General features: G+C 70.7%; 54 protein-coding genes, 1 other RNA gene and 2 pseudogenes (2 of these 57 cut by a window edge). 32 read left to right on the forward strand and 25 right to left on the reverse strand.

The genetic code is table 11. The annotated features are described in order from the left end of the window. The 10 genes and pseudogenes from Rai3103_RS11195 to Rai3103_RS11230 form a co-directional block, all read left to right on the forward strand. Window positions 1–836, forward strand: partial view of a peptide ABC transporter substrate-binding protein gene (locus Rai3103_RS11195; protein WP_228488866.1) — the 3' portion only. The gene continues 349 nt to the left of window position 1, outside the view; 836 of the gene's 1185 nt are visible here — the last part of the coding sequence; the start codon falls outside the window, past its left edge; it ends in the stop codon at window positions 834–836. Continuing rightward, window positions 833–1030 carry a hypothetical protein gene (locus Rai3103_RS17830; RefSeq protein ID WP_228488867.1) on the forward strand — a complete coding sequence of 66 codons (198 nt, stop codon included), beginning with the start codon at window positions 833–835 and terminating at the stop codon, window positions 1028–1030. Before Rai3103_RS11195 ends, Rai3103_RS17830 begins: the two co-directional genes overlap by 4 nt. 182 nt (window positions 1031–1212) lie before the next feature. Further along, window positions 1213–2136 (forward strand): ABC transporter permease, encoded by a 924-nt coding sequence (locus Rai3103_RS11200; protein WP_153572677.1) that lies wholly within the window; start codon window positions 1213–1215, stop codon window positions 2134–2136. Then, a complete protein-coding gene (locus Rai3103_RS11205) occupies window positions 2129–3142 on the forward strand; it encodes an ABC transporter permease (RefSeq protein ID WP_228488868.1) in 1014 nt (337 codons plus the stop codon). The genes Rai3103_RS11200 and Rai3103_RS11205 overlap by 8 nt, the downstream gene beginning before the upstream one ends. Window positions 3143–3153: 11 nt before the next feature. Further along, window positions 3154–4335 (forward strand): ABC transporter ATP-binding protein, encoded by a 1182-nt coding sequence (locus Rai3103_RS11210; RefSeq protein WP_153572678.1) that lies wholly within the window; start codon window positions 3154–3156, stop codon window positions 4333–4335. Continuing rightward, window positions 4332–5353: pseudogene (locus Rai3103_RS11215) on the forward strand (ABC transporter ATP-binding protein). The gene Rai3103_RS11210 and the pseudogene Rai3103_RS11215 overlap by 4 nt, the downstream one beginning before the upstream one ends. 43 nt (window positions 5354–5396) lie before the next feature. Next, window positions 5397–5510, forward strand: coding sequence for a PIG-L family deacetylase (locus Rai3103_RS18770; RefSeq protein ID WP_338420020.1), 114 nt, complete (start codon window positions 5397–5399; stop codon window positions 5508–5510). After that, window positions 5507–6307 (forward strand): N-acetyl-1-D-myo-inositol-2-amino-2-deoxy-alpha-D-glucopyranoside deacetylase, encoded by an 801-nt coding sequence (gene mshB / locus Rai3103_RS11220; RefSeq protein ID WP_228488869.1) that lies wholly within the window; start codon window positions 5507–5509, stop codon window positions 6305–6307. The genes Rai3103_RS18770 and mshB overlap by 4 nt, the downstream gene beginning before the upstream one ends. Window positions 6308–6482: 175 nt before the next feature. After that, the gene (locus Rai3103_RS11225; protein WP_153572679.1) at window positions 6483–8027 is read left to right on the forward strand and encodes a VanW family protein; all 1545 of its coding nucleotides are present in this window, start codon (window positions 6483–6485) and stop codon (window positions 8025–8027) included. Further along, window positions 7982–8206, forward strand: coding sequence for a hypothetical protein (locus Rai3103_RS11230; RefSeq protein WP_153572680.1), 225 nt, complete (start codon window positions 7982–7984; stop codon window positions 8204–8206). Before Rai3103_RS11225 ends, Rai3103_RS11230 begins: the two co-directional genes overlap by 46 nt. Window positions 8207–8225: 19 nt before the next feature. On the opposite strand, the gene Rai3103_RS11235 is transcribed toward Rai3103_RS11230, so the two are convergent. Next, window positions 8226–8807 carry a hypothetical protein gene (locus Rai3103_RS11235; protein WP_153572681.1) on the reverse strand — a complete coding sequence of 194 codons (582 nt, stop codon included), beginning with the start codon at window positions 8805–8807 and terminating at the stop codon, window positions 8226–8228. A gap of 122 nt (window positions 8808–8929) precedes the next feature. Between Rai3103_RS11235 and fdxA the strand changes: the two genes are divergently transcribed. Both fdxA and dapC read left to right on the forward strand, forming a co-directional pair. Continuing rightward, the gene (gene fdxA / locus Rai3103_RS11240) at window positions 8930–9253 is read left to right on the forward strand and encodes a ferredoxin (protein ID WP_153572682.1); all 324 of its coding nucleotides are present in this window, start codon (window positions 8930–8932) and stop codon (window positions 9251–9253) included. A gap of 174 nt (window positions 9254–9427) precedes the next feature. Next, on the forward strand, window positions 9428–10600 hold the full coding sequence (dapC, locus tag Rai3103_RS11245) for a succinyldiaminopimelate transaminase (protein ID WP_153572683.1): 1173 nt from the start codon (window positions 9428–9430) through the stop codon (window positions 10598–10600). 34 nt (window positions 10601–10634) lie between these two features. Here the strand turns inward: dapC and Rai3103_RS11250 are convergent, their stop codons facing one another. From Rai3103_RS11250 to Rai3103_RS11260, 3 genes are read right to left on the reverse strand one after another with little or no spacing between them, the layout of a single operon-like run. Then, window positions 10635–11645 (reverse strand): hypothetical protein, encoded by a 1011-nt coding sequence (locus Rai3103_RS11250; protein WP_153572684.1) that lies wholly within the window; start codon window positions 11643–11645, stop codon window positions 10635–10637. Further along, a complete protein-coding gene (gene dapD, locus Rai3103_RS11255) occupies window positions 11645–12577 on the reverse strand; it encodes a 2,3,4,5-tetrahydropyridine-2,6-dicarboxylate N-succinyltransferase (protein ID WP_153572685.1) in 933 nt (310 codons plus the stop codon). Before dapD ends, Rai3103_RS11250 begins: the two co-directional genes overlap by 1 nt. Window positions 12578–12587: 10 nt before the next feature. Continuing rightward, window positions 12588–14171: an MFS transporter gene (locus Rai3103_RS11260; protein WP_228488870.1), complete on the reverse strand. Its 1584-nt coding sequence runs from the start codon at window positions 14169–14171 to the stop codon at window positions 12588–12590. A gap of 104 nt (window positions 14172–14275) precedes the next feature. On the opposite strand from Rai3103_RS11260, the gene dapE reads away from it, so the two are divergent. From dapE to Rai3103_RS11280, 4 genes are read left to right on the forward strand one after another with little or no spacing between them, the layout of a single operon-like run. Continuing rightward, window positions 14276–15379, forward strand: coding sequence for a succinyl-diaminopimelate desuccinylase (dapE, locus tag Rai3103_RS11265; RefSeq protein WP_153572686.1), 1104 nt, complete (start codon window positions 14276–14278; stop codon window positions 15377–15379). Then, a complete protein-coding gene (locus Rai3103_RS11270) occupies window positions 15372–16145 on the forward strand; it encodes an LOG family protein (protein ID WP_153572687.1) in 774 nt (257 codons plus the stop codon). The genes dapE and Rai3103_RS11270 overlap by 8 nt, the downstream gene beginning before the upstream one ends. A gap of 13 nt (window positions 16146–16158) precedes the next feature. Further along, a complete protein-coding gene (locus Rai3103_RS11275) occupies window positions 16159–16344 on the forward strand; it encodes a hypothetical protein (RefSeq protein ID WP_153572688.1) in 186 nt (61 codons plus the stop codon). 40 nt (window positions 16345–16384) lie between these two features. Further along, window positions 16385–16552 carry a DUF3117 domain-containing protein gene (locus tag Rai3103_RS11280; protein WP_153572689.1) on the forward strand — a complete coding sequence of 56 codons (168 nt, stop codon included), beginning with the start codon at window positions 16385–16387 and terminating at the stop codon, window positions 16550–16552. Window positions 16553–16684: 132 nt separating this feature from the next. Here Rai3103_RS11280 and glgA read toward each other — a convergent pair whose 3' ends face one another. Continuing rightward, on the reverse strand, window positions 16685–17905 hold the full coding sequence (gene glgA / locus Rai3103_RS11285; RefSeq protein WP_422396002.1) for a glycogen synthase: 1221 nt from the start codon (window positions 17903–17905) through the stop codon (window positions 16685–16687). 108 nt (window positions 17906–18013) lie between these two features. Between glgA and glgC the strand changes: the two genes are divergently transcribed. Then, window positions 18014–19240, forward strand: a complete 1227-nt coding sequence (gene glgC, locus Rai3103_RS11290) for a glucose-1-phosphate adenylyltransferase (RefSeq protein WP_153572690.1) — start codon at window positions 18014–18016, stop codon at window positions 19238–19240. A gap of 411 nt (window positions 19241–19651) precedes the next feature. On the opposite strand, the gene Rai3103_RS11295 is transcribed toward glgC, so the two are convergent. Further along, a complete protein-coding gene (locus Rai3103_RS11295; protein ID WP_228488871.1) occupies window positions 19652–20494 on the reverse strand; it encodes an O-methyltransferase in 843 nt (280 codons plus the stop codon). 156 nt (window positions 20495–20650) lie between these two features. Here Rai3103_RS11295 and dapA point away from each other — a divergent pair, with 156 nt between their 5' ends. Genes dapA through Rai3103_RS11310 form a run of 3 tightly spaced genes read left to right on the forward strand, consistent with a single transcriptional unit; the run spans window position 20651 to window position 23239 of the window. After that, entirely contained in the window at window positions 20651–21556 is a 906-nt protein-coding gene (dapA, locus tag Rai3103_RS11300) for a 4-hydroxy-tetrahydrodipicolinate synthase (RefSeq protein ID WP_153572691.1), read from the forward strand. A 10-nt stretch (window positions 21557–21566) separates the two neighbouring features. Next, window positions 21567–22874: a S1C family serine protease gene (locus tag Rai3103_RS11305; protein ID WP_153572692.1), complete on the forward strand. Its 1308-nt coding sequence runs from the start codon at window positions 21567–21569 to the stop codon at window positions 22872–22874. Beyond that, window positions 22823–23239 (forward strand): Sec-independent protein translocase subunit TatB, encoded by a 417-nt coding sequence (locus tag Rai3103_RS11310; protein ID WP_153572693.1) that lies wholly within the window; start codon window positions 22823–22825, stop codon window positions 23237–23239. Before Rai3103_RS11305 ends, Rai3103_RS11310 begins: the two co-directional genes overlap by 52 nt. A gap of 72 nt (window positions 23240–23311) precedes the next feature. On the opposite strand, the pseudogene Rai3103_RS11315 reads toward Rai3103_RS11310, so the two are convergent. The 3 genes and pseudogenes from Rai3103_RS11315 to Rai3103_RS11325 all read right to left on the reverse strand — a co-directional run bounded on the left by Rai3103_RS11315 (window position 23312) and on the right by Rai3103_RS11325 (window position 26371). Continuing rightward, window positions 23312–24489, reverse strand: a pseudogene (locus tag Rai3103_RS11315) (Mrp/NBP35 family ATP-binding protein). Window positions 24490–24522: 33 nt separating this feature from the next. Continuing rightward, window positions 24523–25041 (reverse strand): DUF1003 domain-containing protein, encoded by a 519-nt coding sequence (locus tag Rai3103_RS11320; protein ID WP_153572694.1) that lies wholly within the window; start codon window positions 25039–25041, stop codon window positions 24523–24525. Next, entirely contained in the window at window positions 25031–26371 is a 1341-nt protein-coding gene (locus Rai3103_RS11325) for a magnesium transporter MgtE N-terminal domain-containing protein (RefSeq protein WP_228488872.1), read from the reverse strand. Before Rai3103_RS11325 ends, Rai3103_RS11320 begins: the two co-directional genes overlap by 11 nt. Window positions 26372–26417: 46 nt before the next feature. Here Rai3103_RS11325 and Rai3103_RS18555 point away from each other — a divergent pair, with 46 nt between their 5' ends. From Rai3103_RS18555 to Rai3103_RS11335, 3 genes are read left to right on the forward strand one after another with little or no spacing between them, the layout of a single operon-like run. Continuing rightward, window positions 26418–26996, forward strand: a complete 579-nt coding sequence (locus Rai3103_RS18555; protein ID WP_277872968.1) for an HpcH/HpaI aldolase/citrate lyase family protein — start codon at window positions 26418–26420, stop codon at window positions 26994–26996. Next, complete coding sequence (locus tag Rai3103_RS18560; RefSeq protein WP_277872969.1) at window positions 26996–27373, forward strand: aldolase/citrate lyase family protein; 378 nt, start codon at window positions 26996–26998, stop codon at window positions 27371–27373. The genes Rai3103_RS18555 and Rai3103_RS18560 overlap by 1 nt, the downstream gene beginning before the upstream one ends. 7 nt (window positions 27374–27380) lie before the next feature. Further along, a complete protein-coding gene (locus tag Rai3103_RS11335) occupies window positions 27381–27899 on the forward strand; it encodes a YflT domain-containing protein (RefSeq protein WP_153572695.1) in 519 nt (172 codons plus the stop codon). Between the two features lie 18 nt (window positions 27900–27917). On the opposite strand, the gene Rai3103_RS11340 is transcribed toward Rai3103_RS11335, so the two are convergent. Further along, window positions 27918–29417 (reverse strand): aminopeptidase P family protein, encoded by a 1500-nt coding sequence (locus Rai3103_RS11340; protein WP_228488873.1) that lies wholly within the window; start codon window positions 29415–29417, stop codon window positions 27918–27920. 59 nt (window positions 29418–29476) lie between these two features. Further along, window positions 29477–30703 (reverse strand): multidrug effflux MFS transporter, encoded by a 1227-nt coding sequence (locus Rai3103_RS11345; protein WP_153572697.1) that lies wholly within the window; start codon window positions 30701–30703, stop codon window positions 29477–29479. Between the two features lie 220 nt (window positions 30704–30923). On the opposite strand from Rai3103_RS11345, the gene Rai3103_RS11350 reads away from it, so the two are divergent. From Rai3103_RS11350 to rnpB, 3 genes are all read left to right on the forward strand, one after another. Continuing rightward, window positions 30924–31661 (forward strand): zinc ribbon domain-containing protein, encoded by a 738-nt coding sequence (locus Rai3103_RS11350; RefSeq protein WP_153572698.1) that lies wholly within the window; start codon window positions 30924–30926, stop codon window positions 31659–31661. A gap of 100 nt (window positions 31662–31761) precedes the next feature. After that, window positions 31762–33195 carry an RNB domain-containing ribonuclease gene (locus Rai3103_RS11355; protein WP_153572699.1) on the forward strand — a complete coding sequence of 478 codons (1434 nt, stop codon included), beginning with the start codon at window positions 31762–31764 and terminating at the stop codon, window positions 33193–33195. A 185-nt stretch (window positions 33196–33380) separates the two neighbouring features. Next, window positions 33381–33736, forward strand: an RNA gene (rnpB, locus tag Rai3103_RS11360) — RNase P RNA component class A. A gap of 89 nt (window positions 33737–33825) precedes the next feature. On the opposite strand, the gene Rai3103_RS11365 is transcribed toward rnpB, so the two are convergent. From Rai3103_RS11365 to map, 3 genes are all read right to left on the reverse strand, one after another. Then, window positions 33826–34344 (reverse strand): hypothetical protein, encoded by a 519-nt coding sequence (locus tag Rai3103_RS11365; protein WP_153572700.1) that lies wholly within the window; start codon window positions 34342–34344, stop codon window positions 33826–33828. A 155-nt stretch (window positions 34345–34499) separates the two neighbouring features. Next, window positions 34500–36470, reverse strand: a complete 1971-nt coding sequence (locus Rai3103_RS11370; protein WP_153572701.1) for an ATP-binding cassette domain-containing protein — start codon at window positions 36468–36470, stop codon at window positions 34500–34502. A gap of 95 nt (window positions 36471–36565) precedes the next feature. Continuing rightward, complete coding sequence (gene map, locus Rai3103_RS11375) at window positions 36566–37348, reverse strand: type I methionyl aminopeptidase (RefSeq protein ID WP_277873026.1); 783 nt, start codon at window positions 37346–37348, stop codon at window positions 36566–36568. A gap of 230 nt (window positions 37349–37578) precedes the next feature. On the opposite strand from map, the gene Rai3103_RS11380 reads away from it, so the two are divergent. Next, window positions 37579–37776 (forward strand): hypothetical protein, encoded by a 198-nt coding sequence (locus tag Rai3103_RS11380; protein ID WP_153572703.1) that lies wholly within the window; start codon window positions 37579–37581, stop codon window positions 37774–37776. A gap of 28 nt (window positions 37777–37804) precedes the next feature. Here the strand turns inward: Rai3103_RS11380 and Rai3103_RS11385 are convergent, their stop codons facing one another. Beyond that, window positions 37805–38242, reverse strand: coding sequence for a hypothetical protein (locus tag Rai3103_RS11385; RefSeq protein WP_153572704.1), 438 nt, complete (start codon window positions 38240–38242; stop codon window positions 37805–37807). 117 nt (window positions 38243–38359) lie between these two features. On the opposite strand from Rai3103_RS11385, the gene glnA reads away from it, so the two are divergent. Further along, window positions 38360–39697, forward strand: a complete 1338-nt coding sequence (gene glnA / locus Rai3103_RS11390; protein WP_153572705.1) for a type I glutamate--ammonia ligase — start codon at window positions 38360–38362, stop codon at window positions 39695–39697. Window positions 39698–39787: 90 nt separating this feature from the next. On the opposite strand, the gene Rai3103_RS11395 is transcribed toward glnA, so the two are convergent. Then, window positions 39788–40627 carry a sterol carrier family protein gene (locus Rai3103_RS11395; RefSeq protein ID WP_228488874.1) on the reverse strand — a complete coding sequence of 280 codons (840 nt, stop codon included), beginning with the start codon at window positions 40625–40627 and terminating at the stop codon, window positions 39788–39790. A 132-nt stretch (window positions 40628–40759) separates the two neighbouring features. Between Rai3103_RS11395 and Rai3103_RS11400 the strand changes: the two genes are divergently transcribed. Both Rai3103_RS11400 and Rai3103_RS19195 read left to right on the forward strand, forming a co-directional pair. Beyond that, window positions 40760–43261 carry a bifunctional [glutamine synthetase] adenylyltransferase/[glutamine synthetase]-adenylyl-L-tyrosine phosphorylase gene (locus tag Rai3103_RS11400; RefSeq protein ID WP_228488875.1) on the forward strand — a complete coding sequence of 834 codons (2502 nt, stop codon included), beginning with the start codon at window positions 40760–40762 and terminating at the stop codon, window positions 43259–43261. Next, window positions 43228–43722 (forward strand): [protein-PII] uridylyltransferase family protein, encoded by a 495-nt coding sequence (locus Rai3103_RS19195; protein ID WP_228488876.1) that lies wholly within the window; start codon window positions 43228–43230, stop codon window positions 43720–43722. The genes Rai3103_RS11400 and Rai3103_RS19195 overlap by 34 nt, the downstream gene beginning before the upstream one ends. Window positions 43723–44001: 279 nt before the next feature. Here the strand turns inward: Rai3103_RS19195 and nadC are convergent, their stop codons facing one another. From nadC to nadA, 3 genes are read right to left on the reverse strand one after another with little or no spacing between them, the layout of a single operon-like run. After that, the gene (gene nadC / locus Rai3103_RS11405; RefSeq protein ID WP_153572706.1) at window positions 44002–44916 is read right to left on the reverse strand and encodes a carboxylating nicotinate-nucleotide diphosphorylase; all 915 of its coding nucleotides are present in this window, start codon (window positions 44914–44916) and stop codon (window positions 44002–44004) included. Further along, window positions 44913–46655: an L-aspartate oxidase gene (nadB, locus tag Rai3103_RS11410; RefSeq protein WP_153572707.1), complete on the reverse strand. Its 1743-nt coding sequence runs from the start codon at window positions 46653–46655 to the stop codon at window positions 44913–44915. The genes nadC and nadB overlap by 4 nt, the downstream gene beginning before the upstream one ends. A gap of 1 nt (window position 46656) precedes the next feature. Then, window positions 46657–47667, reverse strand: coding sequence for a quinolinate synthase NadA (nadA, locus tag Rai3103_RS11415; RefSeq protein WP_228488877.1), 1011 nt, complete (start codon window positions 47665–47667; stop codon window positions 46657–46659). A gap of 66 nt (window positions 47668–47733) precedes the next feature. Here nadA and Rai3103_RS11420 point away from each other — a divergent pair, with 66 nt between their 5' ends. Together Rai3103_RS11420 and ppk2 are read left to right on the forward strand one after the other, a co-directional pair. After that, window positions 47734–48486: an NUDIX hydrolase gene (locus Rai3103_RS11420; RefSeq protein WP_277872970.1), complete on the forward strand. Its 753-nt coding sequence runs from the start codon at window positions 47734–47736 to the stop codon at window positions 48484–48486. A 48-nt stretch (window positions 48487–48534) separates the two neighbouring features. After that, window positions 48535–49605, forward strand: coding sequence for a polyphosphate kinase 2 (gene ppk2 / locus Rai3103_RS11425; protein ID WP_228488878.1), 1071 nt, complete (start codon window positions 48535–48537; stop codon window positions 49603–49605). Here ppk2 and Rai3103_RS11430 read toward each other — a convergent pair. The 6 genes from Rai3103_RS11430 to Rai3103_RS11455 form a co-directional block, all read right to left on the reverse strand. Beyond that, the gene (locus Rai3103_RS11430) at window positions 49602–50567 is read right to left on the reverse strand and encodes an NAD-dependent epimerase/dehydratase family protein (RefSeq protein WP_153572709.1); all 966 of its coding nucleotides are present in this window, start codon (window positions 50565–50567) and stop codon (window positions 49602–49604) included. The two genes, ppk2 and Rai3103_RS11430, sit on opposite strands and share 4 nt — an antisense overlap. Before the next feature lie 20 nt (window positions 50568–50587). After that, window positions 50588–51172 (reverse strand): hypothetical protein, encoded by a 585-nt coding sequence (locus tag Rai3103_RS11435; protein WP_153572710.1) that lies wholly within the window; start codon window positions 51170–51172, stop codon window positions 50588–50590. Next, on the reverse strand, window positions 51169–54249 hold the full coding sequence (locus tag Rai3103_RS11440; protein ID WP_153572711.1) for an aminotransferase class I/II-fold pyridoxal phosphate-dependent enzyme: 3081 nt from the start codon (window positions 54247–54249) through the stop codon (window positions 51169–51171). The genes Rai3103_RS11435 and Rai3103_RS11440 overlap by 4 nt, the downstream gene beginning before the upstream one ends. After that, window positions 54246–54794, reverse strand: a complete 549-nt coding sequence (locus Rai3103_RS11445) for a beta-ketoacyl-[acyl-carrier-protein] synthase family protein (RefSeq protein ID WP_194793107.1) — start codon at window positions 54792–54794, stop codon at window positions 54246–54248. The genes Rai3103_RS11440 and Rai3103_RS11445 overlap by 4 nt, the downstream gene beginning before the upstream one ends. Next, window positions 54788–55600, reverse strand: coding sequence for a beta-ketoacyl [acyl carrier protein] synthase domain-containing protein (locus Rai3103_RS11450; RefSeq protein ID WP_153572713.1), 813 nt, complete (start codon window positions 55598–55600; stop codon window positions 54788–54790). The genes Rai3103_RS11445 and Rai3103_RS11450 overlap by 7 nt, the downstream gene beginning before the upstream one ends. A 328-nt stretch (window positions 55601–55928) precedes the next feature. Next, window positions 55929–56058, reverse strand: partial view of a DoxX family protein gene (locus Rai3103_RS11455; protein WP_153572714.1) — the final stretch only. The gene runs 344 nt beyond the window's last position; 130 of the gene's 474 nt are visible here — the last part of the coding sequence; its start codon lies off the right edge, out of view; its stop codon occupies window positions 55929–55931.

Genomic DNA, 56058 nt, shown 5'->3' on the forward strand with positions numbered 1-56058 from the left:
CGCTGCCGGACTCGTTCTTCAAGGACCCGAAGGCCTACGAGGCCAAGCCGATCGCGGCGGGTCCGTACAAGTTCGTCTCCCAGGACACCCAGAGCATCGTGGTGGAGAAGGATCCGGCGTACAAGGGTAAGTGGGCCGGACACAGCGACAAGATCACCTACCGGATCTACCAGGCGGACGATGCGGCCTACGCCGACGTGATCGCCAACAACCTCGACTTCTCCGACCTGGTGCCCACCGGCATGCTGGTCAACGACCAGTGGAAGACCGACGCCAAGGACCGCAACCTCACCGCGAAGGAGGGCGTGATCCAGCTGGCGGCCTTCTCCCCGGTCGACGACCAGCTGAAGAACCCGACGCTGCGCAAGGCCATCTCGATGGCGATCAACCGCCCGGAGATCACCAAGCAGGTGTTCCAGGGCACTCGCGCTCCCTCGGACTCCTGGGTCGCCCCCACCGTCGACGGCTACAAGGCCGGCGCCTGTGGCGACACCTGCACCTACAACGCCGACCAGGCGAAGGCCCTCTACCAGCAGTCCGGCGGGTACAAGGGCACCCTGACCCTGGCGGTCAACGGTGACGGCGGCCACAAGCCGTGGGCCGACGCGACCTGCAACTCGATCAAGAACACCCTCGGTCTCGACTGCCAGGTCATCGTGACCCCGGACTTCAAGACGCTGCTCGACCAGATGAAGAACCGCGAGATCAAGGGCATGTTCCGGTACGGCTGGGTGATGGACTACCCGTCCATCGAGGACTTCCTGACCCCGTCTACCAGACCGGCGCTTCGTCGAACTACTTCAACTACTCCAACCCCGAGTTCGACCAGTTGGTGAAGCAGGGTAACGAGGCCAAGTCCGCGGCCGAGGCCAACGCCAAGTGGCAGCAGGCGGAGCAGGTGCTCGCGAAGGACCTGCCGACCATCCCGCTGTGGTCCACCACGCGGCCGGTGGTCTGGTCGACGAACCTGACCAATGTCAAGGTCGACCCGTTCGGTCAGCCCGACTACGCGGACATGCAGAAGAAGTGACACCGGCACCACGGTGATCGCCTGACCGTTGCGCCGGCCCGCCGGGATCGTCCCCGGCGGGCCGGCGTCTGCCACCTGGGAGGCGGGTCGAGCCGCCCCCGTCCCCGCGGCGTCAGTCCGGTGGCGTACGCTGCGCATCTCGGCGGAGCCCAAGGGATCCCGCCGATTCGAGAGGAGCAAAAATGGGCACGTACATCATCCGCAGGCTCCTGCAGATGATCCCGGTCCTGGTCGGATCGACGTTCCTGATCTTCGTGATGGTCTTCGCCCTGCCCGGCGACCCCGTCTCCGGCCGGTGCGGCGAGCGTGCCTGTCCGCCGGCTTACGTGGCGAAGTTCCAGGCCGAGTACCACCTGGACAAGCCGGTGCTGGTCCAGTACGGCTACTACGCCGGCAAGCTGGTCCGCGGTGACCTGGGCACCAACTTCTATGGCAACCCGGTCCGCAAGGAACTCGCCGCCCGCTACCCCACGACCGTCCGGCTCGCGGTCATCGCGATCGCCTTCGAGATCGTCGTCGGTGTCATCGCCGGCGTCTGGGCGGGGATGAGGCGAGGCAGATGGCCGGACCACCTGGTCACCCTCGTCAGCCTGCTGATCATCTCGATCCCGATCTTCGTGATCGGATCCCTGTCCCAGCTCGTCTTCGGGATCAGACTGGGGATCTTCCCCGTGACATCGACGTCCGGCACGTGGTGGCAGCTGTTGCTGCCCGGCCTGGTGCTCGGCTCGGTCTCGGTGGCCTACGTCGCCCGACTGACCCGGACGAACCTGGTGGAGAACCTGCGCGCGGACTATGTCCGGACGGCGAAGGCCAAGGGCCTCGGCCGGGGCCGGGCGATCGCCGTACACACCCTGCGTAATTCGTTGATCCCGGTCGTGACCTACATCGGCTACGACTTCGGCGCGCTGATGGGCGGCGCCATCGTGACGGAACGTATCTTCAACATCAACGGGATCGGAAGCTTCATCTTCCGCTCCATCTCCCAGCGCGACGGGGTGTCGGTGGTCGGTGCCGTCGTCATGCTGGTCTTCGTCTACCTGCTGATGAACCTTCTGGTCGACCTGCTGTACGGCGTGCTCGACCCGAGGATCAGCCATGAGTGACCGGGAGGACGTGGCCATGGCCGAGCTTGAGGAGGACCGGCGGTCCGCCTTCGCCCCGCAGGATCCTGTCGCAGTGCTGGAGAACCCCCTGATCCCCACCGCCGGGGACGCCGATCTGGGACCCGCCCGCTCCTTGTGGTCCGACGCCTGGCGTGAGATGCGCGGCCGGGTGCTGTTCTGGATCTCGGCGGGACTGATCGTCCTCGTGGTGGTGATGGCGATCGTGCCGCAGGTGTTCACCTTCTTCAGCCCGCAGCCCAACCCCTACTTCGCCGACCTGTCGACATCACGGCTGGCACCGTCGCCGCGGGCCTGGTTCGGGCACGATGCGCAGGGCTACGACATCTACTCGCGGACGATCTACGGCGCCCGGTCCTCAGTGCTGGTCGGCCTCGGGGCGACCATCGTGACGACACTGCTCGGCAGCGTCATCGGCGTCTTCGCCGGATACTTCGGCGGCTGGTGGGACATCATCCTCTCCCGCCTCGGCGACGTCTTCTTCGCCATCCCGCTGCTGCTCGGCGGCATCCTGGCGCTCTACACCTTCCCCAACACGCTGGGCACGCCCTACCTCGTGATGGTCGGCAAGGTCGTCCTCGCCCTGGGCATCCTCGGCTGGCCCAGCATCGCCCGGCTGATGCGCTCCTCGGTGCTGCAGGTCAAGCCGCATGACTTCGTCCAGGCCGCCCGCGCCCTCGGCGCGAAGCCCGGGCGGATCGTCTTCTCCCACATCCTGCCGAACGCCGTCGCTCCGGTGATCGCCGTCGCCACGATCAACCTCGGCATGTACATCGCCCTGGAGGCGACGCTGTCCTTCCTCGGCATCGGCCTCGCCCCGCCCGCGGTCTCCTGGGGCGTCGCGATCTCCGAGGCATCGGGCATCGGGCTGGTCCGATCCACCCCCCACATGCTGCTCTTCCCGTCCCTGTTCCTGTCCATCACCGTGCTGGCGTTCATCCTGCTCGGCGAGGTCGTCCGTGACGCCCTGGATCCGAAGCTGCGCTGAGAGGAGACATCATGACCACCACCAACCCCCCAGCCGCGCCCACCGCCGAGCGCAAGGCCAGGACCCGTCGGCAGCGTTTCGCCCGGACCTGGAACCCCGTGGATCGTACGTTGCTCGAGGTCGAGGACCTGCGCGTCGAGTTCCACACCCGGGACGGCGTCGCCAAGGCCATCAACGGCGTCAGCTTCGACCTGCACCAGGGCGAGACGTTGGCGATCCTCGGTGAGTCGGGGTCCGGCAAGTCCGTCACCGCCCAGGCCGTGATGGGCATCCTGGACACCCCACCGGCCTTCGTCACCGGCGGGACCGTCAACTACTGCGGCACCGATCTGCTCACCCTCGACGAGCGCGTGATGCAGACGGTGCGGGGTGCCGAGATCTCGATGATCTTCCAGGACGCCCTGAGCTCGCTCAACCCGGTCTTCTCCGTCGGCTGGCAGATCGCCGAGATGTTCCGGATCCATCGCGGGCTGAACCGGCGCGACGCCGAGGAGCGGGCCATCCGGCTGATGGAGCGGGTCCGGATCCCGGCGGCCCGGGAGCGGGTGCACAACTATCCGCACCAGTTCTCCGGCGGCATGCGGCAGCGGATCATGATCGCGATGGCGATCGCCCTCGACCCGCACGTGCTGATCGCGGACGAGCCGACCACGGCGCTCGACGTCACCGTCCAGGCCCAGATCATGGACCTGCTCAAGGAGTTGCAGGACGAGTCCCGGATGGGACTGATCCTCATCACCCATGACCTCGGTGTGGTGGCGGACGTCGCCGACCGGATCGCGGTGATGTACGCGGGCCGGCTCGTCGAGAAGGCCGAGGTCTTCGACCTCTACCGCGACCCCGCCCACCCGTACACGCTCGGGCTGCTGGAGTCGATCCCGCGGCTCGACCAGCAGGGGGAGCGGCTGAACGCGATCGGCGGGCTGCCGCCGAACCTCACCCGCATCCCGCCCGGCTGCCCGTTCCACCCCCGCTGCCGGTTCGCCACCGACATCTGCCGACACGACGACCCGGCTCTGCTGGAGGTCGCGCCGCAGCGCCGGGTCGCCTGCCATCACTACGACCAGGTCCTCGGCCAGAACCTGCTGGTCGTCGACCAGCAGCGGCTGGCCGCGGGCGACCGGGAGCTCGCCGAAGGCGACCAGCAGAGCCGCGTCGAGGCTGACCAGCAGCGTGAGGAGGGCACCCGATGAGCGTCGAACCGATCCTGCGGGCCGAGGAACTGAAGAAGTACTATCCGATCCGCAAGGGCGTGACCCGGCGGAAGGTGGGCGACGTCAAGGCTGTGGACGGGGTCTCCTTCGAGCTCTACCCGGGTGAGACGCTCGGCGTGGTGGGGGAGTCCGGCTGCGGGAAGTCGACCCTCGGGCGACTGCTCGTCCAGCTCGAGCCGCCGACGGAGGGCACGGTGTGGTTCGGTGGCCGTGACATGTTCGGGCTGTCCGCGACCGCGCTGCGGCGGGCTCGGCGCGACATCCAGATCATCTTCCAGGACCCGTACACCTCGCTGAATCCCCGGATGACGGTGGGAGACATCGTCGGGGAGCCGCTGGACATCCATCCTGAGGTCGTCCCGAGGGTCGGCCGCCGCAAGCGGGTCCAGGAGTTGCTCGACCTGGTCGGCCTCAATCCCGAGCACATCAACCGGTATCCGCACCAGTTCTCGGGCGGGCAGCGCCAGCGCATCGGTATCGCCCGGGGGCTCGCGGTCAACCCGAAGGTGATCGTCTGCGACGAGCCGGTGTCGGCCCTGGACGTCTCGGTCCAGGCCCAGGTGGTCAACCTGCTGCAGGACCTGCAGCGCGAGCTCGGCCTGGCGTACGTGTTCATCGCCCATGATCTGTCCGTGGTACGCCACATCTCCGACCGGGTCGCCGTGATGTACCTCGGCAAGATCGTCGAGCTGGGCGACGAGCACGAGATCTACGAGCGCCCGACTCATCCGTACACCCAGGCGCTGCTCTCCGCGGTGCCCGTGCCGGACCCGGCGGCCCGGGAGACGAAGCGGCCCATCCTGCTCACCGGGGACGTCCCGTCGCCGGCGAACCCGCCGGCGGGGTGCCGCTTCCACACCCGCTGCCCGCTGGCGCAGGCGAATCCGGATTTCATGCCGCGGTGCAGCTCCGAGGAGCCGCTCCTCGTGCCGCACGACGACGGGGCGGTGAGCACCTGAGCGCCTGTCACTTCGCCCGAAGGCTCGTGGAGATCTGACCGGTCACGGATCGCAGGGGGAGTGACGACCTACCCTGGTCCGGTGACTGATGCGACAACCGGGCGCCGACTGATGCTGGTGCACGCCCATCCTGACGACGAGACGCTGGGCAACGGCGCCACCATGGCGAAGTACGTGGCGGAGGGGCGGCGGTGACTCTGGTCACCTGCACCCTCGGGGAGGTGGGCGAGATCGTCGTCGACGATCTCGCCCACCTGGCCGATGACGGGCCGAACGCCCTGGGGCAGCACCGGCTCGGCGAGCTGGCCGCGGCGATGGCCGCTCTGGGCGTGACCGACTTCGTCCGGCTCGGCGGTGACCATCGGTTCCGCGACTCCGGCATGGAGTGGGCCCCGGACGGTACGGCCACCGTGGCGGACACCACGGACGAGGCCTCGTTCCATGCCGCCGACCTGCTGGTCGCGGCCGACGACCTGGTCCCGCTGATCCGCGATCGGCGTCCGCACGTCCTGGTCACATACGACCAGTTCGGCGGGTACGGCCACCCGGACCACGTCAAGGCCCACCGGGTCGCCACCTATGCCGCCTCGCTGGCCGCCGTCCCGAGCTATCGTCCCGAGCTGGGGGAGCCCTGGCAGGTGCCCCGGGTGCTCTGGATGACGATGAGCCACTCGCAGGTCGCTCGAGGCATGGCCGCCCTGCAGGACCGCGGGCTCGCCGAGGTGCTCGACGGCATCCCGACCGACCCGTCCTCGCCGATGCTCAGTGGGGACGACGAGATCGCCGTCGCCGTCGATGCCCGTGCCTACGCGCCCGCCAAAGTCGACGCCCTGCGAGCCCATCGGAGCCAGATCAAGACCGACGAGGGGTTCATGACCCTGCCTGAGGACATCGCCCTCGAGTTCTGGGGGTGGGAGTACTACCGCTTCGCCGGGGGCCAACCGTTGCCGGGCGGGGGCTGGGCGGACGACATCTTCGCCGGTCTCGCCTGAGTGGTCCCGGCGTGGCAAGAGCCGGCATCTTGCCACGGAAGTCGCTGAACGGCAGCAGTTTCGTTGCGACTGGGTCACAGACTGGGCTGTGAGCCGCCCATGACTGGCAGGTGGGGTCATAGCCCGACTTAGGATGTGCGGAGTCCAGACTCCCCTCCGAGAGGATTCCCCGCGCATGGCAACCGACTCCACCGCGACCGCACGCCGGGTGCGCATCGCCGCCCTGGCCGCCGGAGGTGTCGTCGTCCTCGCCGGCGTGACGTACGTGGGTGCGTACGCAGCCGCCGGTGATGCGGTGCCACGGGCCGCGACCGTCAGTGGTGTGGCGATCGGTGGGCAGAGCCATGACCAAGCGGTCCACACCCTCGAGCAGGCGCTCGCGTCGCGCGTCACCGCGCCGGTGACACTCACCGCCGGCGACGACCTCAAGGTGGGCGTCACCCCGGCCGACGCCGGGCTGTCGGTCGACTACGCGGCGTCGGTCGACGCCACCGGCGCCGGGCGCAGTTGGGCCCCCGGGCACATCTGGCGCGTGCTCACCGGCGGCGGCCCGACGGCGCCGGTGCTCGCCGTCGATCGGGCAGCGATGGACCGGACGAGCGCCCAGGTCGCGGACCAGGGCAAGGTCGATCCTCGCAACGCCACGCTCGCGTACGACGACAAGGCCCAGGCGCAGATCGAGCCGGCCGTCCCGGGCCGGACGATCGCCCCGTCGGCCGTCGAGCAAGCCCTGGTCCACGCCTTCCCGGCTGCTGACAGCGCGACGCTGGAAACCCAGCAGGTCGAGGCCGAGATCACCACCGCCAAGGCGGAGCAGGTGCGCAAGGACTGGGCCGACCTGGCGGTGTCGGGCCCGGTCATCGTGAACGCCGGGGACTCCGGCAGCTTCAAGGTGACCCCGGCGATGATCGCCTCCGCGACGTCCTTCGTCGTCAAGGACGGCACGCTCGCGCCGAAGATCGACGCCAAACGTCTCGAGACGGCGACGAAGCCGGCGATGAAGCAGGTGAAGGGCGTCCAGGAGGGCCAGGACGCCACCTGGCAGCTCGGATCCGGCAAGCCGAGCATCGTGCCCTCCAAGGACGGGCGCGGTGTCGCCCGTGACGATCTGGTGAAGGCGATCGAACCGGCACTCACCAAGCAGGGCGACGCCCGCAGGGCCTCGGTGGCCATCACCGCCGTCCCTGCCGCGTTCACCACCGACGACGCCAAGAAGGCTGACGTGGCCGGGGTGATCGGCCAGTTCACCACCTACTTCCCGCACGCCGACTACCGCAACACGAACCTCGGGCTGGTCGCGAGCAAGATCAACGGGTACGTCGTGCTGCCCGGGGAGACCTTCTCCCTCAACGACGTGGTGGGCAAGCGCGACGCGGCGTCCGGTTTCGCCGACGGCTGGGTCATCCTGGGCACGCGCGAGGTCAAGGAGGTCGGCGGGGGCGTCTCCCAGAGCGCAACCACGATCTTCAATGCCGCCTTCGCCGCGGGTCTGGAGGATGTGGAGCACCATCCGCACAGCCTCTGGTTCGACCGTTACCCGCCGGGCCGCGAGGCGACCGTCTACTACGGTTCGCTCGACATGCGGTTCCGTAACGACACCGACCACGCCGTGGTGATCGAGGCCAACCGGGTCGCCTCCACACCGGGTTCGCAGGGCTCACTGACGGTGAAGCTGTGGGGGCCTCCCCGTACGACAAGATCGTCACGCCCGATCCGGTGAAGTCCAACTTCGTCACGCCGGGCAGCAAGACGCAGAGCGGCCCGGACTGCACGCCGCAGCCCGCTTTCCAGGGGTTCACCGCCACGTTCTACCGGGCGTTCATCAAGAACGGCACCGAGGTCAAGCGCCAGAACTACACCTGGAAGTACGACGCCGGCGACGAGATCAAGTGCTCCTGAGCGCGCTGGTGAGGGAACCTCAGGGCTGGGCGAGCACGGTGAAGCCCGCCAGCGGCCGGTCGATGCCGCGTACCTGGATGGTCCGCGCGTCGCGATAGGCGGCCCACCGCGCCAGGGCGGCGACGACCTCGTCGGCCCGGTCACCGTCGCTCAGCCGGACGGTGGCCCATTCGCCCACGACGATCGCCCGCCCCTCGGCCGTGCCCAAGTCCGCGGCGGCGGTGCCGTTGCCGGTGTCATACGCCGCCGGGGGCTGGTCGGGGATCCCCGGGCCCAACAGGTCACACAACCGAGCCACCTGGCAGACGTCCGACCCCCCGCCCTCGGGACGGGCGCTGTCCGGGGTCAGGCGCGGATCGCTCGCCATCCGGTCCAGCAGGGCCCGGTCGGCGCGGAGCGGGTCGCGGCCGCGGGGGACCTGGGGCACCGCCCGCCAGGACTCGAGGGCGGACCAGGGCAACAACCGGACGGCGAGCGTGCGGTCGAGGATCGCGAGTCCCTGGGGCTCGGCACCCTGGACATAGCCGATCAATTCCCGCGGTCCGTCCTCGTCGTGCCAGCGCAGGGCGATGCGGCGGCCAGGGGCGGGGAGATCGGCCATGACACACTCCTCTCGTATTTCTCCGGCGCGCGATACTAATCTCTGCATGACGGTCTGGACTCATGCCCAGACCGACCAGATCTGGTCGTGCCCCTCGGGCACACCGAACAGAGGAGCTCATTGTGACGTACATCATCGCGCAGCCCTGTGTCGACGTGAAGGACCGTGCCTGCGTCGACGAGTGCCCGGTCGACTGCATCTACGAGGGCGATCGCATGCTGTACATCCACCCGGAGGAGTGCGTGGACTGTGGTGCCTGCGAGCCGGTCTGCCCGGTGGAGGCGATCTTCTACGAGGACGACGTGCCGGAGGAGTGGAAGGACTACTACGACGTGAACGTCCACTTCTTCGACGGGCTCGGCATGCCCGGTGGTGCGGCCAAGCTCGGCCCGCTGCCCAAGGACCACCCGATGGTCGCTGCCCTGCCCCCGCAGAACCAGGACTGACGCCGCCCACGGGCTGGCGGGGACCGTACGCGGCGGTGTCCGCGGGCCGGTGTCCGCCGGTCCGCACGCCGCGCCACCGTCGTATGATCGGGCGTATCCGACCCCTGGCGTACGCCCGATCACCAGCCGTGCGCTCGGGTCCCTCGCGCTCCCGATGACAAGGATCGAACTGACATGACCTCCCGACCGAGCCCTGCGAGCACGTTCACGCCGGAGGGCCGGGCGGGCGGACGTCGCCGTGTCGCCGACATCCTGCCGGACTTCCCGTGGGACACCATCGCCGGGGCGAAGGCGACGGCTGCGTCCCATCCGGGCGGGCTCTGTGACCTCTCGGTGGGGACACCGGTCGATCCGACGCCGGAGTTGGCCCGGCGGGTGCTGGCCGACGCCGCGGACGCGCACGGCTATCCGACGACGATGGGCACACACGCCCTGCGTGACGCCATAGTGGCCTACCTGTCCGACCGGTGGGGCGCGGTCGGGCTCGGCCATCGCGGCGTCCTGCCGGTGATCGGCACCAAGGAACTCGTCGCGTGGCTGCCGCTGCAGCTCGGCCTCGGCCCGGCGGACACCATCGTCGTGCCGGCGGTGGCCTACCCGACGTACGCCGTGGGAGCCCTGCTGGCGGGGGCCCGGGTCGTGCCCGCGACCGATCTGGAGTCCCTCCGGGCGACCCTGGGAGACGTACGCCCCTCACTGGTCTGGATCAACTCGCCGGCCAATCCCACCGGCGAGATCCTCGAGGACTCCGCTCTGCGGGCCTGGGTCGACTACGCCCGGGCAGCGGGGGCCGTACTGGCCTCCGACGAGTGCTACGGGGAGTTCGCCTGGGACGCCGAACCCCGCTCGGTCCTGCACCCCAGCATCTGCGGTGAGGACCACACCGGGCTGCTCGCCGTCCACTCGCTGTCGAAGCGATCGAACCTCGCCGGCTACCGGGCCGGCTTCATCGCCGGCGACCAGGGCATCGTGCAGGACCTCCTCGAGCTGCGCAAGCACGCCGGGATGATGATGCCCGGCCCGGTCCAGGCCGTGATGGCCGCGCTGCTGGGCGACGACGAGCATGTCCGGGTGCAGCGCGAGCGGTACCGCGCCCGACGCGAGGTGCTGCGTCCGGCGCTGGAGGCGGCCGGGTTCCGGATCGACCACTCCGCGGGATCCCTCTACCTGTGGGCGACCCGGGACGAGGACTGCCGGACGACACTCGACCGGCTGGCCGCGCTGGGCATCCTGGCCGCCCCCGGGGATTTCTACGGTGAGGCCGGCGCACGTCACGTCCGGGTCGCCCTCACCGCCACCGATGAGCGGATCGCCGAGGCGGCGAGACGGCTGACCGAGCAGGCCTGACGCTGCGCGAGTGGCCCCAGCGGCCCTGGAGCGGTCAGGACTTCGGGGCCGCGGACGCCGATGGGGTGAGGAACGTCACGGTGACGGTCCGGGTGCCGGTGGAGGGCACCGAGGTCCAGGCGGGCAGCTGACCCGCCGCCCACGTCCACTCCTGGTCGGCGACGCTGACGGTGCGGACACCGGAGGTCGACGCGTTCACGACCGCGTACGAGGCGATCGCCCACGCCTGGTCATCGGAGCTGCCCGTCGCCGTCAGGGTGGCGCCGTCGGCGCTCACCTTGGCGCTGACCCCGAGCGCCTTGTGCAGCGAGGAGGCCAGGCCGGCGGCATCCGCGGTCGCCGGAGTCGTGTAGCCACAGGTGACCCCGGCCGGCGTCTGGCCGGTGAGCACGCTGGCGACCACCCGGGCGTTCTGCTCGTGCTTGCGGTAGGCCTCGGGGTGGCCCGACTTCTGCACCGCCTGCGCCACCGTCGTGATGTCCCCGGTCTCCCAGCCATCGATCTTCACGAGGTGGGCGTAGAAGGCGTCCGAGGCGAAGAAGGGATCGAGGATCTGCTCCGTCGTCCCCCACCCCTGGGAGGGACGCTGCTGGAACAGACCGACCGAGTCACGGTCACCGTAGTCGAGATTGCGGATGCCCGATTCCTGGTAGGCGGTGGCGACGGCGATCGTCCCGGCGCGGGCGGGCAGCCCCTTGGCGACGGACCTGCCGACGATGATGCTGGCGTAGTGGGCCTGCTCCAGGTCGAGCACGGTCGTGTTCCCCCCGGCCTCGAGGCGGCACCGCGGCTCGAACGGCGTGGGCTGGATGTACTCGTTCATCCTCAACCAGACGATGCCACCGACCAGGGCGACGGCGAGCAGCAGCACGACGGCGCCGGCCGCGATGCCACAGCCGCACCCTCGGCGCTGCCGAGCCCGGTCGCGGGAGCCGCCCTCCCCCCGGCGTACGGTCCGGGGTTCCGTCGGCACCGTGGCCTCGGCGAGGGGAGGGCCCAGCGGAATCGTACGATCGGGGTCGTAGGGCTGACCGGGGGTGGACATCAGTTCGCGTGCAGGGCCGCGTTCAGCTCGACCGTCCGGCCCTCACGGGAGCGCACCTGGACGGCCCCGGTGAGGGAGTTGCGCAGGAAGAGCAGGCCGTTCTGGCCGGACAACTCGGCGGCCTTCGCGGTGCCGCCGTCGGGGAGCTGGACCTTGGTCCCGGCGGTCACGTAGAGGCCGGCTTCGACCACGCAGTTGTCACCCAGTGAGATGCCGATGCCGGAGTTGGCGCCCAGCAGGCAGCCCTCGCCGATGGAGACCCGTTCCTTGCCGCCGCCGGACAGGGTGCCCATGATGGAGGCGCCGCCGCCGATGTCGGAGCCGTCCCCGACCACCACACCCTGGGAGATCCGGCCCTCCACCATCGAGTGACCGAGGGTGCCGGCGTTGAAGTTCACGAAGCCCTCATGCATCACCGTGGTGCCCTCGGCCAGGTGGGCGCCGAGCCGGGCCCGGTCGGCGTCGGCGAGTCGTACGCCGCGGGGCACGACGTAGTCGATCATCCGGGGGAACTTGTCGACCGAGAAGACCGTGACGTGGCCGAGCCTGGCGCGCAGCCGGGCCCGGGTGGCCTCGAAGCCCTCGACGGCGCAAGGACCGGCCGAGGTCCACACGACGTTCGGCAGCACGGCGAAGATGCCGTCGAGGTTCAGCGTGTTCGGCCGGACCAGGGTGTGGCTGAGCAGGTGCAGCCGCAGGTACGCATCGGACGTGTCGGCCGGAGCCGCGTCCAGATCGATGACCGTGAGCACCGCCTGGGTACGCACACCGCGGGCCTCGTCGCTGGTCACGCCGGCGGTCACCGCTTCCGGAGCCTCGGCGCCGTCGGGCTCGCCCAGAGCGGGAGCGGGATACCAGGTGTCGAGGACCTGACCGGAGGTGTGGATGGTGGCCAGACCCCAACCGTGGGCCGTACGTGCGGTGTCAGTCATGGCGACGACTCTACCGAGTCCGGCCCAACCCCCCGTACTCCTGAACCGTGGGTACGGGCCCGTCGGACCGTTCCGACGAGGGGGACCGTGCCGCGTCGGATGACACGGTCCGGCGGCGGGCGACCCGCAGGTCCCCCACGGCGATGACCGCCGCCACCAGCAGCACGGCGGCGATGGTCAGGTACGCCGTCCGGAAGGCGACGAGGAATCCCGAGCCGGCGGCGGCGCCGAAGAAGATCGACGTGATCATCGCGTTGCCGATGGCGGTCCCGATGCGCTGTGCCGTCGACATCACACCTCCGGCGGTGCCGCCGACCTCGCTCGGGACGTCCTCGAGGGTCATCGTCTGGTTGGCCGCTCCCAGGGCGCCCTGGCCGATGCCGGCGAGCGCCCACGGCAGCGCGAGCCACCAGAAGCTCGCGCCGAGGTCGACGACGGCCCGGGCGACGCCCACGGCCGCCACGCAGGACCCGGCGATCAGCACGATGGCACCGACGACGATGCTGCGTCCGTGATCGACGGTGTGACGTCCCGACCAATGCGCCGACCCCGCGCTGAGGATGGCGTTCGGCAGGGTGACCAGTCCGGTGGCGAGAGCGCTCGCCCCGAGCCCCTGCTGGAGGAACAGTGCCGCGATCACGAAGATCGAGGTCGAGCCGACGAAGAAGATCCCACTCACCGCGGTGCCGAAGCTGAATGACGGGAACGCGAAGAGTGCCGGGTCGACCATCGGCGCATGCCCGCGCGCACGGTAGGCCCGCTCCCAGCCGAGCCAGCCGCCGAGGAGGACGAGACCGAGCGGCACCAGCGACCACAGCCAGGTCGATCCGTGGGCCGTGAAGGGGAACATCACGCAGAGCACCGCCACCGCCAGCAGCAGGGCGCCGACGGGATCGAGGTCGAGACGCTCACGCCGCCGGTCGAGTGCTCCGCCGCGGGCCCGGACGGCCCGTGCCTCGCGGGCGAGCCGCCGGCGCTGCCGCTCCCGGCCGAACGGCAGCCAGCGCAGGGCCAGGACCACCCCCACCAGGCCGAGGGGAGTGTTGAGCAGGAACGATGCCCGCCACCCGTCATGCGGCCCCAGCCAGGCGATCATCGTGCCGGCGACCAGCGGCCCGACCGCGACCGACACCGCGATCACCATGCCCAACAGGGCGAACGCCCGGGCCCGCCCACGGCCGGAGAACAGTTGCTGGATCATCCCCATCACCTGGGGGTTGTAGAGGGCGGCACCGATGCCCTGGGCGAGCCGGGCCAGGTTGAGCGCCGCGGGGGTGGAGGCGAGCCCGCAGGCGAGGGAGGCCAGGGTGAAGACCGCCAGCCCCACCGTGAAGAGCATCGAGCGGCCCACCGTGTCCCCGATCCGTCCGGCGGGGATCAGCACGATCCCGAAGGCGAGGGCATAGCCGGACAGGGCCCACTGCAGGTCGGCCGGGCTCGCCCCCAGCCCCTGCTCGATCGTCGGCAGGGCCACGTTGATCGAGGAGATCGCCATCAGGGCCAGGGCGATCGGGACCATCAGGACCAGCAGGATCCGGTAGCGGTGGAAGGTGCGGTCCGTTCCCTCGACCCGGATCACATTGCGGTCATTCACAGCCCCGAGTCAACGCCTCCCCGCGGCGATTGGCCAATCGCGGCCGGGTGTTGCCGCCCTGTCGCCAGCGCCCGGCGGCACCACCCGACCGGTAGGGTGCAGATATGGCCCTGGATCTGCGTGCGGACGTCGTCGACCTGCTCGGATCGATCGTCGACATCGAATCGGTGAGCGGGAACGAGCGGCACCTCGCCGACGAGGTCGAGAGCGCCCTGCGGGAGTACCCGCACCTCGAGGTCGTCCGCCTCGGCAACAACGTTCTCGCCCGCACCGGTCTGGGCCGGGCGGAACGGGTCGTGGTCGCCGGGCACCTGGACACGGTGCCCTTGGCGGACAACCTCCCCTCCGAGATCCGTACGGTCGACGGCGAGGAACGGCTGTACGGGCGAGGCACCTGTGACATGAAGGCCGGCGTGGCGGTCGCCCTCTCTCTCGCCGCGGAACTCTCCGCGCCCAGCCGGGACGTGACCTGGATCTTCTACGACAACGAGGAGGTCGAGGCGGCGCGTAACGGCCTCAACACCGTCGAGCGTGAGCGCCCCGACCTGATGGAGGCCGATTTCGCCGTGCTCGGCGAGCCGTCCGGAGCCCGGGTCGAAGGCGGTTGCCAGGGCACCATGCGGTTCACCCTCACCACGACCGGCGTGGCCGCCCACTCCGCGCGCGCCTGGCGTGGCGTCAACGCCATCCATGCCGCCGCCGACGTGCTGGAACGGCTGGCGGCGTACGAGCCCCGCAAGGTCGTCGTCGACGGCCTGGAGTACATCGAGGGCCTCAACGCCGTCCGTATCCACGGGGGCGTCGCGGGCAACGTGATCCCGGATCGCTGCACGATCGAGATCAACTTCCGCTTCGCCCCGGATCGTACGCCGGAGGAGGCGGAACGCTACGTCCGCGATGTCTTCGAGGGCTACCCGATCGAGGTGACCGACCTCGCGCCGGGCGCCCGCCCGGGCCTCGACCTGCCGATCGCGCAGGAGTTCCTCCGCGCCGTCGGCTCCGAACCGGCGGCGAAATACGGATGGACCGACGTCGCCCGGTTCTCGGCGCGCGGTGTCCCGGCCGTGAACTACGGACCCGGCGACCCGCTCAAGGCCCACCAGGACGACGAGTACTGCGCCGTCGCCTCCGTCCGCACGGTGCGGGCCGCGCTGGCGCAGTGGCTGGGCGGCGGCCCCGCCGGTGCCAGGACCAGCGGCGATGAGTGAGGTCCGGCCACGGCGTCGCCGGCAGGGTCCCGTCGTCCGAGGGCAGCAGACGTGGCAGCCGACGACGACCGACCAGCGGCTGCTGGACGCGAAGGGCTCCGTCGAGTGGGTGCACGAGGACCCCTGGCGGGTGATGCGGATCCAGTCGGAGTTCGTCGAGGGGTTCGGGACACTGGCGGAGCTCGGGCCGGCGGTGACGGTCTTCGGGTCCGCCCGGACCGTCGCCGACAGCGAGCACTACGCCGCAGGGATCGAACTGGGGCGCAAGCTGGCGATGGCGGGCTTCGCCGTCGTCACCGGCGGCGGGCCGGGGGCGATGGAGGCCGCCAACCGCGGCGCGGCGGAGGCCGGCGGCGTGTCGGTGGGACTGGGCATCGAACTCCCGTACGAGAACACCTTCAACGACTGGGTCAACCTCGGCATTTACTTCCGCTACTTCTTCGTCCGCAAGGTGATGTTCCTCAAGTACGCCTGCGGCGTCGTGGCGCTGCCCGGGGGAGTGGGGACGATGGATGAGCTGTTCGAGACCGTCACCCTGGTGCAGACCGGCAAGCTCACCTCGTTCCCGATCATCATGTACGGCTGCGACTACTGGCAGGGCGTGCGGCAGTGGATGGAGCGCTCGATGGTGCCGGCGGGCTACGTCTCGCCGGACGACCTGGCGCTGGTCAGGGCGACAGACGACCTGGACGAGATCGTCGAGCTGATGCTGACAGCCGAGACCCGCATCTCCGGGCGGGTCGCCGCGTCGCGTCGGGACCTGTGAGGGGGACGGTCCGATGATTCCTTGGCTGCTGGTCGGCCTGGCCGTCGTGGTGCTGGGGCTGAGCGTCCCGGTCGCCCGCGGGGCCTTCGGGGAGATGCCGCAGCCGCCCGGGGACCGCCGCCGGACGCCTCCTGCGGCTGTCGTCGACGACACCCCGGCTGACGACCTGACTGACCCTGACTTGCCCGATGCGGGATAATAGTGGCGGTTTGTACGTTCCAACGAGGTGAGGATGCACGATGGCAGCTATGAAGCCCCGGACCGGCGACGGCCCCATGGAGGTCACCAAGGAGGGTCGGGGGATCGTCATGCGAGTCCCGCTGGAGGGTGGTGGCCGGCTGGTCGTCGAGATGAATCCCGCGGAGGCCTCGGAGCTTGCCGGAGCGCTCACGGCGGTCGTCGGCTGACAGTCGTCCGGTGATCGGCACCGGCTCGGGACATCACGGTTCCGGGCGGCACGCTCCGGAACATCGCGGCAGGGCCCCGGGTCATCGACCCGGGGCCCTGCTGATGTCAGCGGCACTCCGCCAGGGAGCCGGTCAGCCCTGGACGGCCCTGAGTTCCGGGTGGGCCGCGAAGTAGTCGATCGCCTTCTGGTAGACGTCGACCGTCTCGCGGGCGATCTTCTCCCAGGAGAACACGTCGACCGCGCGCTGTCGTCCGGCCTTGCCCATCGCCTCGGCGCGGGCGGGGTCGCGGACCAGTTCATTGAGTTTCGCGGCGAACTGCGCCTCGAAGTTGCGCACGTACTCCGGGTCGCCGGCCTGGGCGGGGTCGTACGCCACCAGCAGGCCCGTCTCGCCGTCGTTGACGACCTCCGGGATGCCGCCGACGGCACTGGCCACGACGGCGGTCTCCGAGGCCATCGCCTCGAGGTTCACGATGCCGAGGGGCTCGTAGATCGACGGGCAGGCGAACACTGTCGCGTGCGCCAGCACCTGCCGGACACTCGGGCGCGGCAGCATCTCCCGCACCCAGGTCACACCGCCACCGCGGGCCTCCTTGAGATGGCCGAAGGCGGCGTTGAACTCGGCGGCGATCTCCGGGGTGTCGGGAGCGCCGGCGAGCAGCAGCAGTTGGGTGTCCGGGTCGAGTTGCTCCGCCGCCCGGACCAGGTGCACCAGGCCCTTCTGCCGGGTGATCCGGCCGACGAAGGCGACGTACGGACGGGAGAGGTCGATGCCGAGATTCTCGACGACGTCGGTGTTCGGGTCCGGGGTGAACTCCTCGGGGTCGATGCCGTTGAGCACCACATGGACCTTCTCGGGGTCAAGCTCGGGGTAGGCCTCGAGGATCGAGCGGCGCATGCCGTTCGAGACGGCGATCACCGCGGAGGCGCCGTTGTAAGCGGTGCGTTCCGCCCAGGATGACAGGTTGTAACCGCCGCCGAGCTGCTCCTTCTTCCATGGGCGGTCCGGCTCGAGGGAGTGGGCCGACACGACGTGGGGGATCTCCCGGAAGATGCCGCCGAGATGGCCGGCGAGGTTCGCGTACCAGGTGTGGGAGTGCACCAGGTCGATCCCCTCGGGAAGGGCGGAGACCATGGAGAGGTCGGCGCCGAACACGCGCAGCGCGGCGTTCGCGCCCGCGGGGTAGACCTCGGCGTGCGCGGTGGCCCCCTCGCGGGGCTCGCCCATGCACTGGACGTCGACATCGATGAACTTGCGCAGCTGCGGGACGAGCTGCTGGACGTGGACTCCGGCGCCCCCGTAGATCGTCGGCGGGTACTCCCGGGTCAGGACCGAAACACTCAGGCTCATGGGAGGATGCTCGCACACCCTGCCTACCAGGTTCTGCAGGGCACGGAGAATCATGGAACTCTCGGCAATTCGCTTGTCGGTGGCCCGGCCGGGCCATAGGTTCAGGTCATGACGTCCCGCCCCAAGGTCCTGTCCATCGTCCTCGCCGGTGGTGAGGGCAAGCGACTGATGCCCCTCACCCTTGACCGCGCCAAGCCGGCGGTGCCCTTCGGGGGCACCTTGCGGCTGATCGATTTCGTCCTGTCGAACATGGTGAACTCCAGCCTGCTCCAGGTCGCCGTGCTGACCCAGTACAAGTCCCACTCGCTCGACCGCCACATCACCCTCACGTGGCGCATGTCGAACATGCTGGGCAACTTCATCACGCCCGTGCCGGCCCAGCAGCGCCTCGGACCGCACTGGTACCAGGGCAGCGCCGACGCGATCTACCAGTCGATGAACCTGATCCGGGACGCGAACCCGGACTACGTGGTGGTCTTCGGGGCTGACAACATCTACCGGATGGACATCGGCCAGATGCTCGAGGCGCACATCGACTCCGGTCTCGGGGCGACCGTGGCGGGCATCCGGGTGCCGCGGGCCGAGGCCAGCGCGTTCGGCATCATCGACGCCGCCCCGGACAAGAAGATCCGTCAGTTCCTCGAGAAGCCGGCCGATCCGCCGGGGCTGCCGGACAGCCCGGACGAGTCGTTCGCCTCGATGGGCAACTACATCTTCAACAAGGATGCCCTGGTCGCCGCTCTCGAGGCCGACGCGGCCGACGAGAACGCCCGCCACGACATGGGTGGGGACATCATCCCGGCCTTCGTCGACAAGGGCGAGGCTCAGGTCTACGACTTCAAGGACAACGAGGTCGCCGGTGCCACCGAGGAGGACCGCAACTACTGGCGGGACGTGGGCACCATCGACGCGTTCTTCGACGCCCACATGGACCTGGTGGCGGTGAAGCCGAACTTCAACCTGTACAACGACGAATGGCCGATCTTCAGCTACCAGCGCCAGCTGCCCGGCGCGAAGTTCACGTTGCGAGGCACCGCCGAGGACTCCATCGTCTCGGCGGGCTCCATCATCTCGGGCGGCGATGTCGACTCTTCGGTGCTGTCACCGAAGGTGCGGGTCGACAAGTGGGCCAAGGTCGAGCAGTCGATCCTGATGGACAACGCGCAGGTCGGCCGCAATGCCGTCGTCCGCCGGGCCATCCTGGACAAGAACGTCGTCGTCGAGCGCGGTGCCGAGGTGGGCGTCGACCATGAAGCCGATCGCGCCCGGGGCTTCACGGTGTCGGCAGGGGGCATCACCGTGGTGCCCAAGGACTTCGTGGTCAAGGCCGTCTGACCGCGTCACCGGGACATCAGAAGGCCCCACCCGTGCGGGTGGGGCCTTCGTTCGTTCCCGCCCGGGGTGATGCCGGCGAGGCCCGCGAGGCTCCCTGCGTCGGTCGCTCGCCGCCTTATCGAGTCCCTGCGAGGCGCCGCCCACGAGTGGACAGCGTGCTCAGAAGCGAGGATGACCCAGGACCATGCGCCATAGGGCAAACCTATGGTCGAATTGCCGAACACACCCAGGCGTCGCTGGTCGCGTATGTCAGGTCAATTGCCGGTGAGGTGGGGAGGGTGTGTTCTTCCACCTGACCATAGGTTTGCCCTATGGCGCGACGGTGCGGGGCGTACGTCGCGTAGGCCGCGTGCGTCGCGTGCGTCGCGTGCGTCGCGTATGCGCGTACGCCGATGGCTCCGCCCCCGAGGGTCAGGAGGCCCGCCGGGAGGCGACCAGCAGCCCGTTGCCCACCGGGAGCAGGGCGGGGACCCAGACGTCGTCGAGGGACTCCACGGCCTCCAGGGCCTCCCGGATGACGATTGTCTCGTCGTCCTCGTTCGCCGGGTCGGCGACCAGGTTGTGCCACAGGGCGTTGTTGACGACCAGGACGCCGTCGGCACGCAGCAGGCGCTGCGCCTGCTCGATGTACTCCCCGCAGTCGAGCATGTCGGCGTCGATGAAGACCAGGTCGTACGCGGCATCCGACAGCTTCGGCATCACGGTCAGCGCATCGCCCGCGATCAGCCGGATGCGGTTCGTCGGGACACCCGCCTCGCGGAAGACCGCCCGGGCCACCCGCTGCACCTCGCTGTCGGCGTCGATGCTCGTCAGCACTCCCTCCGGGACCATCCCCGCGAACAGCGCCAGGCCGGAGACCCCGGTGCCGGAGCCGACCTCGACGACCGACCGGGCATGCGCGGCCCGGGCCAGGAACGTCAGCGTGGTGGCGACGCCTCGACTGATGGGAACGTTGCCCATCTCCTCGGCGGCCTGCCGGGCGCGGCCGGCCTCGGGGCGCTCGCGTCGATACGTCTCGGCGTACGCCCAGCTCGCCTCGTCCAGGCCGGGGCGAGGCGTCCCGGCGTCCGCGCCGGCTTCGGTCGGGTCCGCGTCGGCGGGCTCGATCACCGGCGGATTGCTGGGCGCCGTCGGGGCGAAGATGTCGTGCATCCGGTCCGAGCTCGCGGTCTTCCGGGCGGCGCCCCCGGACGCGGGCTTGTTTCCCGCCTGACCCGGCGCGGCAGCCTTCTGGGTGGTCTTGCGAGTGGTCACGCCTTCAGCCTAACGAATGAATCCTGCCGGGGAAGGGGGACGCGCGCCGCGGCCTGTCCGTTGTGCAGCACGACCTGGGTGCGACCCACAGCGCAGGTCTGGACCGGGCGTGAGCGCTGCCACCTCTGGCAGCGCCCCTCGGCATAGAATCGCGCCATGACCGACCCCACGCACACCGCCGCCGAGCCGCCCTTCGGCCGCCTGCTGACCGCCATGGTGACGCCGTTCGACGACAAGGGTGATCTGGACCTGGGAGCGGCCCGTGCCCTTGCCGCGCACCTCGTGGACGACCTGCGCCATGACGGCCTGGTCATCAACGGCACCACCGGTGAGGCTCCCACCACCTCCGACGAGGAGAAGGCCGCCATCATCGCGGCGGTGGCCGGCGAGGTCGGGGACCGGGCACACATCGTCGCGGGGGTCGGCACCAACTCGACCCGCCACACCTGCGAGTTGGCCCGACAGGCGGCCGAGGCGGGCGCCGACGGCCTGCTCGTCGTCACCCCCTACTACTCCCGGCCCCCGCAGGAAGGCCTGCTGGCCCACTTCGGTGCCGCCGCGGATGCCACCGATCTGCCGGTGATGGTCTACGACATCCCCAGCCGCGCGGGCATCCCGGTGCTCACCGAGACGATGATCGCCCTCGCCGACCACCCCCGGATCGTCGCGGTCAAGGACGCGAAGGGCCAACTGGTCGAGTCCGCGAAGGTCATGGCGGCGACGGACCTCGCCTATTACGCCGGGGACGACGCGATCACGCTGCCACTGCTGTCGGTCGGTGGCGTCGGCCTGATCGGGACCTCCACGCACTTCTCCGGGCTCCTCGCCCGGGACCTGATCGACGCCTGGGTGGGGGGCGACCCGGCCAGGGCGCTGGAGCTCAATCGCCGTGCACTGCCGGTCTTCACGGGTGTCTTCGCCGCGCAGGGCTGCAGCATGGTCAAGGCGACACTGGCCCGCCAGGGCCGCCCCGTCGGTGGCCTGCGGGCCCCGCAGGTGATGCCCGCCGATGACCTCGTCGACACCTACGTCGACACGCTCCGGGCCGCTGGCATCTTCTGAATCCAGGACCGTGACCGCGACCGAGGCCGGCCACGACTCCCCGCCGTCCGGGCAGGTCGGGGGGACGCCTGGCGACGGGCCGCCGCAGCGCGACGGCGACGGCGTACGCGCCGGGACGATCGTGCTCGCCGCGGTGGTCGCCGTCGTCGTGGCCGTACCGGCGGGATACGGCGGCGCCTGGCTGGCGGGCTCACGGCCCGCCTCCTCGGCCTCGGCCCGGCCATCCGTGGGGACATCAGCCGGGGCGTCCCGGTCGGGCACGGCCGGACCGTCGGCCAGCCCGAGTGGCGCCACGGGATTCGTCCAGGACACCGCTCCGGGCCCGGCCACCCTGGACGTCGCGGCCATCGCGCCCGCGGCCCTGCGCTCCACCGTGGCGATCCGGGCCACCGGTTCGGGCGGCGAGGGGAGTGGCTCCGGGATCGTGCTCAGCGGGGGCCGGGTGGTGACCAACTACCACGTGATCGGCACGGCGGGCACCGGCGGGCGGATCGAGGTCACCGTGGGCGACGGCCGCCGGACCACCGCGACCGTGGTCGGGACCAGCCGTGCGTACGACCTGGCGGTGCTCACGGCGGACCTGTCGGGCTTCGGTGAGACGGTCGTCGCCCCGGCTCGGCTCGGCACCTCCGCCGGACTGGGTGTCGGCCGGCCCGTGATCGCGGTCGGGGCGCCGTACGGTCTCGGGGGGACCATCACCGCCGGCATCGTCTCGGCCCTCGGCAGGCCGATGCAGGTCGCCGACCACACCGCAGGACCGGACGACCCGACGGCCTACATCGACGCGATCCAGACCGACGCCTCGATCAATCCGGGCAATTCCGGCGGCCCGCTCTACGACGCCGGCGGGCGGGTGGTGGGAATCAACTCCGCCATCGTCACCGCCGACGGTGCCCCGGCCCGCAGCGGCAGCGTCGGGCTGGGATTCGCGATACCGGTGGACGAGGCGCTGCCGATCATCGAGGGGCTGTCGGCCGACGGCAAGGTGTCCTATCCGATCTTCGGCGCGGCCGCACAGGCCACCGACAACGGGGTGGGCGTACGGCTCACGACGGTGGATTCCGGTGGGCCGGCGGCACAGGCCGGACTGCGGGCCGGGGACGTGGTGAACGCTCTGGGTGGGGTGAGCGTGGACGACGGCACGGGGCTGATCGTGCAGGTCCGTCGGCACCGTCCGGGCGAATCCGTGACGGTCGACTACACCCGTAACGGGTCCACCCAGCAGGGGTCGTCATGCTCTCAGGCCGCGTCGGCTAAGTTGGGCGCGTGTTCGGTCTGGGTGCAGGTGAGATCGCGATCATCGTGGTCCTCGCGGTGATTCTCTGGGGTCCCGACAAGTTGCCCGAGTTGGCGCGGAAAACGGCGCGGTTGATCCATTTCCTGCGTCAGGTCGCCAACAACGCCCAGGTCACCGTCCGCAACGAACTCGGACCCGGCTTCGAGGACTTCGACATCACCGATCCCAAGGGCTCGGTGCGCCGCTACGTGATGAAGCAGGGCGGCCTCGACGGCGTCGAGGACCTGGTGCAGACGCTGCGCGATGCCACCGCAGAGATCGACGAGGCGGCCGCCGACATCCGCCGCTCGATCGACATCGACGGAGACGGCGTGATCAGCCCCGAGGAGGCGAAGGCCGCCGGCCTCGAGGTGCCCGGGGCCCCGTTCGACACCGAGGCGACCTGATTCGTCGCTTTGGTCATGATGGCCCGGGCCATGACGGCCCGGGCCATGACAACGCGTGGATGACCGGGACGCTCAGTCGCGGACCGGTGTGACCCCGAGCGAGACGCCGGCCAGCCCCCGCGCCTCGCGGGCGAGGCCCTGGGCGACCTTCTCGATCACGGCGGCGGCCGGACCGGCCGACTCCGCGCCGACGACCGGCTGGCCCTCGTCACCACCGGCCCGCAGCGCGACGTCCAGCGGGATCCGCGCCAGCAGCGGCACGTCGTAGCCGAGCCGCTCGGAGAGCGTCCGGGAGACGGTCTCGCCGCCACCGGTGCCGAAGATGTCGACCTCGTGTACCTCGCCGCAGTGCGGGCAGGTGGCCTCGAGGAAGGACATGTTCTCGATCACGCCGATCACCCGCTGGTGCAGCATGTCGGCCATCGTGCCGGCCCGCTCGGCGACCTCCGCGGCTGCGGCCTGCGGAGTCGTCACCACGATGACCTCCGCGTTCGGCACCTTCGCGCCGAGCGACATCGCGACGTCACCGGTGCCCGGCGGGAGGTCGACGACGAGGAAGTCGAGGTCACCCCAGTAGACGTCTGCGAGCATCTGCTGGAGCGCCCGGTCGAGGATCGGGCCGCGCCACGCGATCACCTGGTCACGGCTCTGCTTGAGCATGCCGATCGACATCACCGAGATGCCCTGGTAGGGCACCGGCATGATGTACTCGCCGACCATCGTCGGCTGGGCCTCGGCCAGGCCGAGCATCGGCGGGATCGAGTGACCGTAGATGTCGGCGTCCAGGATGGCGACCTTCTTGCCCGCCCGGGCCAGGCCAAGCGCCAGGTTCGCCGTCACCGAGGACTTGCCGACACCGCCCTTGCCGGAGGAGATCAGCAGGACCCGGGTCAGGTTGCCCGGCTTCGCGAACGGGATCTCGTGCTGCTGCACACCGCCGCGCAGTCGGACGTTGAGCTCCTTGCGCTGCTCGTCGGTCATCACGCCGAGGTCGACCTTGACACCCGCGACGCCCGGGATGCCGCTGACGGCCCGCTGCACGTCGGCGCTGATGGTCGTGTGGAGGGGCAGAACTGGACGGTCAGCAGCACGCTGACGGTCACCACGTTGTCGGCGTCGATCTCGATCCGGGGGATCATGCCCAGCTCCACCAGCGGGCGTTTGATCTCGGGGTCCATCACGCGCGACAGGGAGGCCTCGATGGCCTTCATCAGCGGGTGGTCCGGGGGAGTCGTCACGACATCTGGCATGTCCCACAGGCTAACCGGTGACCGCAACCGTCCTCAGAGCCGGTCGGATGGCGTCCGCTCATCCTCGTCCGCCCGCTCGTCGTCGAGCTCGGCCAGCAGCGCCCGCAGCTCGTTGCGTAGCTCGGAGCGGATGTAGTCCCGGGTCGCCATGTCCCCCACCGCGTCGCGGAGGGCGGCGATCTCGCGGGCGAGGAAGTCCATGTCGGCCCGGCTCTGGGCGGTCTGCCGGCGGTCCTCCGCCAGCCGGACGTGGTCCCGGTCGGTCTGGCGGTTCTCCGCGAGCAGGATCAGCGGGGCCGAGTAGGACGCCTGGGTGGAGAAGAACAGGTTGAGCAGGATGAACGGATAGGGGTCCCACTTCAGGCCGAACAGGCCGATCACGTTGATGGTGCACCAGACGATCACGAAGACCGTCATCCAGGCCAGGAAGGCGGGCGTGCCCATCCAGCGGGCGAACGTCTCGGCGAACCGGCCGAAGGCGTCCCTGTCCTGGTCGGTTCCCCGGCGCCAGCGGGACTGGCGCCCGGGCAGGCTCAGGCGGTCATCGGCCATCGGGGGACCCCTTCCCGGTCGAACGGGAGCGGCGCAGCTCCAGGTCGCGCGAGACCCGGTCGGCAGCCCAGTGGGCCTCGCTCGGGGCGAGCCCGTCCATCTGGGCGCTGCGCCAGTCGTCGGGCAGCATCGCGTCGAGGACGTCGTCCACGGTGACCGCGCCGAGCAGTTGGCGCTCCTCGTTGACGACGGGCGCAGAGACGAGGTTGTAGGTGGCGAAGTAGCGGCTCACCGTCGAGACGTGGGCCTCGGGTCGTAGTGGCTCGAGGTCGGCGTCGACGAGGGAGGAGACGTACACCGACGGTGGTTCGCGGAGCAACCGCTGGAAGTGCACGGCGCCGAGGAACCGGCCGGTCGGTGCCTCGAGCGGCGAGCGGCAGATGTAGACCATGGCGGCCAGCGCGGGGGTGATGCCCTCGACCCGCACCCGGGCGAGCGCCGTGGCGACGGTGTCGTCCGGAGCCAGGATGATCGGCTCGGGGGTCATCAGACCGCCTGCGGTGAACTCGTCGTAGGTCATCAGCCGTCGGACGTCCTGGGCATCGTCTGGCTCCATCCGCCCGAGGAGTTGCTCGGCCACCTCGGGGGTCAGTTCGGCGACGAGGTCGGCGGCGTCGTCGGGGTTCATCTCCTCGAGGATGTCCGCGGCGCGTTCGACCTCCAGCGCCTGGATGAGCTCGACCTGGACGTCCTCGGGGAGTTCCTCGATCGCGTCGGCCAGGCTCTCGTCGTCGAGGGCGGCGGCGATCTCCTCGCGCCGCTCGGGGGTCATGTCGTGCAGCTCCCGGGCGATGTCGGCCGGCTTCATGTCCTCCATCCGGGCGAGCACCTCACGGGTGGAGCGCCCGGCCCCGACGACGAAGACGTCGATGTCGCTCCAGTCGACGATGGTGTCGTACGTCCGCCGGGCGAACGGGCCAGTGGAGGAGCGCAGCGCGACCTCGTCGATCTCCCAGTCGTGCGAGCGGGCCTGGCGGATCGACACGTCGAAGACCCAGGACGGCTTGTCGGCGCCCCGCCGGCGCACCTGCGAGTCGACGAGGTCCTGCAGGACGAGGATCTCGGTCTCCCGGCGCTCGAACCGGCGCGTGTTGAGCACCCCGGAGATCGTCACCTGCAGGGCGGAGATCGTGCGCACCCGCACCATCGGGACGAACACACGGTGCTGGGCGAAGAGTTCCACGACGAGGCCCTTCGCCCGCGGGGCGCGGCCCGCGGATCTGACCTGGACCACGACGTCACGGACCGTGCCGAGTTTGTCTCCGGCGGTGTCCATCACCGGCAGTCGGCGCAGCCGGGACACGAAGATCGAGGTGCTGCTCGCGCTCACGGGGGGAGAGTACCGTGCCCTGCCGCCCGGGGCCTAGGGTTGGGGTGTGAGAACCGCAGCCACTCCCGCCATCCGCCGCACCGTCCTCGCCGTCCCCGGCTCGAGCGACCGCTTCCTCACCAAGGCCCTCGGGATGGGGGTCGACGCGGTCTTCCTCGACCTGGAGGACGCGGTGGCCCCGCCGGCCAAGGCCGAGGCCCGGGGCCGGGTGGTGGAGTACCTGCACCGCGACTGGGCGGCACCGACCGTCACCGTCCGGGTGAACGACTGGACGACGGCGTGGACGTACGCCGACGTGATCGAGGTCGTCCGCGGGGCGGGTGCACGGATCGACGCGCTGGTGCTGCCGAAGGTCCAGGGGCCCGACCACATCCGGGCGCTGGACCTGCTGCTCACCCAGGTGGAGCGGACCCACGGCCTGCCGGTCGGCCGGATCGGGATCGAGGCCCAGATCGAGGATGCCCGTGGTCTCCTCAACGCCGACGCCATCGCCGGGGCGTCCCCGCGGATGCAGTCACTCGTCTACGGGCCGGGCGACTTCGCCGCCTCGATGGGCATGCCCAGTCTCAACGTGGGGCCCAGCCGGCCGGGTACGAGATCGCTGATGCCTACCACCACGTGCTGATGTCGATCCTCGTCGCCGCCCGGGCGCACGGTATCGCGGCCATCGACGGACCGTACGTCGCCATCCGTGACGTCGAGGGCTTCACCGCGGCCGCGCGACGTTCCGCGGCGCTGGGGTACGACGGGAAGTGGGTGCTGCACCCCGCCCAGGTCGAGGCCGGCAACGACGTGTTCTCGCCCGACCAAGCCGCGTACGACCGCGCCGAGCGGATCATGGACCGCTACGCCGAGGCGACCTCTGCCGCCGGCGGTGGCGTGGGCGCCATCGTGGTGGACGACGAGATGGTCGACGAGGCGGGGATGAAGCTCGCCGCGGTCGTGGCCGCCCGCGGCCGGGCGGCGGGGCTCACCGTGTCGGCGACCGGCGAGGGGGTCTGAGGTGTCGGTGCCCGGTCCGTACGGTCGGCTCGGGTCGCCCTTCGAGCTGCAGTTCCCCCAATCACTGGCCACGTACACGTCGTATGCGGAGGCCCAGCGGGCGGTCGACTACCTCTCCGACCGCCACTTCCCGGTGCAGAACCTGGCGATCGTCGGCACCGACCTGCGCTCCGTGGAGCGTGTCACCGGTCGGCGGGACTGGGTCAGCGTCGTCAACCGCGGCCTGGCCAACGGGCTGTCGATCGGCCTGCTGTTCGGCATCATGGCGATGATCTTCTACCCGCCGCAGTCGAACCTGTATCTCCTCGCGGCCATCGGCGTCGGTGTCGGCGTGCTCATCAGTGTGGTCTTCGGGCTGATCGGCTACGCCTTCACCCGGGGCAAGCGGGACTTCACCTCGATCAGCCAGACGTTCGCCACCCGCTACGAGGTGCTGTGCGAGCACAAGGTGTCCATGAAGGCGCGCGAACTGCTGGCGGAGATGCCGGGTGGGCGGCGGCCGGACTTCCGGGGACCGATCGGCTAGCCGCCACCCCACCGCGGCTCACGCGCTCAGCAGGGGCTCCATCCAGGCCTCGATCGCGTCGGGGGTCCGCGGCAGCTTGTCCGAGAGGATTCGTGGGCCGTCCGCTGTGATCAGCACGTCGTCCTCGAGGCGTACGCCGATGCCGCGCAGTTCCTCGGGCACCAGCAGGTCGGTGGACTTGAAGTACAGGCCGGGCTCCACCGTGATCACCATGCCCTCGCGCAACGTGCCGAGGCGATAGTTCTCGTTGCGCGCCTGGGCACAGTCGTGGACGTCGATGCCGAGGTGGTGCGAGGTGCCGTGCACCATCCAGCGGCGATGCTGCCCGCCCTCCTCGGAGACCGACACCTCCGGAGTGACGGGGAGCAGGCCCCACTCGTACAGGCGTCGGGCCAGGACGCTGATGGCGGCCTGGTGCACGTCCTTGAAGGGGGTCCCCGGCCGGCACACCGACAGGGCCGCGTCGGCGGCCTCCAGCACGGCTTCGTAGACCTTCCGCTGGGCGGGGCTGAACCGGCCGTTGACGGGCAGGGTGCGGGTGATGTCCGCGGTGTAGAGGGTGTCCACCTCGATGCCGGCGTCGATCAGGATCAGGTCGCCGTCGCGGACATCGCCGTCGTTGCGGATCCAGTGCAGTGTGCAGGCGTGGTCACCTGCTGCGGCGATGGTGTCGTAGCCGACAGCGTTGCCGTCGTGACGGGCGTACAGCCCGAAGACGCCCTCCACCCAGCGCTCGCCTCGTCCCTTGGCGACCGCGTCGGGGAAGGACCGGACCACCTCGGCGAACGCGCCGGCCGTACGATCGCAGGCCTGCTGCAGCTGGGAGACCTCGAAGTCGTCCTTGGTCAGGCGGAGCTCGGACAGGGCGGTCGCGAACTCGTCGTCCGGGGACGGCTGCTCGTCGTCACCGCTGGGCTGGACGCCGTGCTGCTCCCGCAGCGCGTCCACCTGGGCGGTCACCTCGGCGTCGGCCTCGCGGACGATCCGGATCCGGGTGGAGTCGGCGTTCTTGGCCAGGGCCGCGGGCAGTTGCTCGATCGGCGCACACGCCAGGCCGGTGAGGGCCGCCATCTCGTCGAGCGACTCCCGCTGGCCGACCCACATCTCCCCGTAGCGGGAGCTGGCATAGAACTCCTCGTCCGTGCGCGGGGCGCGCGGCTTGAAGAAGAGTGTCGCCTCATGGCCCTCGTCGGTGGGCTCGAGGACGAGGACGGCGTCCGGCTCGCGGTCGGTGCCGAGGCCGGACAGGTGGGCGAACGCCGAGTGCGGCCGGAAACGGTAGTCGCAGTCGTTGTTGCGGACCTTCAGCTCGCCTGCGGGCAGCACCAGCCGCTCGCCGGGGAAGGCGGCGCCGATCCTCGTCCGTCGGGTCGCCGCCGGCCCGGCAGCGGGCAACGGCTCGGGCAGATCGGAGGAGTACGGGGCCCAACCGTCGACGATGAACGTGCGGAACGCCTCGGAGAACGGGCTCTGGCGGTTCGGGAGCTTGTCGGTGGTGGGGTCCTCGTCGTCAGCCATGCGTCCCATTCTGCACCTGGGGCATCCCGGGCCCGGAGCGGGCGAGGCCTCGGGCTCGGTCAGTGCAGGTAACCGGCGAGGCGGGGACGGACGACCATGAACGCGGTCAGACCGACCAGGCTGGTCGCGAGCAGGATGACCGCGAGCGGCGTCGGGCTGTCGCGGGTGACGAGTCCGACGACCGGCGCCATCACGCCACCGACGCCGAAGCGGACGGCGCCGAGCAGGGCGGCGGCGGTGCCGGCGGTGCGTCCCTGCCGGTGCAGGGTGATGACGGTGAGGTTGGCGTTGTGCATCGCCACCAGCGCCATCGCGAAGGGCAGCGGCGCCACGAAGCCGACGACGCCGCCGGCGCCGGTCGAGACGAGCAGCACCATCACGGCGGCCACCAGCACGGACGCGACAGTGGCGCCGAACTCCGTCCGGGCCAGTCCGAATCGCCGCAGCAGAACGGGGTTCAGCTGCCCGCCGACCACCAACGACAGCCCGATGCCGCCGAAGACCAGGGCATACACCTGCGGGCTCAGTCCGTACTGCCCCTGGAGGATGAACGAGGAGCCGGAGATGTAGCTGAACAGGGTCCCGGCGCCGGCGGCACTGCCGATGACCATGGCGATCACCACCGGGTCCCGGAACAGGCGCAGATAGGCCGCGGCGGTGACCGAGGGGTGCAGTCGCGTCCGGTGCTCGGCCGGCAGTGTCTCGGGCAGGAAGAACAGCGCCGCCAGCATCAGTACCAGGCCGGCGACGGCGAGGAAGACGAAGGTGCCCTGCCAGGACATCAGACGGAGCATGAAGCCGCCGACCGACGGGGCGAGCACGGGGGCCAGCCCCATCACCAGCATCAGCCGCGACATCAGGCTCGCCGCACGCTCGCCGGTGAAGAGGTCCCGCACCACCGCCATCGCCGTGATCGCCGATGCCGTCCCGGCCAGCCCCTGCAGCACGCGCAACGCGATGAGGAGCCGGACGTCCGCGGCCATCGCGCAGCCGATCGACAGCACGACGTGCGCCGACATCCCGGTGATGACGGGGATCCTGCGGCCCAGTGCGTCCGACAACGGCCCGGTGATCAGCTGGCCGACGCCGAGCCCGATCAGCGAGCCGGCGAGGGTGGCCTGAATCTGGCTGTGGCTGGCGCTGAGTTCGCGCGCCATGTCGGGGAAGGCCGGCAGATAGACGTCCGTGGACAGGGGGCCGATGGCGGCCAGCAGGCCGAGGACGACGACGAGGCGTACGTACGTGGTGCGGCCGATCGGCTCGCCGGACGAGAGGGCGCTGGCCATGGAACCTCCGGGACGGGGCGGGCGAAACAGGCCGATCAGACCAGAGCGCGTACGGCCCTGGCCAGTTTCGCGTGCCGTTCGGCGGGAAGACACGGACGTCTACGTCCGCTGGTGCGGCCGCCGCTGTCCTGAGGAGACGCTGTCCTGACGAGAAGCGATGGACGGTGCCCCGGGTCGATAGAGTGGGGAACCACATCGGAACAGCGGAGGACGAATGGCGATGAAGGTCCCGGCGAGCGTACAGCGCAGGCTTCTTGACCTGAACAAGGTCGACACCACTCTCGTACGGCTCTCGCACCGCCGGAAGAACCTCCCGGAGCACGCCGAGGTGCTGCGGATCCAGGCGCAGCTGGCGACGATCGATGACGAGCTGACCGCCGCCGAGACCGCCGTCGCCGACGGTGAGCTGGAGCAGCGTCGCGCCGAGCAGGAGCTCGAGCCGGTCCGTGAGCGGCGCCGCCGCGACCAGGCCCGGATCGACAAGGGCGATGTGGATGCCAAGGCGCTGCGCGGCCTGGTCGACGAGGTCGCCCACCTCGACCGGCGGATCGGCGAGCTGGAGGATGCCGAGCTGGAGGCGATGGAGCGTCTCGAGGAGGTCACCGCCCTGCGGGACGAGGTGGCCGCCCGTCATGGCCGGTTGGACGCCGAGCTGAAGGCCGCTGTCGCGGCCCGGACGAAGGTCGCCCAGGCCATCGACACGGAAGCCAAGGAGCAGCTCGCCGTCCGGGGGGTCATCGTCCAGGACCTCCCGCAGGACCTGTTCGCGCTGTATGAGAAGGTGCGCCAGCATTCGGGATCCGGCGCCGCGGCGCTGGTAGCCCGCCGCTGCGAGGGCTGCGGCCTGGAGGCGAACGCCTCCGACCTGCGGGCGTACGCCGCGGCGGCCTCCGACGATGTCATCCGCTGTGCGGAGTGCGGCCGGATCCTGGTGCGGACGGCCGAATCGGGTCTCTGAGCCACCTCCTCCGGCCGTACGCAGGACTGCGGCGCCCGGCCCACCTCAGGCATCTGCCGTCCAGGCCGATGCCTGCCGGCGTTCGACGTAGGGTGGGGCCATGCCAGCGCGCCATCTCAACGTGCATGGCGTCGTCCCGGCCGCGCTCGCCGAGGGGGTCGCCCGTCTGCAGGCCAGTCTGAACGTTCCCGACGGCTTCCCCGCCGAAGTGCTCGCGGCCGCCGAGGAGGCCAGCCGGTCGCCCCGGCTGCCCGCGTACGACCGCACCGATCTCGACCTCGTCACGATCGACCCGCCGGGTGCTCGCGACCTGGACCAAGCGGTCCACATCGCCCGGGACGGTGCCGGCTACCTGGTGTCGTACGCCATCGCCGACGTCGCCGCGTTCGTCCGGCCCGGCGACCCGATCGATGGGGAGGCGCACCGCCGCGGCCAGACCTTCTACGCCCCCCACCGCCGCTTCCCGCTGCACCCGCCGGTGCTGTCCGAGGGCGCCGCGAGCCTGCTGCCGGGGGAGGTCCGGCCGGCGCTGCTGTGGCAGATCCGGCTCGACCACGACGGGGCGACACTGGAGAAGGACGTGCGGCGGGCGCTGGTCCGCTCCCGGGCCCAGCTCAGCTATGACGAGGTCCAACTCGACCTCGACACCGACCGGGCCGACGACTCGCTGCACCTGCTGCAGCAGGTCGGCCTGCTGCGGGAGGAACGGGAGGTCGCCCGCGGCGGGGTCAGCCTCAACATCCCCGAGCAGGAGATCGAGGTCCGCTCACCGGGGCGCTGGCGGCTGCAGTTCCGCCGCCCCGTCCGGGTCGAGGACTGGAACGCCCAGATCTCCTTGCTGACGGGGATGGCCGCCGCCCGGATCATGCTCGACCACAACGTCGGGATCCTCCGCACCCTGCCCCCGGCAGAGCCGACCGCGTTGGCCAAGCTCCGCCGGACGGCGGCCGCCCTGGACATCGCGTGGCCGACGGGGCAGCCGTACCCGGAGTTCATCCGCACCCTCGACATGAACCGGCCCGAGGACGCGGCGATGGGCTACTCGGCGACCATGCTGTTCCGCGGGGCCGACTACGACGCCTTCGTCGGCAGCCGTCCACTGCTGGACGTCCATGCCGCGCTGGCGACCGAGTACTCCCACGTCACCGCACCCCTGCGCCGGCTGGTGGACCGCTACACGGAGGAGACCTGTGTGGCGCTGTGCGCGGGCCGACCCGTGCCGGAGTGGGTGCTGGCCGCGTACGAGAAGCTGCCCGAGGAGATGAACGCCTCCAACGCCCGTGCGGCGACCTTCGAGCACTCGATCATCGACATGACCGAGGCGCTGACCCTTTCCGGACGGGTGGGGCAGGAGTTCCTCGGCACCGTGATCGAGCTGCGCGGGAAGGCCCCCGAGCGGGCCCGGGTGATGATCTCCAAGCCCGCCGTGGAGGCGGACGTGGTCGGCACTCCGCCGCTGGGGGAGCGGCTGAGGGTCCGCCTCGACCGAGTCGACGTCGCCGCCGGCCGGACGGAATTCAGCCTGATCCCGTGAGCGTGGTCGATGGCAGGTGAGCGGATTCTGGCGGCTCGATGCCCGCCCCGGTCAGACGACCGCGCCATTACGTGGTGTCGTCGGCGACTGGCCCTCTCCGCCGCCAGTTTTCGCTCACGTCACGCCGGCCACTCGCCGGCGCCGGAAACCCCGGTCGCCCGGATGCCGTAGACTGGTGCGTCGGACGAGTCGAGCGGACGGCCGCGGCACGCGAGTGCTGAGGAAAGTCCGGGCTCCACAGAGCAGGGTGGTGGGTAACGCCCACCCGGGGTGACCCGCGGGACAGTGCCACAGAAAGCAGACCGCCCGCCTCCACGGCGGGTAAGGGTGAAACGGTGGTGCAAGAGACCACCAGCACCCCAGGTGACTGGGGTGGCTCGGTAAACCCCACCCGGAGCAAGACCAGACAGGGAGCGTCCGAGGGCTGCTCGCCCGAGCTCCCGGGTAGGTCGCGCGAGGCCGCTGGTAACAGCGGTCCAAGATAGATGGTCGTCGGCGCCCTCGGGCGTCACAGAACCCGGCTTACAGCTCGACTCGTCCCCCTCTTCCTCGGATCCCCTCTGTCTCCTCGGATTACGTCTTCCTCGCTTCACGCGACGGGCCGCTGATCCGGACGCCGCGCTGATCCCCTTACTTCTTCTTGTCCTTCTTCTCGTCGATGACGCCGCCGATGAAGCCGCCGATCTGGCCGCCGAGCACTCCGCCCGCTACGCCGCCGAGGATGGCCCCGATCCCGGCCCCGATTCCTGCCAGCGACGAGCCGTAACTCAGCCTGTAGACGACCACGGTCGGGGAGCCGTCCGGGCCCGGGTTGACGTCGAAGGCCCCGACATTGGCCGACGCGATGATCAGCGCGACGGGACTCGTCCGGCCGCTGACGGCCAGCTTGTCGTAGACGGCCCGGGACTCGAAGTAGGCCCGCGCGGGGTCGATCTTGCCCTCGCCGGCCTCGCGACCGATCTTGAACAGGCTCAGCAGGATCGACTTCTCCTCGCCGGTGACGAGGTCGGCCTCGAGCAGCCGATCGAGGATCTGCTCGTGTTCGGCGACGAGGTCACCGTTCGACTCGGTCATGATCCGCCGCGCCTCGGCGCGGGCGGCGTGCAGGCCCTCGGTCATCCCGATGACCGCGTACGGAGCGTCGTCCATGGTGTCCTCCTGGCAGTGGAACGGCTCAGCCGGAGTTGACGAGCATCCGGCAGAGCACGGATGGGTCGGTCCACCGCCAGTATCGACCCACGGTCGCGACCGTGGGAAGGGTCACCTTACTGCCGGGCGCAGGCCGGGCAGTGACGCCGTCGTGCTCAGCCGACCTGGGTCAGCGCCGCGGAGAGTTCGTCGGGCGAGAGGGGGGATCCCTCGACGGTGCGGACGATCTGGCCCCGGTCCATCACCAGCACCCGGCGGCAGCTGCGGACGAGCTCGTCGACGTCGGACGAGACCAGGAGGACCGCGGCACCGTTCTCCGCCGCGTCGTTGAGCTTCTCCCGCATCACCGCGCGGGCGTCGAAGTCCAAGCCCCGGCCCGGTTCGTTGACGATGAGGACGTCGGCCTCCTGCGTCATCAGCTCGTCCAGCAGGACCATCTGCTGCTGGCCACCCGACAGCGTCGACCCGACGCTCTCGAGCTTCTCCCCATGGCGGATGGCGCGACGACCGCGCAGTCTCTTGGTCGCCGAGTGGAGCTTCTCGAGAGCCCCCAGGATGGTCGCGATCCCGTCGACCTCCGATTCGAAGCTCGACCCGTCGGACCAACCACCGGTGAGCATCGCTCGGGCCACGGAACGCTTCCGCTCCTCGCCCGTCTCCTCGTCGGGGCCGGCCAGGTAGGCGACCTTGAGCAGTGCGGCGTCCTCGGGGGAGGAGATGGTCCGGTTGTAGCCGTTGATCCGCAGGGTCCGGAAGGTCCCCGGGGCGCGCCCGTTGAGGGCCCCGACGATGGCGTCCTGACCAGCTCGACGGGAACCGGTGATCCCCAGCACCTCACCGGAGAAGACGCTGAACGACAGGTCCTCGACCCCCTGACCGCTCATGCCGGGGGCGGTCAGGCCGACCACCTCGAGAATGATCTGCTGCGACTCGTCGCCGGCCTCGTCGGCGTACGTCCGTCCGTCGTCGGAGGCCATGGCGCGGCGGCCCCGGCCGGGAGCGGTGGGCGGGGCTTGGGGGGCGGGCGCCTCGACGACCGGTGCTTCGACGGCGGGTGCTTCAACGGCAGGCTGCACGACGGGTGCCTCGACGGGTGCTTCGACGACCGGTGCCTCGAAGGTGGGCGCCGCTGCGGCGGGGGGAACGGCCGGCTTCCGCGCCGGGCCGGCGGTCCACGGGCTGGTCATCGAACGGGGGACCGCCCAGCTGTCCATGGGCTCGGGGGTCGGAGAAGGCTCGAAAGCCGGTGCGGCCGGTGCGGTGGGCGGGACGTACGGTGCGGGGTCGGCCGACCGCTGCGGCGCATGGGTCGTCGGCGCCTCGGCGGAGGCCCCCGGTGCCGACGGCTGGGCGGCCTCGGCCTCCTCGCGGGCGAACTCCTCGTCCATCCGGTCGGGGAACCAGGCCCGCCGAGCGCCCCGGGTACGCATGTGGGCGGCGATGTCGTCGACCGTGACCTGCCGGGGGTCGAGGATCTCGGGGATCCGGCCGCTGCGGATCACCGCGATCTGGCTGGCGACCGACTGCACCTCGTGCAGGCGGTGGGACACGTACAGCACCGACCGGCCCTGCCGCGTCAGCCGACTGATGATGAAGTGCAGCTTGTCGAGCTCCTTGAGGTTGAGCGTCGCCGCCACCTCGTCCATGATCACCAGTTGCGCGTCCTCTGCCAGCAGGCGAACGGCCTCGACGAGGCCCTGCTCGGCATGGGCGAGCTCGCCGATGGCCATGTCCGGGCTCAGGCCCACGGCCGCCTCGTCGAGCAACCACTGGGCGGGGCGGACGAGAGCCCGCTGCGGGCGGTCCGCCTGATAGGTGTTGCGGAAGATCGCCCGTGCGACGGTCAGCTCCGGGTCGAGGGTGAAGTCCTGCTGGATGATGCCGACACCGCGCGACTGGGCGTCCACGCTGTCCTTGGGCCAGTACGGCGCGTTGTTGAGGCGCATGGTCCCGCCGTCGGCCTGCTGGTGGCCCGAGAAGATGGACATCAGCGTCGACTTACCGGCTCCGTTCTCACCGACGATGCCGACGACCTCACCGCGGCCCACGGACAGATCGACGCCGTCGAGGACGCGGTGGGTTCCGTACGACTTGGAGATTCCGACGATGTCGAGGAGCGTGTCCACGCGGTGTCCTCCTGGGAGTGGGAGATTGGAGCGGGATGGCGGGGCGGCAGGTGCTGGGGCGTCCGGCGCGCCCCCAATCTAGTGGACCGGATCGGTCAGTGATCCACCACGGGATTGTCGGCGACCGTCAGCACCTCGGCGCCGGCGTCGGTGACGACCAAGGTCTGCTCGAACTGCGCACAGATGCTGCCGTCCTTGGTGAGTACGGTCCAGTCGTCGTCCCACTGGTACCAGTCGTAGCTGCCGAGGGTGATCATCGGCTCGATGGTGAACGTCATCCCGGGCTGCATCACGGTCGTGGCGAACGGGGAGTCGTAGTGCGGGATGACCAGGCCGGAGTGGAAGGCGGTGTGTACGCCGTGGCCGGTGTAGTCGCGGACCACGCCGTATCCGAAACGCTTGGCGTACTTCTCGATCGCCAGGCCGATGACGTTGACCTGGCGCCCCGGCCGGACGACCTTGATGGCACGGTTCAGCGCTTCCTTCGTGCGGTCCACGAGGTCGACCACCTCGGGCGCCACGTCGCCGCACAGGAAGGTGTGACAGTTGTCCCCGTGCACGCCGTTCTTGTAGGCGGTGACGTCGATCTTGACGATGTCCCCGTCCTCCAGCGGCCGTTCGTCCGGGATGCCGTGGCAGATCACCTCGTTGACCGAGGTGCAGATCGACTTCGGGAACCCGCGGTAGTTGAGCGAGGACGGGTAGGCGCCATGGTCGCACATGTACTCGTGGGCGATCCGGTCCAGCTGGTCGGTCGTGACACCGGGGGCGACGGCCCGGCCGGCCTCGTGCATCGCGTTGGCGGCGATCCGGCAGGCTTCGCGCATCTTCTCGATGGTCTCGGCGGTCTGGACGTCCGGACCCGTGTAGCGGTCGATCGTGGGGTCGTCCTTGGCCTTGTCGGCGTACTCGGGGCGGTCGATGCCGGCGGGCACGTGCAGGACGGGGGTCACGAGGTACTGCTTCACGGGCGTCACAGGGGACAGATTACTCGGCGTCACGGCCCCTTCCGCGATCGTGCGGAGCCGTCAACCGGACGACCCCGGTCCGTGGTGCCATGCTGGAATTGCGGCACGAGGGCGTGCCGCCACCCTCACAGGAGGACATCGTGACCGAACTGGAAGACACCTGGTGGTACTGCATGAAGCACCACGCCGTGGAGCGCTACGAGGGCTGTCGGGCGGCCGATCGGCTGGGCCCCTACGCGACGCGCGAGGAGGCCGGTCATGCGCTGGAACGGGTCGAGGAGCGCAACGAGGCGTGGGACGAGGATCCGCGGTGGAAGGACGAGGAGGACGAGCAGTAGTGCTGCCTCCCGACCGGGACTGACCGGGTCAGTGCCTGCCGGGGTCGTCGGGTGCTGGGGTCGCGGACCCCGGGCTGGCGGCGGGCTCGTCGCGGATGGCCGGCATCTGGATCGTCGTGGACGACTCCTCGTCCCAGCGCCCGACCGACACGAGCGCCAGACCGCCACCCAGTGGAACCACGTGTGGATTCGTCCCGGTCGTGGCCGCCGACTCCTCGCCCGTGGTGCCGGGTGTCGTTCGGCGCGCCGGGGAGGCGGGCCCCGCGGGGGAACCAGGTGACGCTGCCGCCGGCCGCGTCGCGGATGACCCGGACGAGGGGCGGGGGAACGTCGAGGCGCGCAGCGCCCACGGACCGACGACGCTGCCGCGCGCCTCGGGACGCGGCCCGGGCTGCGGCAGGACCGACCACCCGGCGGGACGGTCCTCCCGGCCGTGGCTCCAGCCCCGAAGGCGCCTCTCGATCACGTCCCGACTCTACTCGCGCACCCTGGGTGCAGCCGAGGTCCGGGTGCAGCTCCGCCTCGGCACGCCACTTGGCCGGTCGTCACACCGCTGAAACACGATTCGCGGCAGACTGTCCGCATGGACAAGCAGACCGAATACGTGCTCCGTTCTCTCGAGGAGCGCGATGTCCGATTCGTACGCCTCTGGTTCACCGACGTGCTGGGGTACCTGAAGTCCGTGGCGATCGCGCCCGCCGAACTCGAGGGCGCCTTCGACGAGGGCATCGGCTTCGACGGGTCGGCGGTCGAGGGCTTCGCGCGCGTCTACGAGTCGGACATGGTCGCCCATCCCGACCCCTCCACCTTCCAGTTGCTGCCGTGGCGTGAGGAGGCCGGGGGGACGGCGCGGATGTTCTGTGACATCCGTCATCCCGACGGCTCGCCCTCCTGGGCGGACCCGCGCTACGTGCTGAAGCGGGCGCTCTCCCGCGCCTCCGACATGGGGTACACGTTCTACTGCCACCCCGAGATCGAGTTCTTCCTGATCGAGCCCGACCGTCAGCCGGGCGCGGAACCCACCCCGATCGACTACTCGGGCTACTTCGACCACACCGCCCAGCCGCATGGCACCGACTTCCGCCGCGCCGCGATCACGATGCTGGAGCAGATGGGCATCTCGGTGGAGTTCTCCCACCACGAGGCCGGGGCGGGGCAGCAGGAGATCGATCTGCGGTATGCCGATGCGCTCTCGATGGCCGACAACATCATGACCTTCCGGGTGGTGGTGAAGGAGGTCGCGATGAGCAAGGGCGTCCGGGCGACCTTCATGCCGAAGCCCTTCACCGACGAGCCGGGCTCGGGCATGCACACGCACATGTCCCTGTTCGAGGGGGACAACAACGTCTTCCACGACGCGTCGGCGGAGTACAACCTGTCGAAGACCGGCCGGCATTTCATCGCGGGCCTGCTCTCGCATGCCGCCGAGATCACCGCCGTCACGAATCAGTTCGTCAACTCCTACAAGCGCCTGGTGCACGGGGACGAGGCGCCGTCCTTCATCAGCTGGGGGCGCAACAACCGGTCCGCCCTGGTCCGGGTCCCGATGTACAAGCCGACGAAGGGCAGCTCCGCCCGGGTCGAACTGCGCTCCATCGACTCGGCCGCGAACCCGTACCTGGCCTACGCACTCGCCCTGTCGGCGGGCCTGGACGGCATCGAACGCGAGCTGGAGTTGCCGGCGGAGGCCGAGGACGACGTGTCGTCGCTGACCGACCGGGAGCGGAAGATGCTCGGCATCAAGACGTTGCCCCGCAGCCTGGAGGAGGCCATCCAGGTGATGGAGGGCTCGGAGCTGGTCGCCGAGACGCTGGGTACGCATGTCTTCGAGTTCTTCCTGCGCAACAAGCGCGCGGAGTTCGACGCCTACCGCCACCGCGTCACGGCCTACGAACTCGACACCATGCTGCCGAACCTCTGACCGGAGGTCCTCGCTCGACCCGGGCGGCCACGCTCCACGGCGTGGCCGCCCGAGTCGTTCAGGCGATCACGTGCTCAGGTGATCACGCGCTCAGGCGATCAGGGGCAGCAGCGGGGACAGGTCCGTCCGCAGCCCCGACGCCATCACACCGTGGTCGGCCACGGCGCTGTCCCAGCTCATCCGCCCGCTCATCACCCGCAGGAACGTCGTCGCGTCGGTCTCGATGACAGCCGGCGGGGTGCCCCGGGTGTGGGCCGGCTCGGGAGCCACGACGCCACCCGGTGTCGCCCTCACCGGGTCCCCGATCTGCACCGCCGCGAACGGCGGGATCCGCACCTCGATCGCCTTGCCGGGTGCTCGGGCCGCCAGGATGTCGGCCGACGTACGGACCGCCGTCGCCGTCGCCTCCACCGGCGGTGCGACGATCTGGCGCCCGGCGGCCCGCAGGGTGCGGGCCAGGTCGTCATGGAAGAGGACCAGCTCCAGTACGTGCACCCGCAGGAAGTCCAGCAGGCTCAGCTGCCCGGCGCCGGTGTCGACCAGCGCGGGCAGGTCGCCCTCCACCACACCGGCGACGACGTCCTCGATCACCGCCACGAGTTGGTCACCGAGCAGGGGCCCGGTGTCCTGGCCCGCGGTGTCCACGGCCCGGTCGTACCGGCGGTGCCGAGTGGCCAGGAGGTGGGAGGCGTACCGCTCCAGTGTGACCGGGCGGGAGGCCGAGGGCCGCTCCAATTGGGCGGAGACGTCGGTGAGTCGTCCCAACGCGCCCGCACACAGCAACCGGACGTCCCACCCCGGGTGGACGGGCGGTGCGGCGTAGTCGGCGGGGACGAGGCCGACGACGATGTCCTCGACTGTCCGCAACTCCTCGGCGAACGTGTGCCGCAGCTTCTGGGTCTGGCGCTGGGCCCGCATCGTCGGTGTCACCTCGTCGACGCTACCCCCGATGGGTGTCGGGGATGTTGCGGTGCGGCGAACGGGGACCGAACGGGGTGCCGTACGCTGCATCCGCGGGCCGGAACCCTGGAGGACGACGTGTCAGGACGTACGATGCGAGGCATGGATCGGCTGGAAACGACGGTCGGACGCTTGGCACGTCTCGGATTCACCGACGCCGGCCGTGCCGAGAAGCTGCTCCACGGCTGGCCCAGCGGCGAGGACGCCTGCCTCGACCTGCTCACCGCGGCCGCTGACCCCGACCTGGCCCTCACCGGCCTGCACCGGTTGAGCGACGAGGATCCGTCCCTGCCCGGCCGGATGGTCGACGACCCTGAGCTGGCCCGCCGGCTGACCCTGGTGCTGGGAGCCAGCATCGGCCTGCAGCAGCACCTGTTCCGGTTCCCCCGCCAGATCGACGAGCTGTCCGGACCGTTGGGCCGTACGCCCGCGGCGAGTCTGCGGGCCACGCTGCTCTCGGCGGTCGGCGCGGATGCGGAGGCCGAGGCTCCCGTCGCCACGCACCTCAGCGGCGACGAACTGCGGGTGGCTTATCACGCCGCGGTGCTGCGCATCGCTGCCCGCGACCTGTGCGCCGAGGATCCGGCCGCGATCCAGCCGGCGATCTCCGCTGAACTGGCCGACCTCGCCGACGCTGTCCTGGAGTCCGCGCTGGCCATCGCGCGCGGTGAGGTCGGGGCCGAGGAGGCGGCGAGGATCCGGCTGGCCGTGGTCGCCCTCGGCAAGACCGGCGGCCGAGAGCTGAACTACATCTCCGATGTCGACGTGCTGTACGTCGTCGAGCCCGCCGAGGACCCCGACGGGAGGCCGCTGATCGGCGGTGACGCCCTGGCCGCGCTGGGGACGAAGATGGCCTCGGCCCTCCAGCGGATCTGCTCCGCGCACTCCGGCGCCGGCACGATCTGGCCCGTCGACGCCGCCCTGCGTCCGGAGGGCAAGGCCGGCCCCTTGGTGCGGACGCTGGCCAGCCACCGGACCTACTACCAGAAGTGGGCCAAGGCCTGGGAGTTTCAGGCGATGCTCAAGGCACGACCGGCTGCCGGCGACCGCCGCCTCGGGCAGGCGTTCGTCGACACCGTTGCCCCGATGGTCTGGCAGGTGGGCGGTCGCGAAGGATTCGTCCACGACGTGCAGGCGATGCGGCGGCGCGTGGTGAGCCTGATCCCGGCCAAGGAGCAGGGCCGCCAGATCAAGCTGGGCGAGGGTGGGCTTCGCGACACCGAGTTCACCGTTCAACTCCTCGAGCTCGTCCACGGCCGGGCTGACGAACGGGTCCGGGAGCCCGGCACGCTGCCCGCCCTCGACGCCCTCGTCGAATACGGCTACGTGGGGCGCGAGGACGGCGCCGAGATGGCGGCGGCCTACCGCTTCCAGCGGACGATGGAGCACCGCGTGCAGCTCTACCGCCTGCGGCGTACGCATCTGATCCCCGACGACGAGGCCGACCTGCGACGCCTCGGGCGTTCGCTCGGCTTCCGCAAGAACCCGGCCGAAGATGTGGTGAAGGCCTGGCGTGACAGCACCCGGCGGGTCGTCGCCCTGCACCAGCGGGTCTTCTACTCACCGCTGCTGGAGGCGGTCTCCCACTTCACCACCGAAGAGTTGCGGCTCACGCCGGAGGCGGCCGAGGCCCGGCTGCGCGGATTCGGTTACGCGGATCCCCGCGCGGCCCTGCAGCACCTCGAGGCGCTCACCCAGGGGATGACCCGGCAGGCGGAGATCCAGCGGCAGATCCTGCCGGCGATGCTCGGGTGGTTCGCGGACGGCCCCAACCCGGACGCCGGGTTGCTCGCGTTCCGCCGCGTCTCCGAGGGGCTGGGCCGCTCCTCCTGGTACCTGCGGGCCCTGCGCGACGGTGGTGCGATGGCCGAACGCCTCGCGCTGATCCTGTCGACCAGCCGCTACGCCTCGGACATGCTGCTCCGCTCGCCGCAATCGGTGCAGATCCTGGCCGACGAGGGGGAGGAGCTGCCCCGGCCCCTCGACAAGCTGGTCGCCGACTTCACCGCCGCCGCCCTGCGCCACGACGACGCCCAGTCGGCGGCGGCCGCCATCCGGGCGCTGCGACGTGGCGAACTGTTGCGCATCTCGATGGCCGACATCCTGCACCGGATCGAGGTCGAGGACGTCGGTGACGCCTTGTCCAACCTGGCCGCGGCCACCCTGGAGGCGACGCTGAGGGTCGTCGCCCGCGAGGCGGAGGAGCGCGGCGAGCCGCTGCCCGCTCTCGCCGTGATGGCGATGGGGCGGTGGGGCGGCGGTGAGATGTCGTACGCCTCCGACGCCGACTGCATGTTCGTGATGGAGGACACCGACGATCCCCGGAGTCATCGGCGGGCGATCGCGGCGATCACCCGACTGCGCCAGGTGCTGCACCAGCCCGGTGCCGACCCCGCCCTGGAGATCGACGCCGACCTGCGGCCGGAGGGCAAGGGCGGCCCGATGGTGCGGTCGCTGGAGTCCTTCCGGGCCTACTACCAGCGCTGGTCATCGACCTGGGAGGCGCAGGCGCTGGTGCGCTGCGCGTTCGGGCAGGGGATCGCGCTCTGGGTGAGAGCCTGCTGGCGGCGGTGGACCCGCTGCGGTGGCCACCGGGCGGCCTGACCGAGGCGCAGGTGCGGGAGATCCGCCGGCTGAAGGCCCGGATGGAGGCCGAGCGGCTGCCCCGCGGCGTCGAGCGGTCCCGGCACACCAAGCTCGGCCCGGGCGGACTGAGCGACGTCGAGTGGACGGTGCAGCTGATCCAGCTGCGGCACGCGTACGACCATCCCGAGTTGCGGACGACCCGGACACTGCCGGCGCTGCGCGCCGAACGTGACCTGGTGCTGATCTCGGCCACGGACGCCGAGGTGCTCGAGGAGGCGTGGCTGCTGGCCAGCCGGATCCGCAACGTGATCATGCTGGTGCGGGGCCGGGCCTCCGACACGTTGCCGACGGACGGTGCCGACGCGGCGGCCGTGGCGGCGACGATGGGGTTCAGCGGGACCGGACCGCTGCGAGCCCGCTACGGCGAGGTCACCCACCGGGCCCGGGCGGTGGTGGAGCGGCTGTTCTGGGGCGAGTGACGACGGCCGGGACGAACATCTCGGACGAAACACCTCGGAGAACGCATCGGGGACCGGGACCGTTGTGTGGCCGGCCCGGTCCCCGATGATCGAAGACGGATCAGGACTTCGCCTTGTGGTCGCAGTTCGGGCAGGTACAGGCGGCTACTGTCGCTCCGCATCCGCACTCACACAGCGGCTCGGCGTTCTGTGCGCGGTCACCCATCTGGTCTCCTCTCCACGACGACTGAAGTCGCTTCAGTGTGCCTCCGATCGACCCGTCCGGTCTGCTGGTGTGACCTATTTCTCGGAAACTCTCAGGTCGAAGCCCAGGTCGAGCACCGTCGCCGAGTGCGTGAGCGCCCCGACCGAGATGAAGTCGACCCCGGTGGCGCCGTACGCCGCCGCATCAGCAAGGGTCAGGCCACCGCTCGCCTCGGTCCGGACCTTCGCGGGACGGGCGAGGCCGACGGCGGCCCGGACGGTGTCGGGATCCATGTTGTCCAGCAGCAGCAGGTCGGCGCCGACCTCGATGGCCTGCGCGACCTGGTCCAGGGTGTCGCACTCCACCTCGATGGCGACCTGCGGCGCGTGGCGCCGGACCGACTCGAAGGCGGCCGCCACCGATCCGGCCGCGGCGATGTGGTTGTCCTTGATCAGGGCCGCGTCACCGAGGCCCATTCGATGGTTCACACCGCCTCCGCAGCGCACCGCGTACTTCTGCAGCACCCGCAGCCCCGGGACCGTCTTCCGCGTGTCGCGGACGCGGGTGGGCGTGCCCGCGAGGGCATCGGCCCAGGCGGCCGTGGCGGTGGCCACCCCGGACAGCTGGCAGAGGATGTTGAGCATGCTCCGCTCGCCGGTCAGCAGGGTCCGCAACGGCCCCGTGGCGGACAGCACGAGATCACCCGGACCGACCCGGTCACCGTCCGCGCGGACGGTCGTCACGCGCAGGTCGGCCCCGTCGCGACGGGCCTGGCTGTGCAGCACGGCGGCGGCGACCGGGACACCGGCCAGGCAGCCCTGGCGTCGGGCGACCACGTCGGCGGTGCCCGTCGCCGCTGCGGGCAGGGTCGCCTCGGAGGTCACGTCCGGCCCCCAGGACAGGTCCTCGGCGAGCGTACGTTCGGCGACCTCGGCGACATGACCCGGATCGAGGCCCGCGGCGACGAGGTCCCGGCTGATCTCCTCAGGCCATGGGGTGGGGACGGTCATGCGAGGGCCTCCTGGAAGTGGGGCGTACGGGTCGGAAGGGACAGGGCAGCGGTGCCGGAGGTCTCCCCGAGCGGCTGGCGCATCAGCGTCGGGGCGCCATCGGGTCCGAGCGTCAGGCAGAGGTGGTGGCGCCAGTCCTCGGAGGCCTCGGGGTGGTCGGCCCGACGGTGACAGCCGCGGGATTCCGTGCGCGTCAGCGCGGCCGTGGCGATCAGGGTGGCGACGGTGTGCAGGTTCGTCATGTCGAGGATGTCGTCGTCCAGGATGTCGTCCGCCGGCGGGGTGAGGGTCGGTAGGGCGTTGAGGGCCGTCAGGGCGTCGTCGAGGGCCTCGGCGGTCCGCGAGACCTCCACGCCGCGGTCCATGATCGCCCGCAGCCGGTCGCGGTGGACCGGATCGACCAATGAGGCTGTGCTGGGACGCAGGTCGTGGTGCCCGGTGCCGGCGGGACGGGCGGGAGGTGGGTTCAGTGTCCCGGAGCGCCAGGCGGTTGCCAGCAGTGCACCCACTCGGTCCCCGGCCACCAGGCCCTCGGTCAGTGAGTTGGAGGCGAGGCGGTTGGCGCCCTGGACACCTGTCGCCGCCACCTCTCCGACGGCGTAGAGGCCAGGGACCGCGGTCCGGCCGTCGAGATCCGCGGCCACGCCGCCGCACAGGTAGTGCGCCCCGGGCCGCACCGGGATCGGGTCGGTGACCGGATCGATCCCTCGTTCGCGGCACATCGCCAGGATCGACGGGAAGCGCTGCCGCCACGTCGCCTCCCCGAAGCCCGTCGCGTCCAGGAACAGGTGCTCCTCGCCGGTCCCGACCATGTGCGCCTGCATGGCGGCGGAGACGACGTCACGCGGAGCCAGGTCCGCCAACGGATGCAGGCCCTCCATCACGTGTCGTCCGCTGTGGTCGACGATCACCGCGCCCTCGCCGCGAACGGCCTCGGAGACCAGGACGCCCCGGTCGCCCGGCACACGGCGGGACGGGTCGATCCACAGCACCGTCGGATGGAACTGGGTGAACTCCATGTCGCGGACGACGGCGCCGGCCCGGTAGGCCATCGCGATCCCGTCGCCAGTGGCGACCGCGGGGTTGGTGGTGAGCGGCCAGACCTGGCCGATGCCGCCGCTGGCGAGGACCACAGCGCCGGCGAGCCAGTCGCCGATGGTGCCGTCATCCTGGCGGACCCGCACGCCACGGGCCCGGCCGGCGGGGTCGGTCAGCACATCGACGGCGCGCAGGTGTTCGAGCACCTCGACTGACGAGCCGGGTGTACCCGCGGCGTTGCGGAGGGCCCCGGCGAGGGCCCGCTCGACCTCATGGCCGCTGGCGTCCCCGCCCGCGTGCAGGATCCGGCGGGCGTGGTGACCGCCCTCCAGGTGGAGGTCGTACGCGCCGGTGTCGTCCCGGTCGAAGCGGGCGCCGAGGCGGACCAGCCGGCGGATGGCCGCCGGGGCTCCCGTGACGAGTTCGTGCACGGCACGCGGTTCGCACAGACCGGCCCCGGCGACCACCGTGTCGTGGGCGTGGGCGGCGGCCGAATCGGTCTCGTCCCAGACGGCCGCCAGGCCACCCTGGGCCCAGTCCGTCGCGCCGTCGGTGATACCGGCTCGCGTGAGCAGCACCGCCGGCACGCCGGCGGCCGCCAGGTGGACGGCGGCGGACAGGCCGGCCGCTCCCGAGCCGACGATCACGACTCCGGTCGCGCGTCGCCAGGAGGGACGTGCAGTGGGGATCCGTACGGTCATCTCACTCGCCCCGTCCCGACCGGCCGATCGCGATCATCCGCTCGACCGCGGAGCGCGCCTTCGTGGCGGTGGCGGGGTCGACGTCGACCTCGTCGGTGCCGTCGCGCAAGCAGGCCAGCAGCTTCTCCGGGGTGATCATGCCCATGAAGGGGCACGCGGCCCGCGGGTTGACCGGTTCGAAGACGGTGTGCGGGTTGGCCTGGCGCAACTGGTGCAGCATGCCGATCTCGGTCGCGACGAGCACCTTGGCCGCGGTCGACGTCCGGGCCAGGTCCAGCATGCCGCCGGTGGACAGGACGTGGGTGCGTTCCTGGGGCAGTTCGCCCGACTCGGCCAGCCACAGCGCGCTGGTGGTGCAGCCGCACTCGGGATGGACGTAGAGCTCGGCCTCGGGATTGGCGTGGACCTTGTCCACCAGCGCGGTGGGGGAGATGTCGGCGTGCACGTGGCACTCGCCGAGCCAGACGTGGATGTTGTCCCGGCCGGTCATCCGGCGGACGTGGGCGCCGAGGAACTGGTCGGGGCCGAACAGCACCGGTGTGTCCGCGGGGATCGACGAGACGACCTCGACCGCATTGGACGACGTGCAGCAGATATCCGTCTCCGCCTTCACCGCCGCGGTGGTGTTGACGTACGACACCACCACCGCACCGGGGTACTCGGTCTTCCAGGCCCGCAGTTGGTCGGCTGTGATGGTGTCGGCGAGCGAGCAGCCGGCCGCGGCGTCGGGGATCAGCACCCGTTTCGCGGGGGAGAGGATCTTGGCGGTCTCCGCCATGAAGTGCACCCCGCAGAAGACGATCGTGCGCGCAGGGGACTCGGCCGCGATCCGGGAGAGGGCCAAGGAATCGCCGACATGGTCGGCGATGTCCTGGATGGGCGCCACCTGGTAGTTGTGCGCCAGGATCACGGCATCCTGCTCGTCGGCGAGGCGGCGGACCTCCGCCCGCCAGCTCTCCCACTGGGCGGGAGTCCAGGCGCTCGAGTCGGTGCCGAGGTCGGTGATGGTCACGGGGGTGCTCCTTCGGTACGTTTTCGACTAGGAGGCGAAAACTGCGGGAACTGTAGCATGCCGCACGTGGGTGCTGACAAGGGGTGGGGCAGCGGGCCGTTGCGCGACGACGCGGGAGTGGCCAAGTACCGTCACGAGGCCATCGCGGCGGTGCTGCAGGTGCGGCCGGATCGTGGGTCGGAGGCCCCGGTGCTGTCGGTCCTGGCCACCCGTCGACGCAGGGCCCCGTACGAGGGGTCCTGGGCGCTCCCCAGCGGACCGGTGGAGGTCGACGAGTCGATCGGGCAGAGTGCCCGGCGTCATCTCGCCATGAAGGTGGACCTGGCCGAGGTGGCCCATCTGGAGCAGTTGGAAACGTTGAGTGACCCTCGCCGGGATCCGTACGATCGCACGATCGCGACCGCCTATGTCGGCCTGGTGCCGTGGACGAGTGACCCCCCGCTGCCGGAGCGGGCCGGGTGGCTGCCGGTGGACGACCTGCCGGTGATGGCCTTCGACCACGCCCGGGTCGTCCGCCACGCCGTCGACCGGATGCGGGCGAAGCTCTCCTACACCAACATCGGGTTCGCCCTCGCCCCCGAGATGTTCACCATGGCCCAGTTGCGCGACGCCTACGCCGCGGCCCTCGGGCACGAGGTGAGCGCCACGAACCTGCAACGGATCCTGGTGCGGCGCGGTCAGCTCGTCGCGACGGGCCTGGTGTCGGCGCCGGGCAGCGCGGGCGGGCGGCCGGGCAAACTGTTCCGCTTCACGGGGCGCGAACTGGCCGTCACCGATCCTTTCGCCACGCTCCGGCCGGCCGGACCCCAGGGGTCGTAGACCCACTGATCCCGTGACGCGGGCGCGCCATGGTGGAAAGATTGCTCCATGGCCGACAGCGACATGGCTGATGAGGCAGGGGACCCGGCTCCGCAGGAGCCGGGAGCCCGGAAGGATGTCGCCCGGCGTGCGGTCGGGTCCGGGCTGACGCTCCGCTACCGGCCGCCGCGCAGCGCGTTCGTGGAAGCGGAGAGCATGATGGGCGACGACGCCAAGCAGGTGGACACCCCCGCCAAGAACGGCAACGGGAAGAGCGGCAAGAACGGCAGCAGCAAGTCAAGCAACGGCAAGAAGATGAAGCGCGACGTCTACGAGTCGGAGCTGCTCCGCCTCCAAGGCGAACTCGTCGAGATGCAGCAGTGGGTCAAGACCACCGGACAACGCCTGGTGGTGATCTTCGAGGGGCGCGACGCCGCCGGCAAGGGCGGCGCGATCAAGAGGGTGAGCGAGTACCTCAACCCGCGCCTCACCGAGATCGTGGCGCTTCCGGCCCCCACCGAGCGGCAGACGACGCAGTGGTACTTCCAGCGCTACATCGCCCACCTGCCGGCGGCGGGGGAGATCAAGCTCTTCGACCGGTCCTGGTACAACCGGGGCGGCGTCGAGCGGGTGATGGGCTATTGCACTCCCGACGAGTACGTGCGATTCCTGCGCCAGTGTCCGATCTTCGAGCGGATGCTGATCGAGGACGGGATCATCCTGCGCAAGTACTGGTTCTCCGTGTCCGCCGAGGAGCAGTACCGGCGTTTCGAGTCCCGGTTGACCGACCCGATGCGACGGTGGAAGCTCTCGCCCACCGACATCACCTCGCTGACGAAGTGGGAGGACTACTCCCGGGCCAAGGACGAGATGTTCGTCCACACCGACCTGCCCGAGTCCCGCTGGTACGTGGTGGACTCCGAGGACAAGCGGGCGGCCCGGATCAACATGATCGCCCACCTGCTCGCCTCGGTGCCGTACGAGCACGTGGAGCACGAGAAGATGACGTTGCCCGAACGCCCAGCCTCCACCGGCTACCAGCGCACCGACCGCGAACTCCAGCACGAGGTGCCGGACTACGCGGCCAGCCTCACCGACAAGGACCTGCCGTCCCCGTACCAGGATCCCGAGGACTACTAGCCGGCTGGAGTCGGATCCTGGCCGATCTGCGCCGGCACCCCCCGCAGGTCTGCCAGCAGCTCGGCGACGGTGCCCACTGGCCCCCAGTCGAAGGCGGTGCGGAAGCGGGTGTCGTCGACGAGGAAGTCGTGTCGACTCAGGTAGGCCATGTCGTTCGAAGCGCGGACGAGAGGGCTCACCCCACCCACCACTCTCAGCAGGGTCTGCGGGAGCACCAACGCGGTGACCGCGTGTCCGCAGAGTCGGGCCAGGACGGTGCAGAGGTCACGCCCGGTCACCGGCGCGAGGGCAGGCAGGATCCACGTCGTCAGCGCCCCGGGGCCGTCCGGGTCGTGTTCGGCGAGGGTGAGCAGGGCGCGGCTGACCTCGTCGGCGGAGGCGTACTGGTGCGAGGTGTCGGGATCACCGATCCAGGGCAGGCGCGTACGGCGAGGGCCGGGACGGCTGGCGCGTACGAGGGAGCTCCACGGGACCAGAGTCGTCTCGACGCCAGGACCGAGGAAGTCGGCCGCCCTGGCCACGGTGATCGGCAGCTGCTCTGCCGCCGACCGGAGCACCTCGTGGACCTCGGCGCGGACCGCCCCCATCCTCGAGCGCGGTGCGATCGGCGTCTGCTCCGTGATGGGGGTCCCCGGGAGACCGTACGGATAGCAGTTGTCGAGCCATAGCAGTGCGGTGCCGGCCCCGCGTGCCGCGTCGACCACTGAGCGGGTCAGTGGCACCCACCGGTCACGCCAGGTGGCGATGTCGTAGCGCAGGCCGAGGGTGGTGACGACGGCATCGGCACCGCGGAGCGCCACGGTGAGTGCCTCGGGGTCCTCGGCGTCCACACTGCGCCAGTCGGCGGAGGTCGTTGTCGGCCGGTGCCGGGAGATGCCCACCACCTCGTGGCCTGCCTGCAGCCCGGAGGCGACGAGACGGGTACCGATCTGGCCGGTGGCCCCGATCACAGCGATGCGCATGGTGTTCCTTTCACCTGGGATCAAGCGGGGGAGAGAGCGGCGCACCAGGTCAGGTCGCCACAGCAGCCGTGGGCCAGGGACGTGCCGGCGGCCAGAGGCGGTGCCACGGACGTGAGGCGCGGCCGACTGGCCGGGGAGAGCAGCCGTCCGCCGGCGAGCTTGGTCAGCGCCTCGATCGCCGTCCAGAGCACGACCTCGGCGGGGGACGTTGACTGCGGACCGGTGGTGGGGGCATCGGCCGGCGGGAGCAGTGCCCGCTCGGCCGTTGACAGTACCAGCGGCAGGGCGGAGCGGATCGACGCGGCCCGCCCGTTCCCGCACAGGTCGAAGCCGATCCCCGGCCCGGTGGTCAGCGCGACGCCGACCCGGCCGGCCTCGTGGGAGGCCGAGACGCGGAGGTGCCGACTGCCGCCGCCCGGCCGGGTGACCCGGAGGAGCGTACGGTCGACGGCCTCGACGCCGACCCGGCCCCGAGCACACCCGGTGAGGGCCTCGGCGAGGCGGTGCAGCAGCTCCGGGTTGTCGGTCCAGTGCCCGGACCGGTCGGGCGCGATCACGACCGTCGTCCGACCGACCCTCGGCACTGCGTCGGCGACAGGGCTCACGCCAGGGTCGCCCCGATCAGGGTGGCCTCGGACACCTCCGCGAGCGCGTCGATGGCGGCGTCCAGGTCCTCGCGGGTGTGCGTGGCAGTGACGAACACCCGCAGCCGGGCGAGTCGCTCCGCGACAGCCGGGGCCAGGATCGGGTTGATGCTGATCCCTCTGCGGTAGAGCTCGTTGGAGACCTGGAGGGTGCGGGCCGAGTCTCCGTAGATGACCGGGACGATGGGGGTGCCGACGCCGTCGCCGCGATCGAGCCCCAGGTGTTCGACGCCGGCGCGGAAGTGATCCGCGTTCGCCAACAACCGGTGGACCCGCTCCGGCTCGCGGCGCAGCACCCGCAGGGAGGCCAGAGCCGCGGCGGTGTTCGCGGGCGACAGGCCGGCGCTGAAGACCAGGCTGGACAGGTTGTACCGGAGGAACTGGACGAAGCGGTGGCTTCCGGCGAGGTACCCGCCGCAGCTGGCCATCGACTTCGACAACGTCCCCATCAGGATGTCCACCCGCGAGGGCGACACGCCGGTGGCCTCGCAGATGCCGCGCCCGGTGGCGCCGACCGTCCCGAAACTGTGTGCCTCGTCCACCATGAGGATGGCGCCGTAGCGCTCCTTCAGGGCGACGATCTCCGCCAGGGGGACGGTGTCGCCGTCCATGCTGTACGCCCCCTCGACGCAGACCAGCGCGCGCCGGTAGCTCCCCCGCCGCCGTTCCAACGCCGCGGCCAGTGCGGCCATGTCGTTGTGCGGGAAGCTGTGCCGTGCCGCGCCGCTCGCCCTGATGCCCTGCTGCATGCTGTCATGGGCGAGCGCGTCGTGGAGGACGATGTCGCCATCGCTGACGACCTGCGGCACGATCGACGCGTTGGTGGCGTGCCCGCCGACAAGAACCACCGCGTCCTCGCTGCCGAGGAAGTCGGCGATCTCGTGCTCGAGTTCGTCGTGCAGCGGTCGGTTGCCGGAGAGGATGCGGGCGGCCGAGACGGACGTCCCGTAACGGTGCACCGCGTCGACCACGGCCGATTGGACCTCGGGGTGTTCGGAGAGGCCGAGGTAGTTGTACGAGCTGAACGAGATCAGCGGCCGTCCCTCGATCGCCGTGTGGTGCGAGATGGTCCCGTCGTGCGGGAGGTAGTAGGGGAGGAGCGTCCCGGCGGCGGCGAACTCCGCCTGCTTCCGGTCGAACGCGGCCAGTTCCGGGAACGACGCGAGGGTCCGCTCGCAGCGCTCCGGGAGCACGAACAGGCCGGGGTCACCCGAGCTGGAGACTCCCTCGGCGGGCTCCGCCTCGGCGGGCGCCGCGGTGGCCCCTGTCACCCGGGAGAGCTCGCCGACCAGGTCGTCCAGAGTCCTGACCGAGGCGAGGCGCAGGTCGGTCACCTGCAGGTCGGGCAGGTGCTGGGACAGGCGTCGCAGCGTGTCGGTCATCAGCAGCGAATCGAAACCGAGGTCCTCGGCCAGGCGGCCGCCACGGGCGATCTCCGCCACCGGGGACGCGGACGCCTCCGCCATGGCCGTCAGCACAGCTGTCCGCACCGCGCCGACGGACACGGCCGGCGACATGGGCCTGGCACTCTCGTCCGTCCCTGTAACCGCAGGCGCCGGCGCGCCCGCGGGCCGCGTCAGCGGCGCCGACGACGGACGGGTGAGCTCGCGTGAGCGGTGCCGCGGGTGCGGCTGGGCGTGCGCCGTACCCTCGTGCCGCGACGGGGTGGCCCCCACCGGCTTGATCACCGACTGGCGCTCCAGCCGGACGTCCTGCAGCCGCCAGTGCGCGGCGACGCCGCTGTGCGCGAGGACCGGCGCGAGCTGGACGCCAGGCAGGGCGACGAACAGCCGGGCCAGGTTGCGCAGCACCGTCTCCGGGCTGTCGCAGGTCCCGCCGAAGCCGACGCCCAGGAAGTTCGCCTCGGGGTGGTCATGCTGCAGCATGCGCAGCAGGGACTCGCCGCCGGACAGCTGGAGCACCACGACCGGCTCGTCGGACAGCAGGACGGCGCCCGCGGACCGGAAGTCCACCGGTGTGGTGACCTGGTCGGCAAGGCTGCGGCGGATCGTCTCGGCGTCGGCCTCCTGTCGTCCCGACACGGTGGAGATGAAGGTCACCGCCGGGTCGGTCAGGTCGGCGTCGGTCAGCAGCGCGGCGAAATCGTCCCGGCTGCCGGCCATCAGGGGAGTGTGGAAGGGACCCTGGGCCGGGATCGGGGTGGCGGTCACACCGGCGGCGCGGCAGCGGGCTGCGTACGCCTCCAGCGCTTCCCTCGTCCCGCCGTACACGGTCTGGTGGGCGTCGTTCCAGCAGGTCGGGTGGACGGAGGGCGAGCCCTCCGCCAGTGCGGCCGCCTGCTCCCCGGAACAGCGGAGCGCGACCATGCCGAACTCGCCGTCGGACAGGTGAGCGCGCATGATCCGGCCGCGTTCGGAGGCGAGACGTACGGCGTCCCGCGCGGACAGGGCGCCGGTCGCGTAGAGAGCAGCGAACTCGCCGACGCTGTGACCCGTGGCGGCATCAGGGCGGATCCCCAGCCGGGTGAAGAGTTCGGTGGCCGCCACGCCCAGGACGGTCAGCACGGTCTGCGCCGCATCCGTCAGGTGGATCGCCGCGGAGTCGACGTCGGCGTCGGGCGCCGAGTCCGACCAGCCCGCAGTGAGCAGACGTTCGAGGTCGGGGACGGCCGATGCCTCGAGCAACTCCCGGCAGCGGTCGGCGAAGGCGGGGTCGAGGGTGGCCAGCACCTCCTGATCGCCGATCCGCTGGGCTCCCTGGCCGGGAAAGGCGAAGGCCACCCGTCGGGGCTCGTCGGACACGGTCGCCGCGTACCAGGCAGGGGTCTGGTCGGGGTCGTCGCTGAGTTCGGGGAGCATCGCGATCACGCGTCGCAGGGTCTGGTGGGCATCGGCGACAGTGGTCGCCAGAATCGCCAGGCGATGGCTGGCCGGTGTCATCACCGCCAGCCGGGCCTGCAGGTCGTCCAGCGACGCGCCGTGGTTGAGCGGGTCGTCGAGGGAGGCCAGGACGGTCTCGCACCTTGACCGGAGATCGTCCGGTGAGGTGCCGGAGATCAGCAGCAGGGAAGGGCTCATGACAGGGTTCCTTCGGGGTGGGAGACGATCAGGTGGCTGTTGGCGCCACCGAAGCCGAACGAGTTGACGGCGACACGACGCACCGGCCGGCGGCTGTCGCGGTGACCGGCGAGGTGGAAGCGGGTGGAGGCCAGACCCGGGTGCTCCGCGGCGGGCGTCGTCGGCTGGGACGGGATCCGTTGGTGCCGGATCATCTGGACCGCCTTGACGGTGGACAGCGCACCAGAGGCCGCGAGGGTATGGCCGGCGACCGCCTTGATCGAGCCGATCGGTAGCGCCGGGCCGGTCGGGTCCTCGTCCGTGGCGGCGAGGGAGCGGACCTCCTCGGCGTCGCCGACGACGGTGCCGGTGCCGTGTCCCTCGATGTAGTCGACCGGCCGCTCGGAGCCGGCGCGCTTCCGTGCCGCTCGGATGGCGCGGACCTGACCGTCGCTGGTGGGGGTCATGATCCCCGGGGCCCGCCCGTCGGAGGCGGACCCCCAGCCCTCGATGACCGCGTGGATCGTGTCGCCGTCGCGGCGGGCCAGTTCGAGGTTCTTCAGCAACAGCAGGGCGCCCCCTCGCCCAGAGTGAAACCGTCAGCTTCGGTGGTGAACGGTTGGCAGCGGCCGCTGGGTGAGAGCGCGCCGATCTGTGCGAAGGCGATGAGGACGTCCGGGGACAGGGCGACATAGACACCTCCGGCCAGGCACTCGTCGATCTCGCCGGATTCGATCATGGTGCAGGCCAGATGGATCGCCGTGAGCCCCGAGGAGCAGGCGCTGTCGACCGCGAATGACGGCCCGTTGAGGTCGAAATGCTGTTGCACGACCGCCGGGATGATATTCGGCAGCACCCCCGCCATGGAATAGGCGCTGATCCGCTGAATAGCCGAGGAGGCGCTGGCCATGACGCGTTCCTGCAACGTCGGGTCCGCAACCCCGAAACTGCCGTCGGTCGTCATCCGGGCGATCACCGGTGCCGAGGTGACCAGCCGATAGTCATTGGAACTCACCCCGATGATCGTCGCGATCCCCCGCCCGGCGACGGCCGCCGACGTCCTACCGGCCCGGTCGAAGGTTTCCCGGGCCAAGGTGAGGGTCAGGCGCTGCTGGGGGTCCATCGCCCGGGCGCGGGCGACCGGGATGCCGAAGGCAGCGCGATCCCAGCCGTACGGATCTTCGAGCGCCGCCATGGTGTTGGTGTACGAGGTGAAGGGGCGTCCGCGCTCATTCGAGAGGACGGATTCCGCCCGCCAGCGGTCGTGGGGAGTAGGGCCGAACTGGGGCATCGCACTCGCCACGATCCGCCAGAACTCGTCCGCGTCGGAGGAACCCGCGGAACGCGCGGAGAAACCAACAACTGCAATCATGAGGTCCCATTTCTGGAACGCGACAGGCCGGTCGTCCACGCTTCACGGGGGGTCGTCCCGAAGATGCGGCACGCCCGGCCACCCGGTGTGGCCGTCCCTCCGGAGGCGTCGTCGCATCCCATGAACGGTGTATCGGTGCGAGGTGAACCGTCCTGGTACCGGAGTTGACGCCCGAGTTGCGGGCCGGCCAATAGGAGTGTGCATGCGCATGTGAATCCCGGCGTTAATGCACAGGCGTATGTCGGCGGCGGGACGGACGACACGACCTCGGGTCGGTACCCCATCGGGGTGCCGACCCGAGGTCGGTGTGCTGTGACCTTCGCTGAGGTCAGTGGACCTCGGCGAACTCGCGCTCGGAACCGGTTGCGGCTGCGGTCTGCGACGTACGAGCTCGCAGCAGGCCGTCGATCGAGAAGCGACCGGCCCCGGCGGCCAGCGCGAGGGTGCCGGCACCGAGG

This window comes from Raineyella fluvialis (genome assembly GCF_009646095.1).
Classification (GTDB): domain Bacteria; phylum Actinomycetota; class Actinomycetes; order Propionibacteriales; family Propionibacteriaceae; genus Raineyella; species Raineyella fluvialis.

What these genes read in the sequence shown, in the direction of transcription:
- Rai3103_RS11430 (WP_153572709.1), bottom strand. Translation starts at nt 50,567, where the DNA reads ATGCGCATCGCTGTGATCGGGGCCACCGGCCAGATCGGTACCCGTCTC.
- Rai3103_RS11280 (WP_153572689.1), top strand. Translation starts at nt 16,385, where the DNA reads ATGGCAGCTATGAAGCCCCGGACCGGCGACGGCCCCATGGAGGTCACC.
- dapD (WP_153572685.1), bottom strand. Translation starts at nt 12,577, where the DNA reads ATGACTGACACCGCACGTACGGCCCACGGTTGGGGTCTGGCCACCATC.
- Rai3103_RS11235 (WP_153572681.1), bottom strand. Translation starts at nt 8,807, where the DNA reads ATGGCCGATCTCCCCGCCCCTGGCCGCCGCATCGCCCTGCGCTGGCAC.
- glnA (WP_153572705.1), top strand. Translation starts at nt 38,360, where the DNA reads ATGGACAAGCAGACCGAATACGTGCTCCGTTCTCTCGAGGAGCGCGAT.
- glgA (WP_422396002.1), bottom strand. Translation starts at nt 17,905, where the DNA reads ATGAGCCTGAGTGTTTCGGTCCTGACCCGGGAGTACCCGCCGACGATC.
- dapE (WP_153572686.1), top strand. Translation starts at nt 14,276, where the DNA reads ATGGCCCTGGATCTGCGTGCGGACGTCGTCGACCTGCTCGGATCGATC.
- Rai3103_RS11275 (WP_153572688.1), top strand. Translation starts at nt 16,159, where the DNA reads ATGATTCCTTGGCTGCTGGTCGGCCTGGCCGTCGTGGTGCTGGGGCTG.
- Rai3103_RS11345 (WP_153572697.1), bottom strand. Translation starts at nt 30,703, where the DNA reads ATGGCCAGCGCCCTCTCGTCCGGCGAGCCGATCGGCCGCACCACGTAC.
- nadB (WP_153572707.1), bottom strand. Translation starts at nt 46,655, where the DNA reads ATGACCGTACGGATCCCCACTGCACGTCCCTCCTGGCGACGCGCGACC.
- dapC (WP_153572683.1), top strand. Translation starts at nt 9,428, where the DNA reads ATGACCTCCCGACCGAGCCCTGCGAGCACGTTCACGCCGGAGGGCCGG.
- Rai3103_RS11225 (WP_153572679.1), top strand. Translation starts at nt 6,483, where the DNA reads ATGGCAACCGACTCCACCGCGACCGCACGCCGGGTGCGCATCGCCGCC.
- Rai3103_RS11400 (WP_228488875.1), top strand. Translation starts at nt 40,760, where the DNA reads ATGGATCGGCTGGAAACGACGGTCGGACGCTTGGCACGTCTCGGATTC.
- Rai3103_RS11365 (WP_153572700.1), bottom strand. Translation starts at nt 34,344, where the DNA reads ATGGACGACGCTCCGTACGCGGTCATCGGGATGACCGAGGGCCTGCAC.
- Rai3103_RS11355 (WP_153572699.1), top strand. Translation starts at nt 31,762, where the DNA reads ATGCCAGCGCGCCATCTCAACGTGCATGGCGTCGTCCCGGCCGCGCTC.
- Rai3103_RS11200 (WP_153572677.1), top strand. Translation starts at nt 1,213, where the DNA reads ATGGGCACGTACATCATCCGCAGGCTCCTGCAGATGATCCCGGTCCTG.
- Rai3103_RS18560 (WP_277872969.1), top strand. Translation starts at nt 26,996, where the DNA reads ATGTCGATCCTCGTCGCCGCCCGGGCGCACGGTATCGCGGCCATCGAC.
- Rai3103_RS11450 (WP_153572713.1), bottom strand. Translation starts at nt 55,600, where the DNA reads ATGATTGCAGTTGTTGGTTTCTCCGCGCGTTCCGCGGGTTCCTCCGAC.
- dapA (WP_153572691.1), top strand. Translation starts at nt 20,651, where the DNA reads ATGACCGACCCCACGCACACCGCCGCCGAGCCGCCCTTCGGCCGCCTG.
- Rai3103_RS11270 (WP_153572687.1), top strand. Translation starts at nt 15,372, where the DNA reads ATGAGTGAGGTCCGGCCACGGCGTCGCCGGCAGGGTCCCGTCGTCCGA.
- nadC (WP_153572706.1), bottom strand. Translation starts at nt 44,916, where the DNA reads ATGACCGTCCCCACCCCATGGCCTGAGGAGATCAGCCGGGACCTCGTC.
- Rai3103_RS11440 (WP_153572711.1), bottom strand. Translation starts at nt 54,249, where the DNA reads ATGAGCCCTTCCCTGCTGCTGATCTCCGGCACCTCACCGGACGATCTC.
- Rai3103_RS11340 (WP_228488873.1), bottom strand. Translation starts at nt 29,417, where the DNA reads ATGGCTGACGACGAGGACCCCACCACCGACAAGCTCCCGAACCGCCAG.
- Rai3103_RS11205 (WP_228488868.1), top strand. Translation starts at nt 2,129, where the DNA reads ATGAGTGACCGGGAGGACGTGGCCATGGCCGAGCTTGAGGAGGACCGG.
- Rai3103_RS11250 (WP_153572684.1), bottom strand. Translation starts at nt 11,645, where the DNA reads ATGTCCACCCCCGGTCAGCCCTACGACCCCGATCGTACGATTCCGCTG.
- Rai3103_RS11210 (WP_153572678.1), top strand. Translation starts at nt 3,154, where the DNA reads ATGACCACCACCAACCCCCCAGCCGCGCCCACCGCCGAGCGCAAGGCC.
- Rai3103_RS11320 (WP_153572694.1), bottom strand. Translation starts at nt 25,041, where the DNA reads ATGGCCGATGACCGCCTGAGCCTGCCCGGGCGCCAGTCCCGCTGGCGC.
- Rai3103_RS11350 (WP_153572698.1), top strand. Translation starts at nt 30,924, where the DNA reads ATGAAGGTCCCGGCGAGCGTACAGCGCAGGCTTCTTGACCTGAACAAG.
- glgC (WP_153572690.1), top strand. Translation starts at nt 18,014, where the DNA reads ATGACGTCCCGCCCCAAGGTCCTGTCCATCGTCCTCGCCGGTGGTGAG.
- ppk2 (WP_228488878.1), top strand. Translation starts at nt 48,535, where the DNA reads ATGGCCGACAGCGACATGGCTGATGAGGCAGGGGACCCGGCTCCGCAG.